Here is a 51222-nt window from a genome sequence, read left to right on the forward strand (position 1 = left end):
GCGTCGACAGCAGGAAGGCGGCACCGAGCGAGCAGGCAAAGCCGATCAGCGTGGCGCGGATGGTGGGAATGGCGTTGTCGATCAGCGCGTCGCGATTGAGCACCGCCTGCTCGAAGACGCGTGAGGGTGCTGGCAGAATTGTCGGCTTGATGCCGGAATAGGTGGCGTAGAGTTCCCACGCCACAAGGAGCAACCCGACCGAGATGACGGCGGGTATTGCCTTGGCAAGGGAACCCGCGAGCGGGCGCGACACGACTGATGATGGGACCACGGGCATAACCTTTGACGAGGTCGCGCGGAAGCGCGGCCGGCTTAGACAGCCGACGGGCTGTTGGCCGAAACCGTGACGTCGAGGGTTACATGGCCGGCACCCGGCCCGAAGCGGCAGAAGGCCTCGTTCAGCGCCGAAAAGATCGCGCCCGTATCGCCGCGCAGTTTGGTGCAGAAGTTCTTGGAGCGATCGTAGACGCCGGACTGTTTCAGGAAATCGATGCAGCCGTAGATCTCGTCCATGTGGTCACCGGTGCCCATCACGTAGAGCGAGAATTGCGCCGCCGCCGGCTGGCCGGTGGCAGCAGCGTTGCGCACGGCGGTGATGGCCGCTTCCTTGCGTGGGCCGAGCGGCCCGACCGGTCCGCCAAACGCGTCGGAGCGGCAGATCGGATCGTCCGGCTCGCCCGGGCAGCCGCGCGAAATGGCCGCCGACAGCACGCAATGCCTGCCGCTGCGCGCCGCCGCCACGAACAGGTCGCGCAAAGCAGGGAACAGCACCTCCGGCGGCCCGACCAGCAAGGTCGAGATGTCGTCGGTCTCGATCCTGAGCCTGTCCCGGTAGGGATCGAGCGCGCCGAGCGCGCCAAGGATGACGCCGACGAAATCGTCGGCCATGGGGTATAGGGAAATCTGTGCGCCTGAAAACATCGCCCGCCTCGCTCCGCTGGTATTACCCAGATCAGCTTCTAGGGTCTGTGGGCTTGCCGCCCCCGTCTCAGCCCCGACCGTACGGAGCACCCCTGTGGATGGGCGCGTTAAAGCACCATTCGAACGGAAGGGGAAGCCGTTTTTTCAGCGCACCGCGCCAAAAACGTTGCACCAGGTCCGGGCAGCGGCAGGTCGGTCACCGGAGACCCGAGCACGCGGCTTCGCCCAACACCGTCGATCCGGCAACAACCAGCAGCGCCACCTCCACGTTAGGCGACATGACTCCAACGCAAGCAAGTCATAAACAAAGAAGGCCGCCGGGCATCCGCCTGGCGGCCTTCTTTGTTTCGACATCGCTTCCCGGCGATGCTTTTCGCCAAACCGTCAGGACGCGGCCTTTTCTCGAACCGGCAGCTTCCAGCCCGGCCTGACGAAGTGGCAGGTGTAGCCGTTGGGATATTTCTCCAGATAGTCCTGGTGCTCGGGCTCGGCCTCCCAGAAGGCACCAACTGGCGCGACCTCGGTGACGACCTTGGCGGGCCACAGGCCGGAGGCATCGACATCGGCGATGGTGTCTTCAGCAACGTGCTTTTGCTCGTCGCTGGTATAGTAGATCGCCGAACGGTAGCTCATCCCGACGTCGTTGCCCTGGCGGTTGCGCGTCGTCGGATCGTGGATCTGGAAAAAGCGCTCCAGCAGCGTGCGATAGCTGATCACCGCCGGATCGAATTTGATCTCGATGGCTTCGGCATGGGTGCCGTGGTTGCGGTAGGTGGCGTTGGATACATCGCCACCGCTATAGCCGACACGGGTGGAGATGACGCCGGGATAGCGCCGTATCAGATCCTGCATGCCCCAGAAACAGCCACCGGCCAGCACTGCGCGTTCGATCGAAGTCGCCATGTCACGTCTCCTCAAAAGGCAATTCCAGCTGTGTAGCGGTTTCCCGTCCGGAATTGCGCAGACAAAATTGGATTTCCCAATAAATGGGCATTGTCGTCTGCTTCGTCCAGTCGCGTGGAACGAACGCGGCCGTGCGCGAACGATATCACGACCCGGTCAGGGGATCGAACCGCTTCAGCCGCGCGGATGCCGGGTACGGCTGTCGGCGTCGACCGGTAGATACCGCGTGCCGGGAGGAATGGCGGCAAAGCTGATGGGCACAGGCGGCGCCTTGCGCGACCAATTGAAAAGAACGGTCTTGACCGGGAGGTTGCCCAGCCACGCCCGCAGTTGCGGCGGCACGCCATGACCCGGCCAAACCATCAGCATGCCATGGTCGCGCAACCGCTGACTGGTGATCCAGGGCGCGAACCGCATATCGAGATCGGTGAAGATCGACGGCTTGTCATAGGCATTGAGGCCCGCCAGCATGGCCAACTGGGTGTTGCCGCCGACAATGTCGAGCCGGCCGGGCGCTGCTGCGTGCCAGACCGCCTCGGCCTCGTCAGAGATCGGCTGCGCCGGCCAGCAGACGGCGTCCATGCGCCCCCGCACATTGCAGTCCGTCCAGCGGATGGCCGCATAGGCGCCTGACATGGTTACGATGCATAGGAACGCGCAGATCGCCAGCCTTCGCATCTCGATGACGCCGAGCCGGTGGCCGAGGAAGGCGAGCACCGTGACGCCGACAAGATTGTACATCGGCGCGCCCCAGGCTTCGCCGGTTCCGGTGAACAGCGAGGCCACCATGATCAGCGCCGCCGGCCCGAGCCCCATCCACACGAGATAGACCAGAATGCCGCGCTCGACGGGCGCTTCCGAGGCGGGTGAGCGTCGCAACAGCCCTGATATCGCCAGCACCAGAAGAAAGCCGGAGAGCCCGGCCAGTTGGACACCGATGTAATAAAGGCGCGCCCGGTGTTCGGTCACCCATTCGTCGCGGCCGGCGAAATAGGTCAGCGGCAGGAAATCGATGCGGTAGAGCGCAATGGCCAGCGGCGTGGCAATGGCGAGAAAAACGGCAAGGCCGAGCCATGGCCAAGGCATGGCCAGCCGGCTGCGCGCGCGCGCATCGGACAACAGCCAGAGAGCGCCGAAGGCAAGCAGCAGGCCGGTGGAGAACTTGGCATAGAGCCCGACGCCCGACACCAGTCCGAGCGCCAGCCACCAGCCCGGCCCGCCACCGCGGCCGGCGCGCCAGAGCAGCCAGCAGATGGCTGCCCAGAACGGCATCTGCGCATAGTCATGATTGAATTGCGGGGTCGGCCAACCGAAGAAATAGACCGACGGCATCAAAAGTACGGCGGCCAGCGCGCGGCTTTGGCCGAGCATGTCGCGGGCCAGCAGATAGACCAGGACGAAGGTTCCCGAGATCGTCAGCTGGGCGAGAAGATATTGCGGCCAGCGGAACGATCCGGTCAGAAGATGGCTGGTTTCGAGCAGCCAACCCGGGAGCTGCGGGTGCTTGTAGGTCAACAGCACCCATTCGCGGCCCCACATGAAACCTTCCACGACATCGCCGGGCGGCGCGGGATCGATCAGTGCCGGCACCACCGTCCAGCACAGGATCTGCACCAGGCATAAAAGCGCCAGCAAATACCAGGGATGGCGAAGCAGACCGGGCCATATCGATGACGAGTCGAGGCCCGCGGCAGTCAGCCCCGCCTGCGCCCAACCATCCATGGAGTCATCGATTCCGACCATGCGGCGCTTAAACCACATCGTCCGGTTTGCCGAACAGCCCCAACCTCAAAGCTTACGAAAAAGTATACTTGCCGGCCATTGCAAGACCAAGATTGCGCGGGAATTTAGAAGCTCCGTTGCCCTCCCCCGGCAGAACAACCCGCACATCTGATCCTGTCTGAACATCCCGGATATTCGATGCGTCATCAGCATGCCGTCATCCACCACCGCGCGCTCGACTTCTGGCTGGCGCGTGCGGCTGTCCTCGTCATCATCTGTCTGCAGCTCCTGGTCATCAACGATCTTTCGTTTGGCCCGCGCTGGCTGGCGCCGGCGCTGGAGGCCACCTTGCTCGTGCCTCTGTCCATCGCCACCGCCTGGACACAGGCTGCCACCCAGAAGGCGATAGAGGACGAGCACTGGTATCTGATCGGCCGGTTTCGCATCATGATCCGCAGGACGGCGCTGGTGATGACCGGCGTCGTCAGCGTCATGAACTGCGGTTCGCTGGTGTTTCTGGTGCGCGCCTTGCTGGTGGGCCATGCCGGCTCCAGCGGCGAGACGCTGCTGATTGACGCGCTCAACATCTGGGTCACCAACGTCATCGTCTTTGCCTTGTGGTTCTGGAGCACCGACCGCGGCGGGCCGCCGACCTGCGGCCTCGTCAACCGCGCCCATTCCGATTTCCTGTTCCCGCAAATGACCTTGAACGACCGCGAGATCCGCGACTGGCTGCCGGGCTTTGTCGACTATTTCTTCCTCGCCTTCACCAATGCGACGGCGTTTTCGCCGACCGACACTCTGCCGCTGTCCCACCGCGCCAAGCTTTTGATGATGGCCGAGTCGATGATCTCGCTGCTGACGATCGCGCTGGTCGCGGCCCGCGCCGTCAACATCCTGGCCTAAGCAATTCCAGGAAAAGTGTGAAACGGTTTTCCCGGGAAAAGCGCGTAGCGCTTTCCCTTTGGAATTGCGCCAAAACAAAAAAGCTGGAGCAGTTCGCCGTTTCCGTGAAACGGCGAACTGCTCCAGGGTCTTGCCAAGCCAGGTCATTGACGCAAAGTTCGGTCCAGCCGGATGGCTGGGGCTTTTGGCGGGGGCAGGTGGAAACGGACGTCGTGATCGTCGGTGGTGGCATTGCCGGCCTGTACGCCGCCTGGCGGCTCGCCACGGTCGGCGGCAGGCGCATTCATCTGTTCGAAGCGTCCGGTCGGCCCGGAGGGCGTATCCACACGCTTCACCCCGCGCCGGGCCTGACGGTCGAACTCGGCGCGCAGTCAGTGCGCGACGACCATCATCTCCTCATCCGGCTGCTGCGGCAGCTGCACATCGACGCCGTTCCCGAGCAAGGTGACGATGCAGGGCTGGCGCATCTGCGTGGCCGGACCCGGTCGCTGGCCGAGGTCCGCAAGGCGCGCTGGCGTCGTCCCTTCGCCTATGATGTCGCGGTCCGCCTGCAGCGCGGCGGCGCCGGCAGGTTGCTGCGGATGGCGCGCAAGAAATCCGCTGATGTGGCAGGGCTTGCCGCGGACCTCGGGCCGCGGCTCTCGCAACTGCTTGATGCCGAGGAGATCGCCTATCTGTCGGACCGTTCGGGTTATGGTTTCTGGACCGCGCCGGCCGATGCAGAGGCTGTGCTCGACTGGGCCGAGAACAGCCTGTTCAAGGGCGCGCACCAGCTGTTCGACATCCCCTCCGGCATGTCCAGCCTGGTCGATGCGCTGGCGGCAACAGCGCGCGGCCTGGGAGTGGAAATCATCACCGGTTGCGCCCTCACCGGCCTGGCGTGCGACGCCGACGGTTCTGTCACACTGAGCTTTGAAGGAGGCCGGCACCAGGTTCGCGCGGCAAGCGTGATCCTGGCGCTTCCCAAGGCGGGCATCGGCGCGATCGATGGCTTCAACCGGCTGGGCACGGTCCGCGCATTGCTTGCCGCGGTCGACGCCTGGCCGGTGGTGACCTCCGCCATCCTCTATCGCGACTGCTGGTGGACACGGATTGGACTGCGCACGGCGGTCGCCGTGACCGATCTGCCGCTCGGCATGATCAGGCATTTTGGCGCCGAGGACTGGCGCGGTCCCAATGGCATGGGCGCGCTTGCCATGTTCGCCAATGGCGAACGCAGCGCCTTCTGGCGCGACATGTCTCTTCCTGACGGTGAATGGCTGGCACCGGATCATCCCGCCCTGACCGAAATCCACCGCATGGTCGAGGCGGTCTATGGGCCGAAACTGGGGCATGCGCCTCCGCTTCCCCTCAAGGCCATGATCCGCGACTGGACCGCCGATCCATTCGGCGGTGGCTTCCATCTCTGGGCGGCCGGCAGCAAGCCCGGCGAAGCCGGTGCACTGGCGCTGCGGCCGGTCGCCGATGCGCCGGTCCATATTTGCGGCGAGGCATGGTCGCCCCGGCAAGCATGGATCGAAGGCGCGCTGGAGACCACGGAAAGCATGCTGTGCCGTTATTTCCAGTTGCCGGGTTTTCTCGATTGGACCGCGCCCTGAGCAAGCCATAGGGACAAACGCAAAATAGCCCGCCCCGGCGAACCGGAGCGGGCTATTGATTTGTCTGCGGGCGCGTCAGTGGCGCTTGCTTTGCATCACTGCGGAAACGCGAATGGCGTGTACACACTCTCAATCCGCGCCGAGGTCGCGTTCGAAGACCACCTGGTCGCGCAGCGGAATGCCGTTCACAGCCAAGCCTTCGGGGTAACCGGTCGATGGTCCGAACGCATCCTGCACGATGCGATACATCCGAAAGCCCTGTCTTTGGTAAAATCGCAGATTGCCGATATCGGCCGTTGCGGTCGAAACGATCAGGCGCCGGCCGTTGCGCTCGCGGCAGCGGGTGATTGCCGCCGCGACAAGGGCACGCCCCAACCCCTCGCTCTGCCTCGCCGGACGAACCGCCAGGCTCTTGAGTTCGAAGACGCCGCCCTCGCCTGTCTCGATGACCTGCGCATGGCCGATGATCCTGTTGCCATCGCGCGCGACCAGCACCTCGCCCTCGTCGATATAGTTGGAGATCTGCGTCGGCGAATCGTCGGCAAGGGCAAACAGCGGCCGTAAAGCCTCGCGGTCCCCGTCATATCGTTCAATCTGCATCGAAAAGCCCGGGCTGGATCAACGCCGCCACGAGTGCGGCAGCCTGGCACCGGATATAGCAGTGGCCGATCAGGAGCCACAAACGCAAAAAGCCCGCCCCAGCGTGAGCCGAGGCGGGCTTTGGCTCGATCGAGCCGTCAGGTAAGGGTTCTCAACGCCGGCAAAGCCTGGCGCTACTCCTCAGGTGCTGGCCTGAACTTCCGCATGATCACCTCAAACAGAATATCCGAAATCCACATGGCGCAGACGCCGATGAGAAATGCCGCCGCCAGCGTTGTCGTGTCGTCATTGGCCAGCGGCAGGCCCGTGGCGCGGGAATATTGGACCACGGGCAGCGTCAGATAGGCGGCGGCGAGCGCGCCGCAGATCGGCGACGCCACCATTTCGCGCAGCTTGTAGCGGTGCCGCGACAGGGCGCGCAGGACACCGCCGGCCAGACCGGCGACGACGACCGGTCCCTTGATGCCGAGCAAGTCAAAAAAGTCGTGCATCATTTCATCGCCCTCGCGATGAGGAAACCGAAGACCGATCCGGCGCCGAAAATGACCAGCCCGCCGAGCAGCATGGCTGAGTCCGGGGCGACGACCGTCATGGCTTCCACCCGCACAGTTTTTCGCCTTTGCGGTTGTGCGCCAGCAGCGTCTTGACCTCGGCGTCCGACAGCGCATCGACAGCGGCCGCCGACAGGCGCAGCGGGTTGGACACAGAGCAGAATCCGCCTCTGACGGTCGTGCAGCCGGCCAGAGCGGCCAGGACGGACACAAGCATCAATCCCTTGCCCATGATTTGAGCTCCTTTCGCGCTGTGGCGGCCGGCAGCGCGCCGATATCGTTCTGGACCTGGTCGGCGATGTCGTGCGCCGCGGCCTCGGCTGCGGCCTGCCGGGCACGCTCGCTGCGTTCGCCGGCAAGCCGCTGGCGAACATCCCAGCCGAGCGCCGTGAGGATCGCCGCACCGACGCCGAGAAGGGTCGGATTGCCGAGCAGGAAGGACGGCAGCGCGCTCATTGGTTTGGCTCATCCTTGACCAGATAGCCGATGGCGAAGACGGCGATCGGCAGAAGCGTGGCCCATGTATCGGCGTCGTACCATGACGGCCAGATATTGCGCACGAAGACGCCGGAAACCGACACGGCCGCGGCGGCGATGGTCGCGGCCGTCAGCTTGTTGGTCGGGCGGATGGTCGGTTGGGTGATGGTGGCCATGATCAGAGGATCCCTTGCAAGGCGACGGCAATGTGGTGCCAGGCGGCATAGGCGAAGAGCAGGCAGGCGGCGATGATCCCGCCTGCCTTGGCCGCAACCGGAATCCCGGAACCGGTGGGTGCCGGCGACGCCGGCTCGGCCGCGGGCGCGTTGCCGGCGGGCGTTTCAACCTCGAGCGGTTGGGGGGCCGGTCCAGGCGCTGGTTTTGCAGGCTGCACGGGCGCGGGCGCCGGGCCCGACATCAGCAAGGCCTGGGCCCGCACCGATTTGACACGATCGGACCAGCCGCGCCCGAATGTTGCCCATGTCGGCAATCGCTTGAGAAACGCCAGCCGTGCATCGCAAAGCTGGTCGATGACGACGCCGGCCGGCTTGGCCTTGGCCGCCGCCAGTGTGGCCGGACCGATGCGGCCGTCCTGCGAGACGCCGACGGTGGCCTGCAGGTATTTGGCCGCCCTGCCCGGTCCGCTGTTCACCGCGAAATCGAACACGGCATAGTCGACGCCATCGGGCAGTTCGGCGCCGCCCACGGCGTCCCAATAGAAGCGCCGGTAGACGGTCGCGACCTGGTCATCCCCGATCGTCTTCAGATCGGCCTTGCTGGCATCGGCCTTCACATAGCGGCGAAAGTTCGCCAGCGTCACGCCCTTCATCGTGGCGCCGCCCGGATCGGCCGGATTGTCCGACCAGCCGCCCTCGGATTTCAAGACAAGCGCAAGCGCCCGCGCAAAGTTGCGGTCCATTAGATGCCTCTTTAGTTCTGGAGAAGAATTTGCGTTTTGCCGTTGGCGCGCCTAAAGCATCCAAGAAGCAACGGAGTGGTTCATGCTCAAGCAACTGGCCCTATCGATACCGCCAATCCGTCGACTGTGGAACGATCGCTTGGCCCTCATCGAAGAGCGCGACAACCTTGCAAGGGAGCGCACTTGGTTGACGGCGCAGCGGAACCGTTTAATCGGCCAGGTCAGCGAACTGACGAAGCCGGCACCGAAAAAAGAGCCCCCCGTGCCAGAGCCAAATGAGGACTCCCATACCAAGACAATTACTTTAGGTGGCAAGGAGGTCGTTATCTGCGGCAGTCCTAAAGACGCCTATTTCAAACAGCTGAATGGCAAAGCCTTCGACGGCTCTTTTTTGGGCCGTGTCGTGCGAGAAAGGCTCAGCACTGATGCCACCGTTTTCGATGTCGGAGCGAATATTGGTGTCACCACTGCCTTGTTTGCCCAACACGTCGGAAATGGACATGTCATCAGTTTCGAACCGTCGCCGGTCGCCTTCAAGTACCTAGAAGCCACGATCGGCGCCAACCATTTTATGAATGCCAAGCCCTTGAACGTGGCCCTTGGCGCTGCGCCCGGCAGGCTGCCTTTTTCCGACGATCCTCAGTCGGCTACGGCGAGCCATTTAAACTTCGAAGGCTCGCTGAGTGAGGCATCGCATACCGTCCTCGTTGAGCGCCTCGATGCCATCGCTTCTCAGTACGCGCCCAATAGACTCGATTTCATCAAGATCGACGTCGAAGGCTACGAAAAGGGCGTGGTCGAAGGCGGGATGGCGACCATCAAAGCCCGGCAGCCGTTAGTCCTACTTGAGTTCAACACCTTCACGCTGCTGGCCTACGGCAACGAAAACCCAAGAGCATTTCTCGAATATCTGCAGAGCATTTTCTCGGACATTCAATATCTGATCAACGGCGAGGTGAAGCACGCCAACACAAAGAACGAGACGCTTCATTTCATCCATGCAAATCTGATCAGCCATCACAGTGTATCCGATATACTTTGCATCCCTTAGTGCGCCACTTTTCTGGCGGCCGGCGCGCCACGTGACACCCATCTGCCTCACGTTCGTTGTACCGGTAGGGCCAATAGTAGAACGTATTGGTGCCAGTAGAAGCGTGACCGCGGTTTGTGCTTTACGACATCAGACGCTTCAGTTTCGACGCAGAGGATCGCAATAGCTGCATTGCCGAAGACGGTCGCCGCCAATTGGGTCCTACCGTCGCCGCTCCTGCCGCACCTATCCGCCACCGCTTTTCATCGGCATACGCCTCCAACTCCCTGAAAAAGTTGGCGTCATAGAAGCGGAAACTCTCAGGTTTGCGAAACGCCTTAACGCCGGCGTTGAGGCGCCATTCTACACCGTTTTGCTTGCTGACGGCCACATGGTGCTCGGTGTCAATGACATGATTTAGACGCTCTTCATTCAGCACCTCGCCTGGTGCAAAAAAGGGAATGGCCGAACGCAGGACGCCGTGAGCGTCTGAGACAAAATCCTCGTACCGCACAAGAAGGCGCTCGGTCGGGAACTGTGCGTCCACCCACTTCGCCATGAACGCTGCCCAGCCGTCAGCTTTGTAACGAGCAAAGGCCCGGAAACTTTCGACAGTGTCCTCGCCCACATCGCCGTCGTCTCTCAGATAGAGCTCGAAGTCAGAGATCGTAGCGGGCGTAAGCGCGCGGTATTGGACTAGATAAGGAACGCCCTCGACAATACGACCAGACAGTTCGAAATCGTGGTATTTTGTGAAATTGACACCAGCCTGAGTGCACGGGAAAGTGTGGCAGCAGGCTGGGTCGTCGCGGTAGAAGAAGCAATACCTGAAGCTCTCGCCGAAATAATTTTGGACAAGCCGCTCCATAAGATGATGGCCGCTGCGTGGCCAGCTTACGCCAGCGACATACCTCTTTCCCACCATGAGCCCTCGAACAATCGCCTTATAGATTCGGTCTAACCCGCGAGGTGGCAGGTGTCTACCGGCTATCCGAAGTGGTCCAAGCCTTTATCTGAATTGCGGCGTGGTGGCAGCCGTGCTTAACGTAGGCCATGATCTACGCCGACATCAGCGAATTTGTTTCAAACCCAATTGGAACCGGTATCCAGCGCACTATCCGCGCAATTTTCCGTCATTGGCCAGACGGCTTAACAGCATGCTATCTCGACAAAGCGATCGACAGTTTGCGGGTCTTGGCGCCTGATGCGTTGGCGGCAGTCCTTGACAATTCAAGTGCGACCACTGCTGAAAAGGCTCGGCGGGCAGCACAGGCTATTGCTGCCAGTCCTGGAGCACCAATCGGCGAAGAGGCCTATGTCCTGATTCCTGAACTGTTTTGGGACCATGCGCGCTGCGCATTCTATAGGCAGCGCATAGAGCGCCATCCGTCACGCTCGTTCGCTATCGTCTACGACCTTTTCCCATGGGTCTATCCGAGGGATTTCGGCATTGCTGACAAGTCGCCATTCGAGCCATATTTCAGCTTGATCTTCTCGATGGCCTACACTGCCCACATCAGTCAGGAGACCAAGCAAGCCTACGAGATCGCCGGCCAGCTAGGAAGGCCCTGGCCACTACCAATCCTTCATCTTGGTGCCGACGGGCTTGTCGTCGAAAAACAAACCTTCAGCCCGAGCCGGAAAACCTTCGTCTGCCTCGGATCGATCGAAGCGCGAAAGCGCCAAAGCGATGTCTTGATGGCCTTCGAAGCTTTGTGGGATGAAGGCGCCGATGTCGATCTCGTTTTTGTCGGCAAGTTGGTGGATCACGGGAACGCATCGCTTGGGCCAGCGATCGAGGCTGCTAAGACGAAATACCCCCGTTTTTCTCACTACCCGACCGCATCTGACGAGCAACTCGTGTCGATACTTTCAACCGCTCGTGCCACGATCATGGTCAGCACGCTTGAAGGTTACGGTGTTCCGCCAGTTGAAAGCCTCTACGCCGGCATCCCCGTGATCGTGAGCGACGTCATGCCAAGCACGAGACGGTTGCAACCCTTGGGTCAAATTCGCGTCGAGCCCAAACGTCCCGATCAGATCGTGGCGGCTGTCAGGAGATTGCTGGACGATGATCAAGCTCGGGCGCTCTGGACTGAAGCGAGGGTCGTTCCCCTGCCGTTGTGGCGCGACACAGCCCGACAGGTACGTGGGTGGGCCGAGCAGATCGAGAGGGTGCATTCCGCAGTTGATCGCGATCTCGCCCTCTGCGGTCCCCTCCCGAAGGGAATAAACCTAGGCGACATCAGGCCAATCGATCAGGCTAACGACCCCAAATTGCGGGCTGAAAGCATCCGTTGGATGCGCGAAGCGGCGACCTAGCCCCACTCTCCAATAGCGTTGGCGGCGTTTGCTCCAACGCCCCAGCACTCGAAGAAGCTGTCGATGTCCACCTCGCAGGTGCCGGACGGCCCAGCCGAGAAGGTGATTTGCGGGATGATGGTGCCGGCGGCGTTGATCTCCATCTCACCTTCGATCAGGATATCCTGCCTGACATCGGTCGTAGCGGGGATGATGATCGTCGCAGTTGCTGTCTTCGGGCTGATGATCTGCGGAGAAGTGATCGTTCCCGCTGACGCCCCGTGCGTTGTGATCGCGGTATAGGCGATCGACGTGAATGTGGCTGTGCCGCCGAGGCCGAAGACAGTTTGATGGCTAGTCGCGCCGGTGTTCAGACCGATCTTGGCACGGAAGCGATACGTTGTTCCGGCAAGCAGCGACAGGGCATCGTTGGCGGCAGGGAAAATCGCCTGCGCCGATGTCGAGCTGTTCGAAAGAGCGGTGGTCGAACCCTTCACCGAAGCAATATGCATGTCTGGAATGACACGCGACACGCCGAGGTTGGAATGCATGATCCTGGTCGGGCCTGGCGCCGGCGCGCCAGACATCGCGCTGCCAGTGTTGCCAGTCATATCGACGCCAACCACTGTAAAGTTATCGTTCGTACCGGCGAACGTCATACCATTGCCGCCGTTGCCACCGCTGAAGCCGCCACCGGTGCCGACCTTACCACCGATGACCTTGAATTTCTGGGCGCCGGTGTTGAACAGGAACCCGTCGCCGGTGTTCTTGGTGACATCCGGTTCGATGAAGGCGACGTTGATAGACCCGCTATCACGGATCGAAATCCCTGTGGCGTTGAGGAAAACATGCGGAACGATAAAGGTCATGCCGTCGATGACGCCACCGGTCGCGGTTTCAAGGCGGATGCCTTCGTTGGCGTGAGATGAGAACCAGCATTCATCGAAGATGCAGCGGCCGATGACTGCACCGGCGCCGACGGCCTGCGCATACAGGCCCCGCGACGCAGTGTCGAAGAGGCAGTTGCTGGCCCATAGGGATGTGATGTTTTGGCCGGCTCCAGGGTTGAGCATGAGATCCTGCCCCTGGTGGATTATCCTGACATTAGTGAGCCGAAGATCACCGCAGTTCGGCACGTAGATGCCGGCGAAGGGTTGAGCCCCGGCCGAGCCATCCATAACGACATCCTCGATGCCCAGGTCCAAGCCTCCCTCAACGCGGATGCCAACGCCCAAGGCGACCGTTCCGAATATCTTGCCGGATTGGATATCGACCGTCGACCCGCCCTGAATGCGGACGCCCTGGAAAGCCGATTCCATATGAAAGTCGCGCAACCGGAAGCGATTGGCCGTACTCTGGACGTTGACATAGTTGCCGGCGATGCGGGTGACGGACGATCCAAATTGAAGATCGCGGATCGTGACGAATTGCGCCGCCACGTCGAAGATGTTCGCTGTGGTTGACGTGGTGCGCAGCGTTGTCGCCTCACCCTGACCGGCAAACGTAACGTTGGCTGCCAAGGGAATGACGGTGCCATCCACATCGAACACGCCAGCCGGAAGTTCAACCAGTGCACCATTGGCGCCAGCTGCGTTCACGGCGTTGTTGATCGCAGCGCGATTGACAGCACCACTGGCTGCCGTACTGGCGCCAAAATGTGTTGGCCTGATCCGCTCCTTGAGCACGGCTGGGATGGCAAGGGCGACGGCACCTGTTTCCGAACGCTGGAAGAAGCTGCCGTTCTGAATCGCCTGCTTCGTCTGCAGCGGCGACATGATCTTGTTGGAAATGGCGCCAGCTTCCGCCTCGGCTTGGCTGGCGTATGTGATCGTACCCGCCGACGCGGCGGCCGCCGAAGCCGACCCAGCGGCAGCGGTCGCTGAATTTCCCGCATTGGTCGCCGAGATCGCCGCGCTCGATGCCGAGCCGGCCGCCGCCGTGGCCGAATTGCCGGCGTTGGTCGCGCTGGTGGCGGCCGCGGACGCCGAGCCCGACGCGGCAGTGGCCGAGCTGCCGGCATTCGTTGCGGAGGTCGCGGCATTGCTCGCGCTCGTCGATGCGGCGGTGGCCGATCCGGCCGCCGCGGAAGCACTGCCGGCCGCGGCCGTCGCGGCCGCTTGCGCATCGCCCAGCGTGTCGTCGGACAGATAGAGCGACAGCGTGATGTTGTCGGTGCCGATCACCGGCTCGTCGGTCTGGAATGAATGGCTGCCCTCACCCGGTCAAGGAAAAAATTCCTAGAACGTTAGAACCCTCGCTTAAGCGTTCTCCTCGATGGCGATCTGCGCGATCTGCGTGGCGCCGCCATTGATCCGGGCGGCGAGGATGTGGCCGAGCGCCACCGCCCCCACGCACAGCAGCACCGATAGGCCAATATTGAGCGCTGCCCGGCCCAGGCCGCCGTCGCGCAACAGGTCGAGCGTCTGCAGGCTGAACGAGGAGAAGGTGGTGTAGCCGCCGCAGAGTCCGATCATCACGAACAAGCGCAGGCTTTCGGAGACCGGATAGCGCCCGCCGGCCAGCGTCAGCGTGCCGAAGAAGCCGATCAGCAGCGAGCCGCTGATGTTGATGATGATCGTGCCCCACGGCAATTGGCTGCTTATCGGCAGCGCCCAGGTGGAGACGAGGTAGCGCGCCAGCGTGCCGAGCGCACCACCAACCATGATCAGAAGGCAATTCGAAAAAGACATGCTCGATCCTCTCTCTGAGGCGAGCACACGGCCCGCCATGCGGCGGGATCGACAGACTCCCACCGCGGTTTTCGCGGCAGGAGTCATCAGCCATCACTGGCGGTTTCGGGAGAACTCCATTCCCATCACTGGCAAGATGCCAGACATCGCCCAGCTCGACAAGGCGGCGACGGGACTCGGAGGCTGGAAAAACAAAACCCGCCTTGCGGCGGGTCGTCGGCGCAAATCAGCACCATGGACAAAATCATAGCACAACTGCCCCCACCGGACAACCGGATCGGCATCAGCCGGCCGCCTCCACCCCCGCATTGGCTAGCCGGCTTTTCATCAGCCGGCAGCTGTGGGACCATCAGCTGAAGCTCATGGAATGATTCGCGTCGCACCGCTTTGTCGGAGAGGACGATGGACAGACCAGCCATGGCATCCGTGTTCAGGATGCGGCATGCTCCAGCCTCGGTTTCCGGTGTGCGCAGCACCGGTCAGGGCCAGGCCGACCCTGTGGTCCGCGTGAACTCGCTGGGCGACGCGATCCGTTTCGTCGCCAGTGCCTTTCCCCACTACGACATCAGCGCCGTCGCCATCACCTGCGGCGATCCGTCGATCCCGCGCCTCGGCAGCCTGGACGTCAAGGCGCTGTGGCGCGAATATGGCGAGCGGCTAGTCCAGGAATAGGCTATTTCCCTTCAGCTCGCCTCCACCTTCCCGACATCCGGACAGAGGATGACCGTCCCCGGCGCCTTCACCATCATCACAATCATGCTGGTCCTGGTCGGCGTGCTGCCGATCTGGCCGTGGTCGCGCGGCTGGGCCTGGCGGCCGGCCATCATTGCGGCAGCGATCCTGCTGGTGCTGCTGGTCCTGCTGTTCGCCAACAGGATCTGAGCCGAGCCAATCCCGTCCCATCCCTCCATTGCGGATCGGAAACGCCGCTGGCGCGTTTCATCTTTGGTCAACTGAGGGAGCAATCGCCATGAACGTCGCCAATCTGCAACTCGAGGGCCTGCTGATGGCCGTCGCATCGATCAACCACGTCCTGGTTCGAAAAGGCATACTGACGGCGGAGGAGATCGACATCGCGCTGCGCAAGGCCGAGGCCAGCGAAACCGGCCAGGAGCGATCAGAAGGCATGTCGGCGTCGAGCCGCGATGCCATCAACTTTCCGATCCGGCTGCTCGAACTCGCCAATCAATGCCAGCCTGAGGCCGACATGCCCTCCTTTTCGAAGTTGGCCCGCATGGTCGGCAAGGTGAAGGAGTCCTACAACGACCAGCTGTAGGGCTCGAGCAGTTCACCGTTTCACGAAAACGGCGAACTCCTCTAACTTTTGGTCTGACGCAATTCCGGACGGAAAATCGTTTCACACTTTTCCTGGAATAGCTCGCCTCAAGCCCGGCCCGGCCACCCCAGGTTCAGCGCCAACACCCTGCCCGGCCCGTGCACCGCGGCGAACAGCAGTCCGGCCATGAAGGAAAAATGGTCGACGAAGAAGCCGAACTCGTTCTGGTTGGCGGCCCAGTGGCTGGGACCGTGGAAAGAGAAGCCGAGGAACAGCACATAGGCCGCGGCGACCAGGGCCGCCTGGGTGAAGAAGGCGCCGCTCAGGAAACACAGCACGAGCGCCACCTCCAGGATCGCCGCGCACCAGGCCAGGAACAGCGGGAAGGGAAAGCCGGCGGCGGCGATATAGCCCGCGGTGGCGCCCATACCCATGAACTTGAACGTCACCGCCATCAGGAAGACGGCGGCAAAGATCAGGCGGGCAATGAGAAGGGCCGCGGTCTGCCACGGCGATTGAGTGAGGTCCGGCATGCTATCTCTCCAGGGTTTGCAATGGCTTTCGACCCAAGGACGAGCGACGCCCTGCAGTTCCGACACCGGCCCCGAGATTTTTTGCCCGCAAGCGCTACCGCGCCGGATATCGACACCGGTCTGGCGCTCGCCGACAGGATGTTGTCGCCGGGGCTCGAGCCTTGCAGCGTCTGGCTCCGGAGGCTATTCCTCGCAAGGGGTGGTTGATCAGTTTGTGAGGAGAGCCAGCGGATGGCGACAGTCCGGTATCTCGTCAGCGATGTCGAGTTGGCGATAGCATTTTACACCAGCCATCTGGATTTCGTACTGCAGCAGCAGTTCGGTCCGGCGATGGCCATCCTGAAGCGCGACGACCTGACGTTCTGGCTTGCCGGCCCGATGGCGTCGGCGGCAAGGCCGATGCCGGATGGCCGCACGCCCGAGCCGGGCGGCTGGAACCGCATCGTGCTGCAGGTGCAGGACTTGCCGGCGCTCGCCGCCCGGATGCGCGAGGCCGGTGTGCCGTTCCGCAACGAGATTGTCGACGGCCCGGGCGGCCGCCAGATTCTCTGCGAAGACCCGTCCGGCAACGTCGTCGAGCTTTTTGAACCAAGAGCATGATCCCTCCCGAAGTCGGTTCGGGATCATGGTTTGGCTCTTCGCTGCCTTAGCGCGGGCTCAGTTCGCCACCGGCGCCGGCGTGCTGAGTTCGAGGAACGGCACTGTCGAGCCGGGGATCATCGACTTCGGCAACTGCCCGTCCCACTTCTCGGCCTTGGTCAGTTCGACCAGCAGCGGATTGTTGGCGAGCGCCGCGGCACGCGCCTTGATCGCTTCGGCCGTCGCCTCGCCTTCGATCTTGGTCTTGTAGGCGCTGGCCTCGGCTTCCGCCTTGACGCTGTCGGCGCGGCCCTTGGCCTGGGTGACCGCGATGTCGGCCTTGATCTTTTCCTGCTGCAGGTTCTGTTCCTGCTTCTGCACTTCCACCTGCGCCGTCATCCGCGCCTCGACCGCCTGTTCATAGGCGTCGGAAAAGTCGATGTTCTCGACCTGGACACTATCGACCATGACCGGACCATCGGTCACCGCCGAAATGGCGTCGGCGACATCCTTGTTGAATTTGGCACGGTTCTGGATCACCGACACCGCGTCATACTGGCCGAACACCGTCTTGATCTCCTGCGGCGCCTTGCGGGCGATGACGCGATCGGCCAGCGCCTCGATCGACCCGTAATTGGTATAGACGTTGGACACCTCCGCCGCCGGCACATGGAAATTGACGGTGACGCGCATGTCGGCCGGCTGCTGGTCGCGCGAATAGGCCTGCATGGCCGGCAAATTGCCGCAATCGCTCTGGTTCTCGCAGCCCCATTTCAGCACCTGCTGGCGCAGGCTGATCTTCTCGACCCGCTGCAGCCAGGGCAGTTTGAAATGCAAGCCGGGATCGACGACCGAACTCAAAGCGCCATTGGTCAACAGCACGCCACGGTCGCCCTGGTCGATCGTATACCAGGACCCCATGACGGCCCCGACCAGCGCCAGCACGATGGCCAGCGCGACGATGCCGGTGCCGATCGAGCGCGATCCGACGGCACCGTGCTGTAGGGCACGGTTCGAATTGCCTTGCGTGTCAGTCATTGCCAACCCCCGTTGTCATTGCCGATTCCAGGATTGCCCGGAATCATGGCGGCAAGATTGCCATGATGTGGAGTGCCCCGGCCCTCAGCGCCAGTGAAATCGGATTATTTCGGTTTGCCGGCTGATGGTATGATCGTCCTCGCCCAAGGGGAGGGAATCAAGCATGGCCAAGGCCTTGACCGTCGCCGCAGCATCCGGCACTGAGCGCTGCCTATGAACAGGAGTGCCGGGAGATGCTCGTACCCCATCTCGATGCGCTACTCGACAAGATCGAGGACGCCGGCTGGGATCGCGGCCAGGCCGCTTCGGCCCTCATGTACCTCGCCGCCAAACGGTTGAAACCCGCCTGAGGCAAGGAGCGGCCAGCACCTCGGACCTGCCGTCCGCCGGCATTCACGAACAATTAATGATCATGAAACTTGTTCGTAACCGGCAACGTGCTACTTTTAAGCCGGGGCTAATGCACTGGCATGTCCGGTGCAGCTATTTGGGTGGGTTGTGTTTTGGGCGCTAGCGTAAGGTTCGGGACGAAGTCCTATCTGGTTCAGTCATCGGTTCTGGAATGCAACGGCTGCGGCGGCACCGGGCAGGTTTTCCAATGCCCGCGTTGGACGAGCTCCAACGGCCTTTGCTGCCCCGCCGGCACGCATCATCGCGGCTGTCCTGGCGCCAGCGCGCCTTGCGCCGATTGCAGCGCCACCGACCAGCACGGCGCCGACCCGGCCCAGCCATCGGCCTGAATCCGGTGCCATCCACGCCTTGTCCGGCCCGTCCGGCGGCTGGCGTGGAACCGGCAGCACAAATCTCTGTTATGTCTGATCGCGGCATCCCATATACCGGTGTCCGCGCGACCCGTGCGGCTGACAGAAAGTGAGGCACGCCATGCCCGACGACAAATCGAAGACCAAACAGGACCGCAAGCTGGTTTCGAGCGAGGAGACCTATGAGGTCGCCGCCTTCGCGCGCAAATACGGCATCCCGCAGAGTGAAGCCCAGACCATCATCAAGCGCTACGGCCCTTCGCGCAAGAAGCTCGACAACCACATGGCCGCACGCGGCTAATGCATGTCGCCCAAAAGTGACCTCGGTTTTGAGGGACGACATGCATAAAAGCAAAGACCTAAAGCGCGTCGCATGAATCCGCCTCGACGCGACGCGCTTTAGAAGGTGGCGGCCGCGAGCCGCAACCATTTCGCCGGCATGGGCGTTGAAAGGGTCGACCGGGCTCGGGTGAACAGAATGTCGTTTTCCCGGTTTCTGGCCAACGAAACGGCCGACGATCCTCTGTTCCGCCAGGCCCGTAGCGTGCCAGACTGACGAAAGCCAGACTGAGGGAGGCTGCAACCATGTCCGACACCATACGCAGGACCGGCAGTTGCCTGTGCGGCGGCGTGCATTTCGTCGTCACCGGCCAGCCGACGCGGGTTGGTCTTTGCCATTGCAAGGACTGCCGCAAGGCGGGCGGCTCGGTCTATTCGGCCTTCGCCATCTGGCCACGCGACGTCTTCAAGACATCGGGCGAAGTCGCCAGCTACGGCACGCGCAGCTTCTGCCCGACCTGCGGCAGCCGCGTCGCCTGGGTCGGCGACACCGAGGTCGAGGTGATGCTGGGCAGCCTCGACGTCGCGCCGACCGACCTGGAGCCGCAATACGAATTGTGGATCACCCGCCGCGAGACCTGGCTGCATGCCTTGCCCGGCACCGAACAGTTCGAGCATGACCGGCCCATTGACCAGCAAACGCCGGAAGCTGCCGATCCGCCGGCGCCGAGACCTTTGTCGGACGCCGTCGCGGACGGACCTTTGTCGGACGCCGTCGCGCGCGACTGAAAATTGATCTTTCGGGCCTGGAACCCTCCCCTGCCGGCGGCGTTATCCGGCGCCCCTTGTGAATGCCGTTGTTTGAAAACGGCCGTTCGGGGGCGACATGCCACGGAGACTTCAGTTGAACGACAAGATGTTTCCCCGACCGATCCGCCTGAAATTTGCCTCCGAGCGCGAGCGCGTGGTGCGCAGCGCCTGGGAGGGCCTGGAATGCCTCGGCGATTGGCCCGCCGGCCAGGGCCGGCAATACCGGGCAGCATTGCGCAGTTGCCGCGACGCGCTCGACGGCTGGACGCCGCCGGAAAAGGCGATGCGGGCGATGATCGACGCCGCACGCGAAGCCCACATCCTCCAATAGCGGGAACAGTAATGACCGATGTCAGGCTGTCGTCACCAATTCGGGTCAAGCCGCATGGCGCGGACACGATCCGCGAGGTGGCGACGCTTCAGGACGCCAGTGAAATCCTGATCGACTGGCCGCATGCCAGTCGCGGTCCTTTCTACCAGGCGGCGCGCGAGAAGATCGAGGCGGCGCTGGAAAACAAGGACGCCGCGGCGCAGGCGCAGGAGGCCTTCACGGCCCTGTGCGACCACGCCGGCGTGCTGGTTCGCTGAAGCCCAAGAGACAGTCATCGTTTCCGGAAGTGATCGCGTTCTGGGTTCTCGCCCCAAAAAAAGCAGGCGAAATCCTCGCCTGCTTTTTTTGCCGAGCCGCTGCCTGCTATTTCGTAGGCAGATCGCCGCTCACGATCCTATGGGAAGTATCGAAGCCGAAACTCTTCGGCGCCATAAACATCAAGACGATGACGATGGCGATCGAGGCAAGAAACGTGGCGGTGCTGGCGATGTCTCTCACGGTCCCATCCTTTTACAAATTCAATTCGTAAAAGAAACGTTTCGCGTCATGCGAGGTTCCGTTGTCGGGCGATAATGCCGCGTAGGGTCCTTTACTGCTTCGGCGGCTGCGCCGGCACTTCACCCGGCTTGATCACCGGTGTGTTGCCTTCATCCGGCGCCGGCGCGGCCATGCCCTGATCACCGGTGGCCGGCGGCTTCAGCACGCCGCCGCAATCGTTGAGCTTTTCGGTCAGATTGCCGCCGCCGGACTGCTGCTTGCCTTGATCCGTCTCCACACCGCATTTGTCGGCCTGGTGCGCCGGGTTCTGCTGCGCCGGATTCTGCTGGGTTTGCGCCGCTGCCGGCGCGGCCAGGGCCAGCATCAGCGACGCGATGGCGAGAGGTTTCATCTCGGCCTCCTTTTGCTTGCACGGCCGCCCGGGGCGGCCTTGCCTTCGCAGGGACAACGCCCAACTGCGCAAAAGGTTGGCTGGATCTAGCCGATGTCCGAAGAGCTTGAGGTCATTGTATCCGAGGCGCAGCACAGCGCGCCTCAGCCGTGGAGACCGATCTCCCACGCGGCCATGTTCGACCTTGATATGGTGAAAATTTTCCTAACGGGCCGGCGGCCTGATCAGCGAGATTGTTCTGCGTCGTCCTCGAACGAGACATCTGGCGGATCGGTTCTTTGCGGGCAATCCTCGTAACGGTGGTCGCGGCTGCCGCAGAAGGAACAGCACATGGCTTCGCGGCCTTCGTTTCCCGGCCACCATTGCGGTGTTTCGTAAGGTTTCCTGCTGTCCATGCCCAGCAATGCGCGACGCGTGATTTGGTTGCGCGCCGGCCTCGCGCCACGTCTCGCCATGCCCCTGTCGTGGAACCGGCGGACAGCCAATGGGTTTTGTGGGACAATGCATGCTGCGTCAAACCAAAGAGAAACCGTCATGTCCGCTCGCCTTCTTATCCTGTCGACCCTCGGCACCGTGCTCGCGGCAACCGGGTTGGCCGAAGCCCGGCCCGACAGCCGCGGCATGAGCTGCGCCGAGATCCGAGCCATGATCCAGAGCCGTGCGCCGTGGTGCTGACCACCGGCCCGAACACCTATGACCGCTATGTCAGGCAGTTCGGCAATGAATGCGACTGGCCGGAAGTGCCGATGTCGGCCTATATCCCAGCGCGCGATGGGCACTGCCCGGTCTACCGCTGCGAAGAGCCGGTCAACAACTTCCCGAATTGAGGGGCCGCCGCACCGGCGCCCATTGGATTGAAAGCCCGCGCTCTCGGCCAGAGGTGCGCGGGCCGATCGGAGGCCCGATCTTCGGCAGGCGATGGAGGGCACCACCTGCCGCGAGGCACAAACTTTTAGAGACGACTAATGTTCCATCAAGCTGGTGGCCCAACACGACAACGCTGCGGTTACATTAGCTTTCGTGAATATTCTAATTGCCGGGGGGCTCTCCATTTCCCGGCATGGCCCGGCCGCTCTTTCCCCGAAGGAATGCGCAGCCGGGCCGCCTGGCGGCGAAAAGCCTTCCGCGTTCACACCATATCAGCCCAAATCCAGTCTGGTATTGATCCTCGACGCAGCGGCCCTATGTCGTGCCGATCAACTTCCGTTCTTAACTGGAGGACGGCAGGACTAAGGTCTTGTGCCTTGCTTTCTAAGGTCCGGCGTTACCGCTTTGGTTCCGGTAACATTCGTTGGACGTTCCGGTATTTTAGCCAATGCGCACATAGGGTTGTGGCTTACGTCACTTCCATATTAGAGCAAGAAACGCTGCGAAGAATCGCTCAAAAATTTCCCGAATTGACGGCACGCCGTGCCGGCTCCATAACCGTTCCACTTCTCCCGCTTCGTCTAATGGTAGGACAGCGCCCTTTGAAGGCGTGAATCGTGGTTCGAGCCCATGAGCGGGAACCAAATAAAGTCAGGTAGCGACCGACACTACCAAGGCAAAGATTGTAGCTGCCTACGCGGCGCACAATGTCGACATTACCAATGGCGAAGGTACCGGCGCGAGGCTGAGGAAGTCTCCTGCGCCAGATCACAAGCTGCCCGAAGGCGAAGCCGGCATCATCGACAACAACGACATGTAGGCTTCCGCGATCACACCATATGCAGGGATCGCCTTCGGTATATTAGCATCTGCTTGCGGCGGACCTGATGTCCGCTTGGCCGGCGTCATCCCAAGCCCACCCCAACTGGGCGCCGGCCATTTTCATTCACCCTCGGCGTGAACTCTTCGATCCGCGCCCTAACGCCGTCCTGGACCATCGCCTGTCAAGCGCCTCTGCTTCTGTCCTGTTTTTGGGAGAAGCGCGCAAGAATATATTAGCACAAGCGCATTTATACTGCGACAGGCGGCCCATCTAATTCAATAAGGCGGCTTCAAGGATTTCGTTCGGGGCGACGAACGAGCCGAGCGCCTCAGCCTCGGCCTTGTCCTTGGTCGTCAGGATGGTGCGCCAGTGCGGCTTGTCGAAGACGCTGACGATGTAGGTTGTGGCCGGCTTGTGCTCCACCTTTTGCTGCTTCCATCGTTCATATTGATAAGTCCCGATTATATTAGCAAAGGCATATACATTAGCTAGCCGGACGCGCGCCCGTCCTCAAGGCCACTGCCCGGCGAGGCCCAGCGGCTTTCCGCTGCCAGTCCCTCTTGCAACCAAGCCGCTGGGCCGCCGTCCTAAGTCCCCCGTTTGGTGTTTCGACGATCGGCTTCCTGTCGCGATCTCGCTTCCGATCAGCTTCAAGTTGCATGCCGAACTTACCGTTTGTTGAGCAGATTAGCGCACCATCATAAGCGGACATGGAATGTAGCTCGTACATGTGACTAAAGGCCCCGGCGCCTCACCCAGCGCCGGGGCTTTTCGCATCTAGGAAGCATGTGGATGGCAAGCTCGCCGGACGAAGACCCCAACAACCTCGAGCCCGGCGAGCCTACAACCTGATCAGAGTACGCGATCAGGGCCGGGGTCAACCGGCACGCTGTCAGACGCAAAAGCAGTGCCAATACCGCCGTCCCGAAATGGGACAAGCCGGGGGAAAACGGCCGCTCCGGGTTTTGTTGCGGATTTGCTAATGTTACGGTCACGCCAGCCGGCTTGCCCTAGCCGGTTAGGCCCGACGGTCAGACCAAACCCACCCCAACGGGGACTGTCGGGCCGCAGGAAGCCTCGAGGCGCGCGTGTTCGCTGGCCCTTCGCGTCGGTAGCAGCCTGGCTTTCGGCTTCTATTTGTCAGCGGTGAAAAAGACAGCGTGCCCGCGTGATCGATGGGCCGGAACGAATCGGCCTGCGAGGTGTTAACAACCCATGGACACCATGGAAAACGCCAACGAGCGCTTAAAACGAACCGAGCTCGCGATAGAACAGTCGGAAGAAATGGTAGCCGAGAATGTCGCGCGGCGCGCCAGGCTGAGCACGCAGCGATGTCTCGTCGAGGCCACGCACAGCTTGGTGGAGATCAATCCCGCCATCCGCAATGAAAGACTTCGGACTGGTTGAACCCGGTCGGCGATCATCTATCGAACGGATCGTGTCGATGATGATGGAGCTTCAAGAATGGATCTGGTAACTTCCGCGGTGATGGTTCTGCTCTCTTGCAACGCTGGAGCCCCATCCGTCTGCAAGCCGATTGATATGGCTCCCACCATTTTTTCATCGCTTGACGAATGCCATCTGGCATTGGCTGACAGGCTCGCGGGCGCCCCTGACGGGGAAATGGTCGGGCGGTGCCGTTCGGTCGACCCGTCCGCAACAGGTTCACTGCCTGCCGGCTACAGGACGGTTGTCGTCACAAGGGGCAAAGGGGCGGATGCCGTGAGCAGCCAGTATATCGTCCTGCACAAGGACTGAAACCCGCCGCAGGCTCGCCGAGAAAACCCCAACGCAATCTCAGCGAGCCAGCCGCCCAGGTACAAGGAACAATAGGGCGACCAACTGATCTACGAGTGCGTCATCGACAAAGTTGCAGGAAATCGTCAAGCCGCCCTCCGATCTCTAAGCCCGGCTTCCGCGATCACACCATAGGCTAAGGCGGTCATGTGGTTCACAGTACAACCACAAGCGGTCGATTCCTCAGGGATGTAGCCACTTAGAAAGCCCGCTGCAGGTCGCTCCTGTGGCGGGCTTTTCCTATTGGGACCAAGGTCTTGGCGCCCTCCCACAAAGGTCTGACGTAACCGCTTTGGTTCCGGTATCGTCCATTGGACGTTCCGTTATTTTATCCAATTGCAATATAGGGTGATCAGGCTTTGCGGCAGAGACCCGCCGCCCCATTCACGGCGGCGGCGGGCGCCCCTAGGGATCGCGGGACTTGCCGGAGCGTTGGAACCCCTGCCGCAAAAGCAACTCTCGGCGCCGCCTGAAGTTCCAGCGCCCGTCCCTGGCGGGCGCCTTCAACGCTTCTTTGGCTTCGGCGGGATCTCGTCGACCCGCACCTTGTCGCCGATCTCTTTCGCCAGCGCCAAGGCCTTGGTCTTGTCCTTCGTGGTCAAGACCGTACGCCATGTGGGCTTTTCAAAGACGCTCACGACGTAGGTTGTGGCCGGTTTGTCAATCATCGACGGCCCCCACCCTCCTTCGTCTGCATACTTCATATATATTAGCGCAAACGAATATAATTGTCAGCCATCAGCCGCCTCAGGCCGGCTAGGCCCGTGCACTGCTTGCCCAACCAGCTTCGTGCCGGCCGCCGTTTCTTGCGCGCTTTGAAAGCGCTGAGCGTGGTCGAGCCTATGAGCAAGAAGCAGCCCTCCCGCGGGCTTCCCAGGGGCTTTGAACCGGTCCTCCTGAAACCATTTCATCGACCCTGCGTTGACCACCGGGCGTAGCCAGACACAGGAGACATTCCATGACCGTCAATTGCCGCATATCCATCGACAACCGGCCGGACGCCACCGACGCCATTTTCCAGGCGGTGCCGCGGATTGGAGAAAGCGTTTCGCTGTCGGTCGACGGAAGTCCCCAGGACCTGCGGGTCTCGCGCGTCGTGCATGTCCCCGACGGCACATTGGACGGTGCCGCGATCATTGTCGAGGTAACGACCAACATCCTCTGAAGCAGGCGGCCTCACGCAACAATGACTGGCTGGGATGAAACCTAGCGCCGCCACAGGCGTTTAGTGGCAGCAACCTTGTTGAGGTTCCAATGCAAACTGCGTGGTTCTCCAAGCCCGTGGTGGTTTCGGTGGGTGTGGCCGGCGCCACCCGCAATCTGTCCAATACGCAGCAGGCCATAGAATTGCTGACGACACACTGGCGCGATGCCGGCAGCCTCAAACATCAGTCCGCGTTGCGCGCCTGCCGCCGGGCGACAAGCGGCGATGTGCCTCCCGATATCGCCAGGGAGGCTTTCATCGAGGCCGCGCGCGAGGCGCACATACTGGTCGAGTAGGCCGAGCCGCATTCACGGACCGCAACCATCGTTCACAATCTCGTGATCGATGGAACCGTCTGAAACGGCAAGCGTTTTTTTGCAGGCGTCTTTTTGTCAGGCAACATCAGGAGGCGTTTATGCGCATCATGAACCTCGTCACGCTCGCCCTCATCATCCTTGGCGGTCTCAACTGGCTGTCCATGGGTGTGACCGGCTATGACGTAATCGGCACAGCCCTTGGGGGCGCCATGCTGGCCCGCCTGGCCTATCTGATCATAGGCCTTGCAGCCATATGGCAGCTCATGCCGGGCTTCCAGAGCTTCACCCTTGGAGAAGTCGATGCCGAAAGGCATCTCCCGCATCATCGGTGACTGGTAAGCCGGGGGCGGCGGGAAACCCGCCGCCCCACGGGGCATTCAGATGCCGAAGCCCAGCGCGGTGCCGTCCTCGGCCTCGACGCCGGCTTGCGGCACGATGATCGATGCCAGCGGCGCGCTGAGGCGCCAGCTGAGATGGCCGGGCGAGCGCTCGAGTTCGGCCGAGCCGCCCAGCGACTGCGGCGCCACACGCTGCAGGACGACGGTGCCGAACCCCTTGCGCGCGCTCTCGTCGCCGCTGCCGGGACGGGGCGTGGATGTCTCGGTCCAGAGCAGCTGGAATTCACGCCCGCCCGAAGCACCGGAGCCCTTGTCGCCGGCACCCTGAGCGCCGGACTCGATTGTCCAAGTGATCTCGACCCTGCCGTCTTCGCTGCCCAGCGCGCCATATTTGGACGAGTTCGTACCAAGCTCATGGAAAGCCATGCCGAGATTCTGCACCGCATTCGACTGCAGCGTCAGAACCGGGCCGGCGAGCAGGATCTGCTCCTCGCGGCCGAAAGGCTTCAAATGCTCCTGGATCAGGTCGAACAGGCTGGCGCCGGCCCACTCCGAGGTGACGAGCAGATCGTGCGAACGCGACAGCGCCATGATGCGGGCACGGATCAGTTCCTCGAATTCGCGTGGATCGCTCGAGCGTTTGCTCGTCTCCCTGACCATCGACAGGATGACCGCGAACTGGTTCTTGACGCGATGGTTGACCTCCCGCATCAAGAGCCTGATGCGGCGCTCGCTCTCCTTGGCGGCGGAAATATCGCGGGCGATTTTCGAAGCGCCGACAATCTCGCCATGGGCGTTCTTGATCGGCGAAACCGTCAGCGAAACGGAAATAAGCGTTCCGTCCTTGCGCTTTCGTGTCGTCTCATAACTCGCCACGCGGTCGCCTGCGCGGACCCTGCTGATGATCTCGGTCTCCTCGCTCTTGAGGTGATCGGGGATGAGCATGAGGATCGACTGGCCGACCGCTTCCTCGGCGCTGTAGCCGAACATGCGTTCGGCCGCCAGGTTCCAGCTGGTGATGATGCTGGTCAAATCCTTGCTGATGATGGCATCGAACGAGGAATCGACGATGGCCGCGAGACGCGCATCGGCGGTCGCCGTCTGTTGCGGGTTGCTTGTTGCGATGTCAGCTGCCGCCGCCACGATGTCGCTCATTTGCATGAGGTAGCGCGCAAGCGGATCAAGGCAATCTCCCCCCGCGCAATTCGCACAGGCGGCGCGTCACAACCGACGCTGGATTCACTCCGAAGGCCGATCGTTGGTCTTGCCTTCACCGTCAGGCAGCACACCGAACTCCTGCGATTTGACACCTTGCTCGGCCATCAGGAACCCGTCCGAGGACAGGCCGCGCCGCAGCAGCTCCCTGACCGCAGCCGAGCGGCTTGGCATGCGCTTTTCGAAGCGCCAGTTTTCCAGCGCCGCCAATTCGTCGGTGGTGAGCATGATCTGCAGTCGTTCCGGGCGTTCCAGTTCAGCCATGTGCGCGCTCCTCGCTCAGGACCAAAAATACTGTGAGTTAGTATCTAACTCATTCGGCTTATAATTAGGATAGCTCTCACTACGCGTCAAGACCGGCCAGTGAGCGTTCCACACATCAAACTCATGATGCGCATCAAACGCCTGATGCACATTCCTGTAACTATCCTAACTAATTGATTTTATTCCGATATTTAGAAAATCTAACTTGCCAGATCGATGCCTGGGGCGCATCCTCCAACCTGAACAGAAAACCGTTCCCTTTGGGAGGTTTCAATGCGGTACGATTACTCCACGCGCCTGCGCGACGACGTCCATTCAGCGGTCGAAATGGCATTCAAGACGGCAGGCATCGTCAACATTTCGGCGACGGCCGAACAGGTCAGGGTCAGGAATCTGGCCGAGAACGTCGCCCTTGAGGACATTGAATATCTGGTTCTCCAGGCGGCCCAACTGCTTGGCGCGGCAATCGAATTCGACGCCCTGGGCAATGGCCTGGCACTGTCTGGAAACGAAATTGTCGATGGTGAAGAGCCAGCGATCAGCCCCCTCGTCTTTTCGCAGCCGGCCTCGATCCAGTAATGTCGACCTGACGGGTCCCCCAGCGCCACGCCGCCTCCAACGCGTGAATTAACGCCGGATCGCTTTCCGGCCTGGACCGCCCGGTGCCTCGCGCCCTCGATCACAGTCGGTTGAGACCGCGCCGAACAGCTTTGGGAATTGAGCGCGCGCTCTATATGGTGCTGCAGAATCCCAACCGGAGAACCGCGGCCATGACGCTCGTCACACGCAAACTCGGCAGCCAGGGACTGCAGGTCTCGGCCATCGGCCTCGGCTGCATGGGTATGAGCCAGTCCTACGGCCCGGCCGACGAGGCCGAATCCATCGCCACGCTGCACCGCGCCATCGAACTTGGTTGCACCTTCCTCGACACCGCCGAGGTGTATGGTCCTTACACCAACGAGGCCCTGCTCGGCCGGGCGCTGAAGGGCAAGCGCGACCAGGTGACGATCGCCACCAAATTCGGCTTCCGCATCGAAAACGACAAGCAGGTCGGGGTCGACAGCCGGCCGCAACACATCCGCGAGGTTGTGGAAGCCTCGCTCAGCCGGCTCGCCACCGACCATATCGACCTGCTCTACCAGCATCGCGTCGACCCTGATGTGCCAATGGAGGATGTCGCGGGCGCGGTCGGCAGGCTTGTCGCCGAGGGCACGGTGCGCTTCTTCGGCCTGTCGGAGGCAGGTGCCGCCAACATAAGCCGGGCGCATGCCGTCTTTCCCGTCTCAGCGGTACAGAGCGAATATTCGCTGTGGGAGCGCAATCTGGAGCCCGAGATCATCCCGCTGCTCCAAAAACTCGGCATCGGCCTGGTGCCGTTCTCGCCGCTCGGCCGTGGCTTTCTCACCGGCGACGTCAAGCGTGCCGAGGACTATCCCGAGAGCGACTACCGCCGCAACGACCCGCGCTACCAGGGCGAAAACTACGACGCCAATGTCGAGGCGGCCGCCAAGGTGCGCGACATCGCGGCGGCCAAGGGCGTCAAGCCAGGCCAGATCGCGCTGGCCTGGCTGCTCGGCAAAGGCAGCGATTTCGGTGTCGACATCGTGCCGATCCCCGGCACCAAGCGGCGAAAATATCTGGAGGAGAATGTCGCCGCCGCCGCGCTGAACCTCGACGCCGCAGAGATGGCCGCGCTGGATGAGGCGCTAGCGCCGGGAAAAATCGCCGGCCCACGCTATGGCGAGCGCGGCATGGCGATGGTCGATCGGTAGGGTTTTCGTATGTTCCGGCATCCGGCCCGCCGGCGAGCCACGGGATCAAGCAGGAACGTAAGATAACCTGAGCACGTCCCCGCCCATCCGATCGTGAGCAGTAAGACGGAGCGGCGGCCGGGGTCCGGCGAAATATGGCTTGCCGCCACCAAGCACGACGGGATGCAGATAGATCCGATACTCGTCGATCAGGCCAAGTTCGGTAAGGCTTTGCGCCAGGCCCGGACCTGCAACTTCGATCTCCCCGTCGCGCTCGGCCTTGAGCGCGCGGATCGCGCTCTCCAGATCACCCTCGACAAGCCGGGCGTTAGGGCCGACCGATTTCAACGTGCGCGAGACGACCCATTTCGGCTGCTTGCGCCACGCCGCCGCGAAGGCGTGTTCATCCGCATTCCATTCGGGACGATCATCGTCCCAGTAACGCATGATCTCATACATTTGGCGACCGTACACACTGCCCGCCTGCCGCTCCGCCTCCTCGACGAAGTGGCGAAACAGCGCAGGGCCTGGCGCGAATCCCGTATGGTCGACATAACCGTCCAGCGACTGGTTCATTCCGAACACAAGCATGGCCATGCTCACGCCCTTTCCTCGCGCGCCGTATTCGAGCGAAATCTGATTGCATTGTGCAATCAGTTGTAAGCTATTTCGCCTGAGCTTCGCAATTGGTTTTTGGCGCCCATGAACACCTTACGAGCCTGGTCGGCGGCTGCCGTGTCCTGAGATCGACCGCTCCCGGTGCACGCCGTCGCAACCGCCCTGGGCGACAAGCCAGGCCAGATTGATCTGACCTGGTTGCTCGGCAAGAGCAGCAACTTTGACATCGTGCCGAACCTCGGCACCAAGCGGAGACATGCGAAGTCCGGTATTTCGCAAGTAAACTCGGTCTGTTCACGCGTCAAAGCCGAGAGCTGATTGCACAGCATTGCCATGAAACAAATTGTCATGAACAATTCGTCTGCCATCATTTTTGGCAACTGAGGCTAAAATAGCACAGCAAAGTATCGCGCTTTGACATACTGTTCCGATTGAGGGTTTTAGGGAACGGGAGAAGTCAGTGTACAAATTTCTTGCAATTCTTGCGGTTGCCGGGCTTGGCGCGAGCGGCGCCTCGGCAGCCGATATGGCGAGCCCCATCGTCGGCTCGGCTTACGACTGGAGCGGCTTCTATGCAGGCGGACATCTTGGCGTAGCAAACGGCGACATTACCGCAACCGACGAAACGCAACCTAACGGTGGCTTTTTCACAGATCTGGTTCCTGCCGGCACTGAGGGCTTCGACTTCAACAAAGCAGGCGTTGCTGGTGGTGCTCACATTGGCGCGCAGTATCAGTGGAACCAGTTCGTCCTGGGTGGCGAAGTGACCTGGACCGCCACCGGCATAAAGAAGACCATCGTCAGCCCCTACTTCCCGGACAGCGACACGGAAACCGGCAAGATCTCCAACTATGTCACCGCCGTGGGGCGCATCGGCTATGCTTTCGACCGGGTGCTGATCTATGCCAAGGCCGGCTATGCCGGCGGCAAGGTAAAATTCACAGCGCGCGACAACGATGCCTTGGTCACATACGAGAAGAACGATTGGCAAAGCGGCTACGCGCTCGGCGCCGGGCTCGATTATGCCGTTACCGACAACATATCACTGGGTGTGGATTACACCCATATCGATCTCGGCTCCAAGACCAGCACCGGCAACAACGTGTTTGATGATGGTACTCTTGGAGCAAATCAGGAGACCTATCGGACAGATGCCAAGATTGACGCGGTGATGGCGCGCGTCACATACAAATTCGGGATGGGGCAGTAGTCTTTCGAACTGACCTTAAGTGCGTGTCGGCCCGAGGCATGGATTCCTCTGCCTTGGGTCTGATGGACGAAGCGGGGTGCTCGCCGCCGCAATCATTGATTAAGCGGTGATGAAGCCCCCGCCGACGAGCTGCGATTTCGTTAGTCGCCGGCAATCTCGACGCAGCCGAGATGACAGCGCTGGATGAGGCGCTGGCGTCAGGGAAGATCGCCGGCCCACGCTATGGTGAGCGATGGCGATGGTGGATCGGTAAGGTTCACCGGCTCGTTACATTCATCACAAGGGGCAATGGGGCTGGAAGCGGGCGCTTTGCCGCAGAGTTCTCAACGTCTCGATCTGGGCAGGTAGCGGACGGGCGGAGCTCACATAGCAAGGAGCAGCCATCCCCGACGCCCTTGGTCATCGTATCGACCAGCGCCGACCACCAGCGGCAGCGCAGCCGCCCCTTGGTTCACCGTTATTGCAGGAAAGGCGCCATCCGCGCCGTTCCCGAGATACATGCAATACGTGCGTTGAAGGACAGTCCTCTTCCCCAACGCTGACGGCCGGCAGAACCGGTTCTTGTTCAGGGTGGAGGAACGAAAACTTTGCTAGGAAACGCCCGCTCCATCACCTCCAGGAAAGCGCGAACCTTCGCACCGACGAGACGTCGCGAGCTTTGGAGCGCCCAGATTTCCACAGGCGGACCGGCATGAGTTCCCCAGCAAACGAGCCGGCCCGCCTCGATATCGGCTGCGACAAGAAGCTTCGGAAGCAACGCCGCGCCCGCACCTGCCAGGACGGCATCGCGCACCATCAGCAGAGAAGAGAAGCGCAGGATCGGCTCGGGCTTGAAAAGGACTTCGTCCTCAAGATCGGATTTCATGCGCCAAACAACAGTCGGCGGAGTAGCACTCAGCAAGACTGCCTTTACGGTGCTCGCTCCACCGCCCGGCGCCGGCTGAGGGCGCGGCATGTCAGGTGAAGCTACGATCAAGCGCTCGTCATCGAGAAAACGGCGGCCGATGAGACGCTCATCCGGTGAAGGATCGATCCGGATAACAAGGTCATAGCCATCCTCGACCGGATCGACCTTGCGATCCTCGGCAACAATCTCAAGCTTGACCTCCGGATAGGCGAGAGCAAAACGGGTGGCGATCATGGGAAGCGCCACATGTGCGAAAACCATGGGAGCGCTCACCCGCAGCCTGCCTCTCGGGGTCGACGCACCCAAGACAATCGCCTCTCCCGCCTCCGCGATTTCCGACAGCAATCCATCGGTGCGCTCGTGAAGCGCTCGACCTTCGTCCGTCAGTCGCAGACTTTGGGGTCCACGCTCGATCAGCCTCACACCAAGGCTATGTTCGAGTTCGCTCACATGGCGAGACAATGTCGCCTTGGATCGCCCAGAAACGCGACCGGCACGGCCGAAACCGCCATGGGCGGCAACGAGGTTGAAGTCTGCCAGGGCCTCTAAATTCATCATGATGTTCCAATATTGAGACAACCTATCTCGATTATGCCATCTCCCACTCACAGTTGGAACGTCTATCTTCCTCAGGGACAGAACAGAAATCACAAGGAGTTTTCACAATGGCTATTTTGGTAACTGGCAGCACCGGGACGATCGGCTCCCAGGTCCTTTCCCACCTGCAGGGGCGGAATGTAGAGGTTCGCGCCCTGACGCGTTCCCCTGACACGGCGCAACTACCCTCAGGCGTGACGGCGGTCCGCGGTGACCTCGCTGATCCGGATTCGGTCCGCGCGGCACTGCAAGGCGTCAGCACATTGTTCCTGCTCGCGCCGAACGTCGCCGATGAATTGACCCAGGCCATGCAGACCCTGACAGTCGCCCGCGAGGCCGGCATCAAGGGCATCGTCTATCTCTCGGTATTCGGCGGCGATGCCTATGCCGACGTGCCGCATTTTGCGGGCAAGTACACGGTCGAGCGCATGATCGAGGCGCTCGACCTGCCTGCGACGATCCTGCGGCCCGCTTACTTTATCCAGAACGATCTTCGTCAAAAGGACGTGCTTCTGAACGTCGGCGTCTATGGCGCGCCGATCGGCTCGAAGGGTATTTCAATGGTCGATATCAGAGACATCGGCGAGGCCGCCGCGATCGAACTCGTTCGCCGTGAACAGGCAGCAACGCCACTCGGCCGCGAGACCTACGCCCTGGTTGGTCCAGACAGCCTGACCGGCGAAGGCATCGCCGCCATCTGGAGCGAGGCCCTCGGTCGCGTGATCCGCCATGGCGGCGACGATCTCGTCGCCATGGAGCAGCGCACGAAGACCATGCTGCCCGCCTGGCATGCGCTCGACCTGCGCCTGATGTTCAACCGGTATCAGACGGAAGGCGCGGTGGCGACCACTGACGACATCGAGCGCTTGACCAAATTGCTCGGCCACGCGCCCCGCTCCTATGCCGCTTTTGCCAGGGATGCCGCGATCCAGTGGGCGAATGGCTGAGCCCGCACCTTACCCCCCAACCAAGGAGACCTGCCATGATGACGATCCAATCCCTCTCGCCTGAAGACGCTCCAGCGGTGGCCGCGATGCGACAGGCCGCCTCGGCCCACAAGGGTGAAAAGCTCGGGCCCGAGGCACGGCCGATGTTCGACGCCATGTTTGCCGCCACGCCCGCCGCCGCGGATGTGCGGATTGAACCAGCGACGGTCGGCGGCATTGCCGGCTTCTGGCTTCGGCTGCCGAACGCACGACCGGGCGCACGCGTGCTCTATCTTCATGGTGGTGGCTATGTGCTGGGCTCAGCCAAGGCGCTCACCAGTTTCGCGGGTCAGATCGCCGCGCGTGTTGGCGCCGATACGTTTGTCCCGGAATACCGGCTTGCGCCCGAGCATCCGTTCCCCGCTGCGATCGACGATGCGGTCGCCGCCTATCGCGGTCTCGTCGCGGAGGGTGCCGAACGGATCGTGGTTGTCGGTGACTCTGCCGGCGGCGGTTTGACGCTGGCACTGCTGTCGATTCTCGCCGCTGACAAGACACAGAGAGCGGTACGACCGGCAGGGGCGGCGGTGATGTCGCCCTGGACCGACGTTGCACTCACCGGCGACAGCTTCGAGACCAGGGCAGAGGCGGACCCGATCTTCACACGCGGCGTACTCCAGGCCTTCGCGGATATGTATCTTCAAGGCCAGGATGCCACGAACCCCAAGGCCTCGCCGCTCTACGCGGAACTCAACAGCCTGCCACCGATCCGCATCGATGTCGGAGACGACGAATTGCTGCTGACGGACTCCATCCGCTACGCCGACCGGGCGCGAGCGGCAGGCGTGGAGGTCACGCTGTCGATCTGGGAAGGCATGCCACATGTCTTCCAGTCTTCCCTCGGCCACTTCCTCGCGGCCGAGCAGTCGGTGGACGCCATCGGTGCCTTCCTCCGGCAGCGGCTAACCGATGTTTCCCCGTCCAACAACACACCTTCGGAGGCTTGAAATGAAAATTCTGGTATTGGGCGCCACAGGCGCAACCGGCCGGCTGATTGTCAGCAAGGCCATCGCAGAGGGACACGACGTGGTAGCCCTCGTCCGCTCCAAGGCAAAGGCCGAGGACCTCACCGGCGCCGAGCTCGTCGAAGGCGACGCCCGCGATGCTGCCGCGCTAACCAGCGCCATCGCGGGTTGTGATGCCGTCGTCAGTTCATTGGGCACCGCCATGAGCCCGTTCCGGGAGGTGACCCTGCTCTCGACAGCGACGCGCGCGCTGGTCGATGTCATGGCGAAGCAGAATATTCACCGTTTGATCTGCATCACTGGCCTCGGTGCCGGCGACAGCCGCGGCCATGGCGGTTTTTTCTTTGACAGGCTCCTCCTGCCCCTCATGCTGCGGAAGGTTTACGAAGACAAGGATCGCCAGGAAGATGCCATCCGGGGCAGCACGCTCGACTGGACCATCGTTCGGCCGACGGTGCTCAACGACAAGCCGGGGCGTGGCGGCATCCAGGCGTTGACCGACCTGTCAGGCGTCCATGGCGGGACGATCGCCCGAGCCGATGTCGCGGATTTCGTCGTTCAGCAACTCACCGCGGATACGTGGCTGCGCAAATCGCCCCTGATCACTTGGTGAAACCATCAGGAGGTCGGGACACATTGATCCTGGCTCGGCCTCAACGCATGGATCTGGATTGCGGCCTTCAGATACCTGATTTTGGGGGCCGCAAATTGGTCACTACGCCCAAGTTGCGGCGCAAAGCGGTAGTGTCAGCTCCGCCCAGGCGTGACGGAGCCCAACCGAGGGGCTCAGGCTCTAACCAGGGTCGCTTGCGCTGATCGAGCTATGCCCCTAACCCGCCGCCGCGGCCGCCACCTTCCTCGGCGCTGCCCGCTGCCGTCTTGCGCGCCGTTTGGCGACCAGCTTCAACGCCACCGCCGGCTCGCTCGACAGCGCGCCTGTCACCGCGTCCACCATGCCATGCGCGACGAAATCCGCGTTGATGTCATGGGCGAGCTTGGCGGCCGCTTCCTTGTCGTCGTTGCCGGTTTCCGACCAGAACACGATGCCCACCCGCAGTGCGGCCTTCGCCCGCTTCAGCCGGCGCACCAGGAAGCGGGCGTGCTTGACGGAATCGCGGTTGAGGAAGCCGACCACCACGGTGTCGATGGTTTCGAGATCGAGGCCGCGGATGCTTGACGGCTCCATGTCGGCAAAGCCTGCCTTCGACGCGGTCGCGCCCTGGACTTCCAGCACCTGCGCCAGCATCGCGGCGGCGGCATCGTCGAGTTCGCCTCGCCCGCCGGCGCAAAGTACCGACAGGCCGGTGCCGTCGGGCAGCTCGGCCATGGCCTCGCCGGCGCCATCGCCGGCCTCGCCCGCCTCCCCGGCCTCTCCTGCGACGTGCGGGGCATCCTCCTCACTGGCTTCCTCTTTCGCATCGTCGTCGAGATTGGCCACCAGCGTCAGCGCGCTCGCCGCCACTTGCCGTCTTTGCAGGTCGCCCATGACGCCGCGCACGCGGTCGCGCTCGCCCAGCAGAAGCGCCGGAATGGCGACCTTGTCGTAGAAGTCGACCAGATATTTCTCCTCGAGCATCTCCTCGGCATGGTCGGTCGCTTCTTCCGGATCGCCAGCCAACAGCCGCTGGTAGAGCCGCGCATGCGGTTCCAGCACCGGCTCGTTGCCGAACAGCACGTCGAGGAACTCGAACTGCGGCACGTGCCTGCCCAGCACCACCAGGCAGACGGTGAGCGGCGTCGACAGCACCAGGCCGAGCGGCCCCCACAGCCACGTCCAGAAGATCGCGGCGACGATGATCGCCAGCGGCGACAGCCCGGTTCGCGATCCGTAGAGCCAGGGTTCGACGACATTGCCGGTGACCAGTTCCATCACCACGAACAAAGCGGCCGTCCACGCGACGAGCTCCCAGCCGGGGGCCACCGCCAGCGCCAGGAACAATGGCAGCAGCGCGCCGATGACCGGGCCGATATAGGGAACGAAACGCAGCGCCAGAGCCAGCAGCCCCCACAGCAGGGCATTGGGAATGCCGAGGATCCAAAGCCCGATCGCGATCGGTATGGCGTAGAGAATGTTGACGACCAACTGCATGAGCAGATAGCGGCCGACCCTTTTGCCCGCATCGCGAAGCGCCTCGGTGGTGCGGTGCAGGTCGCCATAGCCGACAAGCCGGATGAAGCGGTCGCGCAGATCCTCGCGCTCGAGCAGCATGAAGATGACGACGACGATGATCAGCCCCGCCGACCCGAGCGGGCTGAGCAGCGGGCCGACGATGTTCTGCAGGACTTCGAGCGGCCTTTCGCGCGCAACGATCTCGACCGGCACCGGCTCGCGCGGCGGCTTGTCCGGCGTGGCCGCCGGCAGCGTGGCGTCTTGCTTGTCGATCTCCTGGCCGACGCGCTCGACCACCTTGCTCAATCTGGCGATGATCCCGCCGCCGACGCCGGTTTCCTTGAGCGAGCGGATCTTGGCCAGGATGTTGGTCTGGTAGACCGGGATGTTCTGCGCCAGTTCGCTGACCTGCGTGGCGACGATGAAGCTGAACAGGGCAAGGGCCGCGAAGGCGCCGAGCACACTGGCGATGACGGCGGCGATCCGGGGAATGCCGACCCGTTTGAGCGCCGAAACGAGCGGCGCCAGCGCGAAGGTCAAAAGCAGCGCGATGGCGATCGGCAGGAACACCTCGCGCCCGAAATAGAGCGCCGCCACCGTCGTGACGGTGGTCGCCACATTGGGCAACACGGTTCGTGGGTGGGGTGCTGCCGCCGCAAGAATCGCATCCAGCCCATGCGCTGGAGACGCCGTCCCGTTTCTACGATTGGCCACTCTTTGATGTCTCCCCCTGCCGCCGGCCATGGTCTGATATATTGAGCCGGCGTGCAACCTTCGCCAAAAGCAAGGCGCCGATACCCCAACGTGCAACAATCCGAATGGCTCCTCCTGCCCTTGACAAAATCAAAGCGTCGCCATAAATGAGTGATCACTCACTCAAACCGGTTCCAACATGGCCCGTCCCCTCAGCGAAGAAAAGCGCGACGCAATCCTGGCATCGGCCACCGCTTTGGTGGCGACGCAAGGGACCGGCGCGGCCACGGCAAAGATCGCCAGGGATGCCGGCCTCTCCGAAGGCACGCTCTTCAATTATTTCACCAGCAAGGATGAGTTGCTCAACCAGCTCTATCTCGAGATCAAGGCCGATCTCGGCAGGGCCCTGCTGACGTCGTATCCGTCGCAAGCCAGCATTCGCGAGCGCAACCGTCACGTCTGGGACAATTTCATCGACTGGGGCGCGAAGTTTCCGATGAAGCGCAAGGCCATGCGCCAGCTCACCGTCTCCGAGCGGATCACCGAACAAAGCAAGCAGCAGGGCAACGCTGCGTTTGCCGACATCAGTGGGATGATCGAGGAAAGCCTCGCCGAAGGTGCGCTGAAAGGCTGTTCGATGACCTTTGCCGGCGGCATTTTCGAAGCGCTGGCGGAGACGACGCTTGAATTCATCGCCCGCGATCCGGGGCGACGCGAACATTACAAGCAGTCCGGCTTCGCCTTCTTCTGGAACGGCATCTCGAAGTAGCGATCCAAGGCAGAAACGGCACCGAAGCAGACCAGCGAAAGACAGCATCAATTCAACCGAAAAAATGAGTGCCTACTCACTCTTTTATATGACAACTCCCTGAAAGGATAAGACAATGTCGAAAGTCTGGCTGATTACCGGCAGCGCCCGCGGACTCGGGCGCGATATTACCGAGGCGGCGGTTCACCTGATCCTCGGCAGCGACGCCTTGCATGTGGGGGCGCAATCATGAGCACGTGGACGACGCAGGACATCCCGCCCCAGCAGGGACGCAAGGTGGTCATCACTGGCGCCACGGGCGGTCTCGGCTACGAGACCGCGCTGGCGCTGGCAAAGGCCGGCGCGGACGTGCTGATGACTGGACGCAACCAAGCTAAGGGCAAGGATGCGCTGGCCCGCGTCAAGGCCACTGTCCCGGGTGCCAAAGTGCGCTACGCCCATCTCGACCTCGCCGACCTTGCCTCGGTCGAAGCCTTCGCCGGCCAGCTCGCCGGCGAATGGGAGGCGATCGACCTGCTGGTCAACAATGCCGGCGTGATGACCCCGCCGACCCGCCACGAAACCGCCGACGGCTTCGAATTGCAGTTCGGCACCAACTATCTCGGCCATTTCGCCCTGACCGGACGCCTGTTGCCGCTGCTGCGCCAGGGGCAGAAGACGCGCGTCGTCAATCCCAGCAGCGGCGCCCATCGCATCCAGGCGGCGATCCATTTCGACGACCTGCAATGGCGCAAGCGCTACCGGCCCTGGGCCGCCTATGCGCAGTCCAAGCTGGCCATGATCCTGTTCGCTTTCGAACTGCAGCGCCGCAGCGATGCCAAGGACTGGGGCTTGCTTAGCAACGCCGCACATCCCGGCTACGCCCTCACCGATCTGCAGACCAGCGGCCCGCGCATGGGCCAGAACGGCCGGTCGTCACCGTTCGACTGGCTTGGCGTGCTGCTGGCGCCGGTTCTGTCCCAGTCGGCCGCCGAGGGCGCGCTGCCGACGCTGTTTGCGGCGACCGCGCCCGATGCGAAACCGGCCGGCTACTATGGCCCGCAAGGCCTGTTCGAAATGAAAGGCGCGGTCGGCGAGGCAAGGATCGGCAAGCACGCACGAGACAGAGCTGTCGCCGCAAGGCTGTGGGATGTGTCGCGGGAGTTGACGGGTGTGAGGTGGCCGGATGCGACGGCCTAATGCAGGCTTTGGCTCAGCGCGCCCCATATCTCGCCAGCGCGTGCTCGATCAGCACGTCGATGACCTCGCCATAACCAATGCCGATCGCCGCCAGCGCCTTGGCGTACATGGAAATGTCGGTGAAGCCGGGCAGCGTGTTGACCTCGTTGACCAGCAGCGAGCCGTCGGCGCGCAGGAAGAAGTCGACGCGCGCCATGGCTTCGCAGCCGAGCGCCCGGAAAGCCTGCGTGGCCATCTCGTTTGTCCTGGCTACGACTTCAGCCGGGACATCGGCGGGCACCTTGATCACCGCGCCGTCGGCGTCGAAATACTTCGCTTCGTAGGTGTAGAAGCCATGCTTGTCGGCCGGGATGATTTCGCCGGGCGGCGACACGGTGAGCGAGCCATCGGCCCGCTCCAGCACCGAGCACTCGATCTCGCGGCCGGCGACGAATTCCTCCACCAACAGCTTGCTGTCGTGCCGGAACGCCGCCGCGACCGCCGCGGTGAAGCCGGCACTGTCGGCCGCCTTGCTCACGCCGAAGGACGAGCCCTGGCGCGCCGGCTTGACGAAGACCGGCAGGCCTAGACGCGCCGCGATATCCTCGAAGGCCACGGGCTCGCCACGCCGCATGGTGACGGAGCGGGCAACGGCAAGCCCGGCCTCGCGCAGCAACCGCTTGGCGGCATCCTTGTCCATGGCGGCGGCGGAAGCCAGGATGCCGCAACCGACATAGGCGACGTCGGCAACCTCGGCATAACCCTGCACCGAACCATCCTCGCCGAACGGTCCATGCAGCACGGGAAAGACGACATCGACCGGGTCAAGCTGTTCGCCACTCTTGTTGACAGCCACCAGCCGGCCCTTGCCGCCGGGCAGCAGCGCAACCTCCACGCCATCCTCCGACACCGGTGCCCCTGCCCCGTCGCCGGCAGTCCCGGACGACGGTTGCAGCAGCCATCTGCCGTCCCTGGAAATGGCGATCGGCACCACCGCGTAGCGCGTCCGGTCGATCGCCTTCAGCACATTCGCCGCCGACAGCCGCGACACGTCATGCTCTGCCGAGCGCCCGCCATAGAGGATGGCAACCCTGATCTTGTCCTTCATCGAAAATCCCTCGAAATCAAATGCTGACGGCAATGCCGCGATTGGCAAAGAAGCGGTCGAAATCAGATGGCGCCAACACTGCGTTTTCTTGTGTGGCACTGGTATGGCCGGACGGGTTGTGAAAGCGAAACCCGTCATCCGACGCCGTCGTCACCAGCACCAGGTGGCCGCCCTTCGACGGCGGCTCGCGTTCGGGCCAGCGGATCGCGCTGCTGACCGAAGCGATGAAGAACCGCGATCGGCCGAGAATCGCCGGAATGTCCGCTGTCGCGACATTGGTCATCACCTGCGCCTGCAGGCCGAACTCCGCCTGCACGAAGGTGACGAAGGGCGCGTAGATCAGCCCCTTGATCGAGCCCTCACTGACGACATAGCCGCCATATCCAGTGCAGCGCCTTGCCAGCTCGATCGTCGGCACGATCTCGCCCCGCGTCGCCAGGATCATTTTCAGGCACGCCATGCCACAGATATTGGCGGCCCAGACCGCGTATTCGTCGAGCGTTTCTGCACCCGATCCCCGCCACAACGGATCGCGCCTGAGTGCTGCCTCGGCGCCATCGGCCAGCACGGCCAGCGTCATATCGGGCGTTTCCCACTGGCTGAAGAACGGCACGGTTTCAGGCAACGGGTTCATGAATTTCTCGGGCTGCTCGCATCAATCTCGTATACGAGAATACGAGATTGATGAAAAGCTGGTTAGGCCTGTTTTCAAAATTCGCGTCCAGCATACCTCCGCGATGAGCGGAGGCATCCACCATTTCGTCATCCACGGGCGGAGCAAGGAGCGCAGCGACGCAGCGCAGACCCGAGGATCCATGCCGGGACTCCGGAGCGTTGCCGCGGTCCAGAATTCTGCTCCGTTGCACCCGTCAGCAAGGTCGCGGCATGGATCCTCGGGTCTCCGCGACGCCGCTACGCGGCTGCTCCGCCCGTGGATGACGACCTTGGCAGGCTTCGGCCAAACCCGAACGATGCTCCACGAGGCGAGCCGCGAAACAGGCCGCCAACCAATCCAATCCCCAGTGCAACGCCAGGCCCCGCTTACTCAGCCTTCGTCCAGCCGAAAACCAGCCAGGCATATTTCGATTTTTCGTCGAGTTCGGCCGTGTAGGTCATCTGGATATCGCCGTCCTTGGCATAGATATCGAGCCTGGGCGCCGTATCCAGCTTGAGCCACAGCGAACTCTTGCTGAAGGACCAGGTCCCGCACCAGACGCAAGGCCCCGATGTCGGGTCGCCCGGCTGATGGAAATTGTAGCGGCCGTCCGCGGTGATCTCGAGATAGTCGAACGCACCGTAGAAGGCGGTCACCGTCTGCTGGAACTCGGCGGCCGCCGCCTCCTGTTCCGGCGTCGGCGCATCCGTCATGTCGCGCGGCGGCCGGATGGCTCCGCCGCTGAGTTTCCATTTGCCGACAAAGTCCTTCTCGGTCGGAAGATATTCCTCCTGAGCCCGCGCAGACGAAATATAAGCAATAGATGATGTGCTTGGCAGACCGGTGGCCCCAGCCGCAAGTAGAAGCGCGGCGGCACAGATCGCCCTGGTTGGGTTTTGCATAAAAAATAGTCCTCGACGGTAAGCTAATGGATGTCAGTTCAGGCGTTCTATTGAGCAATTTTTGGCGCGCGTTGCCTCGTTGCCGATTTCCGCCGCCATTTGCACGGTTAGCATCGGCGCCACCGATCTGGCAACGCAAAGCACCATCCACCGCAAGCCGCCGGGGTCTCACCTTGCAAACGAAAACCCGCCGGGAGGGGGGGTCCGGCGGGCTTTTGGAAAGCTGATATTCAGCTTTCAGTGTCTGACGGGGGATCAGACGTGGTGACAACTTTTATTGACCGCAGAGGTTCCACCCGAAACAAAAGAATGCCGGCGGCTCGTTCAAATCCACGGAATTCAAACGGCAACAGCGATTTCTTTTCGCGGGACCACGTTCCACTGGAACCTTCCACTCCCGGCCGAGTTTTCTGGCGCGGTTGGGAGGACTTGAATTGGACAGCTTTCAGAGGCTCGAAGCGCTGCTCGATAGCGCCGGCGGCGATGGCATCGACGAAGCGAACGCCTTGCTGCGCCGGTTCAAGGGCAGATCGCAGGAGGTTGCCGCAGCAATCGACGAGTTCATGCTCGACTTCAAGACTTTGGTCTTCGTTGTCGAGACCGGCGAGGAGGAGTTCGAGAAACCGGTCCGCCAGTTGGCGCGCACCAGGCTTTCCAGGCTCCGGCAGCTGGTGAACGTGCCAGCATAGGAAACCTTCAGCAGCGGCTCCATCACCCTGACCGATACGCCCAGCGTGAAGGACAGTCGCGGCGTGCTGAGCCCGGCACAGCAGGGGTTGACCCTGGCCATGAACTCCCCCTTTCGGTGATCTTACCGAATTGTATGGACCGCCCAATTGTCAAACCGTCGGATCGGGACGATGCTCGGCTGAGCCTGTCAGCAGCGCGGTACGCTGCCATGAAGGATCGACAGATGCGCATCGAGGTCAGGAGCAAGCGCTTGCGCATGGACCGCCGGCAAGTCCTGCTCGGCATCGCTGGCACCCTGCTGGCCAGACCCGCCATGGCCAATGTGCCGACCGCCTATGATCCCAACGCCATGCCGGTGATGGACAGCCGCGCCGGCTTCATCGACTGGATGAAGAAGAACCGGGGCGAGGATGTCGGCTTCCTCGGCCAGCGCTGGGATCGCTTCCAGGCCCTGCTCGCCCACAAGGATGTCTGGGACCAGCGCGACAAGCGCGCCTACCTGATGACGCCGCGCGAGGCGTTCGTCACCAAGGCCAATCTCGGCCGTGCCTATGAATGGCATTATCTCGATATCGGCTATGGCGTGACGATCACCGGTCCGCACAGCGTCGCGCGCATGACCAATTCGCTGGAGATAAAGCCCGGTGACAAGGTGCTCGAGATCGGCACAGGCTCGGGCTACCAGTCGGCCTATCTGTCGAACCTCACCGACAAGGTTTTCTCGATCGAGATCATCAAGCCGCTGGCGGCAAGGACACGCGCGCTCTACGACGCGCTGATCGCCGAGGGCTATTCCGAGTACAAGGCGATCACCACCCGCAACGCCGACGGCTACTATGGCTGGCAGGAAGAAGCGCCGTTCGACAAGATCATCGTCACCTGCGGCATCGACCACATCCCGCCGCCGCTGCTGCAGCAGCTGAAACCGAACGGCATGATGGTCATCCCGGTTGGCCCGCCTGGCGCCCAGCATGTGCTGAAAGTCACCAAGCATCAGGAAGCGGACGGGATGTTCCAGGTCACGCGCGCCGACATCTACAATGGCGGCACGCTGTCCTTCGTGCCCTTCACCAAGCTCGAAGGCGACGCCATCAAGGGCACGCATAGCGGCCCCTGACACGGCGGCGCGGAACTTATCCCTTCAACAGCGCGGCCAGCCGTGGAATGCCCTCGCTCACCGCGCGGCGGTCGGCCAGCGTGAAGGACAGCCGCAGCGTGTTGCGCCCGGTGCCGTCGGCGTAAAAAGCGTTGCCGGGCACGAAGGCAACGCGCGCCTCCTTCACCGAGCGTGCCAAAAGCGCGGTGGCATCAACCCCTTCCGGCAGCGTCGCCCAGACGAACATGCCGCCTTCCGGTCGGCTCCAGCTCACGCCTTCCGGCATGTTGGCTTCCAGCGCGCCAAGCAGGCCATCGCGGCGTTCGCGATAAGCCCCGATCAGCTTGTCGACCTGGCCGTCGAACACGGCTTCGGCGACGCGGTGCATGACCATCTGGTTGATCGACGGGCTGTGCAGGTCGGACGCCTGCTTCATCAGCACGAGTTTTTCCACCACATGGCGCGGTGCGCACACCCAGCCGACGCGCATGCCGGGCGACAGGATCTTCGAGAACGAGCCGCAATAGAGCGTGCGCGCCTTGTCGATGCCGCCGGAGCGCGCGCAGTCGAGCGCCAGGATCGGCGGCACGCCCTCGCCGTCATAGCGCAGCGCACGATAGGCGGCGTCCTCGATGACGGCGATGTCGAGCTCGCCGGCAAGGTCGAGCACCGCTTCGCGCTGTTTTTTGTCCAGCGTGTTGCCGGTCGGGTTGGCGAAGTCCGGCACCAGATAGGCGAATTTGACCTTGCCGCCATTTGCGGCTGCCGCCGCGCGATAGGCATCGGGCGTCATGTTGCCGCCTTCCGGCCGCAGCCGGTCATAGCGCGGCTCATAGGCGTTGAACGCCTGCAGCGCGCCGAGATAGGTCGGCCATGTCACCAGCGCGGTGTCGTTGGGCGACAGGAACAGTTTTCCCAGATAATCCAGCGCCTGCTGCGAGCCGGAGGTGATGAAGATGTTGGCCTCGTCGCAGGCAACGCCGAGCTTGCCCATCTGGCCGGCGATCCAGCGCCGCAGCGGCAGATAGCCTTCGGACACCTGGTATTGCAGCGCAGCCCCTGCCTCCGCGCCACCCAGCACCTCGGCATAGGCATCGCGGATCGCATCGGCCGGAAACAGCGCCGGATCGGGGATGCCGCCGGCAAACGAGATGATGTCCGGCTGGTCGAGCAGCTTCAAGAGCTCGCGGATTTCGGAGGCTTTCATGCGCGACGAGCGCGAAGCCAAGAGGTTCATAAGGGTCAAGTCACGCCTCCCCAGACGATTTTCATATAGGTCAACCTAGCTGACCTATATCCGCTTTGTCAGGCAATTTGAATAGTGCCTGAAAGCCTAGCGCTATACGCCAGTCGCTGCAGGGGCGGAACGCTACAGTGCTTTCTTGTAACCAATATGGCTGCCGGTGAAGCCGAGGCTGTCATAGAAGCGGTGCGCATCCGCCCGCCCCTTGTCGGTGGTGAGCTGGACAAGGCTGCAGCCCCGCGCCCGGCACTCTCCGATCGCCCATTCGAACATCCGCCGGCCGATGCCGCCCGAGCGCCGATGGCCGGCAATACGAACCGCCTCGATCTGCCCGCGCCAGGCGCCCTTGCGCGAAAGGCCAGCTAGGAAGGTGATCTGCAACGTGCCGATCACCTCGCCGCCATCCACGGCGACCGCCAGCAACTGGTTGGGATCGGCGTCGATGGCGTCGAAGGCATCGACATAGCCCTGCGCCAGCGGCAACGAGGCATCTTCACGGGCGGCACCGAGCGGATCGTCGGCCAGCATGGCGACGATGGCAGGAAGGTCGGCGGCTCGCGCCTTGCGGAAGGTGATCATGGTGCCGAGATAGCGCGAGGCGCCAGCCGGGGCAACGTGCCGCTTGAGCCGGACGCGATCGGCTGCGATCATGCCCGTCCCACCATCTCACAAGAGGGCCGCCATGCATGCCAAGGAACCGCTCTATCGCAAAGTGAACACCCGAACTCGCCTGGTTCTTCATGACCGTGGCGGCGAGTACAGATGGTCGCGAAACGCAGGCCGGGAAGACCGGACCAACCGGGGTTCGATGCATGGTGGACACCACCGTGGTCTGGATTACACGCCGTTGTTCAAATTCCTGCTGTCGCATCTCGGCGACGACTGGGCCGCGGTTCACAGCGAGGCGGTGGCACGCCTGGACCGCGCCGACCCGATCTTCTGGATGGTGGCGCGCAGCGAGGCTGAAAGGCAGCCATTCATCAGGGTCGGCGAAAGTTCCTACTATAGCGGCCTCTATGTCGACGGCGACAACCGCCTTGCGCGCGTCGATCCCGACTTGCGGGTCGAGGATATGGAACCATCCTGTTCCTGCTGTACCCACACATTCAACGGCTTGCCATTCACCAGAGCCTTCCGGCCCTTCGCTTCGCACGCGACATAGCGCGGTCAGGAGTACATGCAGCCAACTACCCCTCGCCCTCATACACCCTTTGCGCCTGCGTCAGCGCCCGGTCCAGCCTCTCGCCCTCGGCATATCCAGCTAGGTTCCCCGGCCGCTCGATACCAGGCAGCAGCCTCGGGCACGGTTCGGCCGCGCCGATCACCATGCGCACCGGGATGACGCCGGCCCAGACAGGGTGGCCGTAATCCTCCTCGTCGTCGGCGACACCCTTGGCGCGCACCTTGGCCGACGCCTCCTCGATGCGCATGCCGATCACCATCGTCGCCTTGGTCTCCTGCGCCGAGATCGGCCGCAAGGTCTCGCTGCGGCCGGGGTAGAAGCGGTCGACGACACCGGCCAGCGCCTTCATCTTCTCTTCCGGCTCGTCGACGATCCGCGCCGTGCCAAAGCACATTGCCGAGCGGTAATTGGCGGAATGGTTGAAGCCCGAGCGCGCCAGCACCAGCCCGTCGAGATGCGACACCGTCAGACAGGCCGGCGTGCCGCCGCGCAGCTGGCGCAGCATGCGGCTGGCGGAAGAGCCGTGCCAGTAGAGCATGTCGCCCTCGCGCCAATGGATGGTCGGCGTGCAATAGGGCTGGCCGTCGAACGTGTAGGCGACGTGGCACAGCAGCCCGGCATCGAGCACCGCGAAGACGGCCTCGTGGTCATAGCTGCCGCGCTCATGCAGGCGCTTGACCCGGTTGCGGCTGGTGGTCGGAAAGCTGGCGGCGACGTCGTTCACGGCTTGCATCCTTGTCTCTGGTCTGCAAACCATGCGCCGTGATATTGGTCGATAAAAGGACCAATGCAATGGATAAAAATCAGACCAATATGCCGGATTGGTCGGCGCTGATCCCGGTACTGCCGGGCGACGGCCCGCGCAGCCGCGAGCTTTATGCGGCGCTCCGCCGGCTGATCGAGACCGGCGTGCTGGCCGCCGGCGCCAAGCTGCCGACCACCCGCGATTTGGCCCGGCGTTTCGGCCTGTCGCGCTCGGCGGCGGTCGCCTGTTTCGAAATGCTGATCTCGGAAGGCTTTGCAACAGCCAAGGTCGGCGCCGGCACCTTCGTCGCCCCCGATGTGCCGCATTTGCCCGTGACGCTGATCAAGCCGCGTCCGCCGGAGATCGATGCCGCCACGTCGCTACCTTGGGGCCTTGGCGTGGCGGTGTCCGACCCGCGCACGCTTGATTTGTTCCGCATCCTTCTGTCGCGCCACCTCGCCCGCCCCGGGCCGGAGCATTTCCGCTATGGCGATCCGCGCGGCGGCCTGCCGCTGCGCACCGCGATTGCCACCTATTTGCGAACCGCGCGCGGCGTGCGCTGCGATGCCGGCCAGATCGTGCTGACCTCGGGGACACAGCAAGGGCTCGACCTCCTGGTGCGAACGGCTCTTCGCCCCGGTGATGCTGTCTGGATCGAAAACCCCTGCTATCCCATGGCGCATGCAGCGCTGGCCGGCAGTGGCGCCAAGGTGGTTGGCGTACCTGTCGACGCCGAAGGGCTCGATCCCGAGATCGGCGAAAGCCTTTGCCCGAACGCCCGCGCGGCTTACGTGACACCCTCGCATCAATATCCGCTCGGCGTGACGATGACGATGCGCCGCCGCCTGGCCCTGCTCGACTGGGCGCGGCGCAACGATGCCTGGATCATCGAGGACGATTACGACAGCGAGTTCCGCTATGCCGGTCCGCCGCTGACCTCGCTGCAAGGCATGGATGGCACGAACCGTGTCGCCTATCTCGGCACCTTCTCAAAGGTGCTCTTCCCCGGCCTGCGCATCGGCTATGTCGTGGTGCCGGAGCCGCTGCTCGATGCCGTCATGGCGGTCCGGGCGCGCTCCGACCGCTACCCCTCGACACTGGCCGAAGGCGCGCTGACCGACCTGCTCAACGAAGGCCATTTCGCCGCGCATCTGAGACGCGTCCGCCGCCGCGTGCAAGCCGCGCGCGACGTGCTGGTGGCGGGGCTCGAGGCGCATTGCGGCGACAGGCTCGACGTGGCGGTCCCCGAGCAGGGGTTGCATCTGATGGCGATGCTGAAAGGTGCGGGACCGGACACGGCAATCGTCGAGGCGGCAAAGGCTGTGGGCGTCGGCGCGCGCGCCCTGTCCGCGATGTTCGTCGATGGGATGCCGAAGCACGGGCTGGTGCTGGGTTTTTCGGGGTTTTCGGATGAGGAGTTGAGGGCGGCTACGGTGCGGTTGGGTGGGGTGATGGAGCGGCATCCCCTCCCTTCGTCAGCCTAGGGCGAAGCAGGAGCGCAGCTCCGTCGCGGAGACCCTAGGATGACGAAGCACTCAATCCGCATCCCCCGCCGGCTTCGCCTTGCCGCACTGCGCCAGCACCTTGCCGATGGCCCCGCTCGAGCCCTTCAGCGGAAAACTGATCGCGCCAAATTTGGCAGCGCTGACCGTCACATCGCCCTTCGAGCGCAACAGGTCCAAAAGCGGATCAGCCTTGGCCAGATTGACCACGAAATAATTGTACATTTCCTCGAGCTGCAGCGTCTTGGTCACCGTCTTGCCGTCGGCCTTGAAGTCGAACGCGCCGCTGATTCCGGGCTCCGTCTGCTGGCCGCTGGCGCCCAGATCGTAGCTCAGCACCGGCGTGTCGAAACAGGTCAGCATCAGTTGCGCATCGCCCTTCGGCCCGCCGCAGACCGAGGCGGTCAGCACCTTGCCGCCTTCGTCTTCCTCCATCTTCGCGCTCCAGCCGCTGCACGACGCGGCAAAAGCCGGTTGCACCGCCTGCAATGCGGCCAAGGCACCGAGAACGACGAAATATCTCCTCATGACTTCCCCCCAATTGACTGCCTGCAAGACATTTGCAGCACCGGCCGGCAGCATATAGGAAAAGCCTTCCGCTGGCATTGCCTGTTCGGTCCCGGTCTGGAGAGAGTGGTGTTGAGAGTTCGTCTGTGTCTTCTGCTGGCCTCCCTGATAGCCTTGCCGCTCACCGCCCATGCGCAGTGGAAGCCGGTGGAGAAAGTCGAGACCTACGCCATTTCAGGTCAGTCCGGACCGGAGCTCTATCGCTCGATCGGCGAAAACGGGCCGAATGTCGGCGTTGGCCGCGCCATCGCCCACACCAATTTCAAGCTGACCTGGACCAGGGACTATCAGGCTCGCGCCGGGGCCTGCGTGCTGGTTTCGGCCAGGCCCAAGCTGATCATCACCTACACCTTGCCCAGCCCCTCCTCGCCTTTGCCGACCGCGGTCGAGAAGAACTGGGAGGTTTTCCTCGCCGGCGTCAGCGCCCACGAAAGGGTGCATGGCGCCACCATCGTCGACATGGTGCGCAAGATCGAAGCGGCGACCGTCGGCCTGATGGTTGCCGACGACCCGAAATGCAGCAAGATCCGGACCGAGATGACCAAACGCCTGTCCGCGCTCTCGCAGGCGCAGCGCCAGGCAAGCCGCGATTTCGACCGCGTCGAACTCGGCCAGGGCGGCAATCTGCAAAAACTCATCCTTGCCCTGGTCAATGGCGGCTGAGCGCCATCACGCCTCGGACACCAGCCCCGCGAGCAGCGCAAAACCTTCCGGCCAATCGCCAAGGCCGCTGTCGGCATTGATATGGCCGAACGGGCCGATCACGACCAAACGGCTGCCCCATTGCCTCGCCCGCGCCCGCGCATAGTCCTGCGAGCCATAGGGGTCGTCGGTGCTGGTCACCACCAGCGAGGGGAAGCGCAACTTGCCCTGCGGAATTCTGGCGAAAGCCATGCCATATCCAGGAAAGACCGTTGACGCCGGATCGGGCACGCCGACCAGCAAGGCCGCCTTTACAGGCCTCTGCGAAATCTTCTGCCAGTGCGCGATCAGCAAACAGGACAGGCTGTGCGCGATCAGCACCGGCGGCGCCGGCGCCGCGATCACCGCGCCCTCCAGCGCCGCCAGCCAGTCGGTGAAATCGGGCAGGTCCCAGCTTGACGGCTGGAAGCGCCGCATCGCCGGATGGGCGCGTTCCCAGCGCGATTGCCAATGGCCCGGACCCGAACCGCCGCTTCCCGGCAGGATGATGAAATGCGTCATGTCGCCTTGCTCCTATCGATTGAGGGCGCATGGTGACGTCTTGCGCTGGCATCGAGAATGGGAAACCATCGGAAAAATCACTTCGTTGCCGATGGATTCAAGGTGCCCATGAAGACCAGCGATGAGCGTGCGCCACCCGACCCGACTGACATCGCCATTGTCGAGGCCATGCAGGAGAACGGCCGCATCGGCATGTCGGAGCTTGGCCGGCGGGTCGGCCTGTCGCAGCCGGCAACCTCTGAGCGGGTCAAGCGGCTGGAGGAGCGCGGCGTGATCGCCGGCTACGCCGCGGTGATCGATCCGGCCGCTCTCGGCCTCGGCATGATGGCCATCATCCGCGTGCGAACCACGCATGAGCACATCCGCCCCTGCCTGAAGCAGTTCGCCGAAATGCCTGAGATCACCGAGGTGCACCGGCTGACCGGCGAGGACTGCTTCATCCTGAAGGTTGTTGTGCCCTCGCCCGCCCACCTTGAAACCATCGTCGACGCCGTGGCGCGCCATGGTGCCGTCACCACGGCGCTGGTGCTGCGCAGCGAGACGCCAAAGCCGATCGGCCGCGCGCTGATCCGGCGATCAGGCGGTTAACCGCCCAAGCCTAGAGCAGTTCACCGTTTCACGGAAA

The 51222-nt window shown here is 62.7% G+C and carries 66 protein-coding genes, 1 tRNA gene and 2 riboswitches (1 of these 69 cut by a window edge); of the genes, 34 read left to right on the top strand and 33 right to left on the bottom strand.

The features are described 5' to 3' along the window. From AC1D05_RS20605 to AC1D05_RS20620, 4 genes are all read right to left on the bottom strand, one after another. A protein-coding gene (locus tag AC1D05_RS20605) for an ABC transporter permease (protein WP_477443463.1) crosses the window boundary here: on the bottom strand, window positions 1-277 show its start. The gene continues 545 nt to the left of window position 1, outside the view; 277 of the gene's 822 nt are visible here — the first part of the coding sequence; it begins with the start codon at window positions 275-277; the stop codon falls past the left edge of the window. Between the two features lie 35 nt (window positions 278-312). After that, window positions 313-921: a YkoF family thiamine/hydroxymethylpyrimidine-binding protein gene (locus AC1D05_RS20610; protein ID WP_477443465.1), complete on the bottom strand. Its 609-nt coding sequence runs from the start codon at window positions 919-921 to the stop codon at window positions 313-315. Beyond that, window positions 912-1025, bottom strand: a riboswitch (TPP riboswitch). It overlaps the preceding gene by 10 nt. A gap of 280 nt (window positions 1026-1305) precedes the next feature. Further along, window positions 1306-1824 (bottom strand): peptide-methionine (S)-S-oxide reductase MsrA, encoded by a 519-nt coding sequence (gene msrA / locus AC1D05_RS20615; protein WP_477443467.1) that lies wholly within the window; start codon window positions 1822-1824, stop codon window positions 1306-1308. A gap of 174 nt (window positions 1825-1998) precedes the next feature. Then, window positions 1999-3546: a glycosyltransferase family 39 protein gene (locus tag AC1D05_RS20620; protein WP_477443469.1), complete on the bottom strand. Its 1548-nt coding sequence runs from the start codon at window positions 3544-3546 to the stop codon at window positions 1999-2001. Window positions 3547-3744: 198 nt separating this feature from the next. Here AC1D05_RS20620 and AC1D05_RS20625 point away from each other — a divergent pair, with 198 nt between their 5' ends. Further along, window positions 3745-4452, top strand: coding sequence for a hypothetical protein (locus tag AC1D05_RS20625; RefSeq protein WP_477443471.1), 708 nt, complete (start codon window positions 3745-3747; stop codon window positions 4450-4452). A 197-nt stretch (window positions 4453-4649) separates the two neighbouring features. Next, window positions 4650-6050 carry a flavin monoamine oxidase family protein gene (locus AC1D05_RS20630; RefSeq protein WP_477443473.1) on the top strand — a complete coding sequence of 467 codons (1401 nt, stop codon included), beginning with the start codon at window positions 4650-4652 and terminating at the stop codon, window positions 6048-6050. Window positions 6051-6179: 129 nt separating this feature from the next. Here the strand turns inward: AC1D05_RS20630 and AC1D05_RS20635 are convergent, their stop codons facing one another. The 6 genes from AC1D05_RS20635 to AC1D05_RS20660 all read right to left on the bottom strand — a co-directional run bounded on the left by AC1D05_RS20635 (window position 6180) and on the right by AC1D05_RS20660 (window position 8597). Continuing rightward, the gene (locus AC1D05_RS20635) at window positions 6180-6650 is read right to left on the bottom strand and encodes a GNAT family N-acetyltransferase (RefSeq protein WP_477443475.1); all 471 of its coding nucleotides are present in this window, start codon (window positions 6648-6650) and stop codon (window positions 6180-6182) included. A gap of 173 nt (window positions 6651-6823) precedes the next feature. Next, window positions 6824-7141, bottom strand: coding sequence for a hypothetical protein (locus AC1D05_RS20640; protein ID WP_477443789.1), 318 nt, complete (start codon window positions 7139-7141; stop codon window positions 6824-6826). A gap of 97 nt (window positions 7142-7238) precedes the next feature. Then, a complete protein-coding gene (locus AC1D05_RS20645; RefSeq protein ID WP_477443477.1) occupies window positions 7239-7433 on the bottom strand; it encodes a hypothetical protein in 195 nt (64 codons plus the stop codon). After that, window positions 7418-7657 carry an ABC transporter permease gene (locus AC1D05_RS20650; RefSeq protein WP_477443479.1) on the bottom strand — a complete coding sequence of 80 codons (240 nt, stop codon included), beginning with the start codon at window positions 7655-7657 and terminating at the stop codon, window positions 7418-7420. Before AC1D05_RS20650 ends, AC1D05_RS20645 begins: the two co-directional genes overlap by 16 nt. Continuing rightward, window positions 7654-7854, bottom strand: a complete 201-nt coding sequence (locus AC1D05_RS20655; RefSeq protein ID WP_477443480.1) for a hypothetical protein — start codon at window positions 7852-7854, stop codon at window positions 7654-7656. Before AC1D05_RS20655 ends, AC1D05_RS20650 begins: the two co-directional genes overlap by 4 nt. A gap of 2 nt (window positions 7855-7856) precedes the next feature. Beyond that, window positions 7857-8597, bottom strand: a complete 741-nt coding sequence (locus AC1D05_RS20660; protein WP_477443482.1) for a glycoside hydrolase family 108 protein — start codon at window positions 8595-8597, stop codon at window positions 7857-7859. 82 nt (window positions 8598-8679) lie between these two features. Here AC1D05_RS20660 and AC1D05_RS20665 point away from each other — a divergent pair, with 82 nt between their 5' ends. Beyond that, entirely contained in the window at window positions 8680-9648 is a 969-nt protein-coding gene (locus AC1D05_RS20665; protein ID WP_477443484.1) for an FkbM family methyltransferase, read from the top strand. 121 nt (window positions 9649-9769) lie between these two features. Here the strand turns inward: AC1D05_RS20665 and AC1D05_RS20670 are convergent, their stop codons facing one another. Beyond that, window positions 9770-10552 carry a hypothetical protein gene (locus AC1D05_RS20670; RefSeq protein WP_477443485.1) on the bottom strand — a complete coding sequence of 261 codons (783 nt, stop codon included), beginning with the start codon at window positions 10550-10552 and terminating at the stop codon, window positions 9770-9772. A 128-nt stretch (window positions 10553-10680) separates the two neighbouring features. On the opposite strand from AC1D05_RS20670, the gene AC1D05_RS20675 reads away from it, so the two are divergent. After that, entirely contained in the window at window positions 10681-11949 is a 1269-nt protein-coding gene (locus AC1D05_RS20675) for a glycosyltransferase (protein ID WP_477443487.1), read from the top strand. Here AC1D05_RS20675 and AC1D05_RS20680 read toward each other — a convergent pair. Beyond that, entirely contained in the window at window positions 11946-13703 is a 1758-nt protein-coding gene (locus tag AC1D05_RS20680; protein ID WP_477443489.1) for a hypothetical protein, read from the bottom strand. The genes AC1D05_RS20675 and AC1D05_RS20680 overlap by 4 nt on opposite strands. Between AC1D05_RS20680 and AC1D05_RS20685 the strand changes: the two genes are divergently transcribed. Further along, entirely contained in the window at window positions 13702-14079 is a 378-nt protein-coding gene (locus AC1D05_RS20685; RefSeq protein WP_477443491.1) for a hypothetical protein, read from the top strand. The two genes, AC1D05_RS20680 and AC1D05_RS20685, sit on opposite strands and share 2 nt — an antisense overlap. 107 nt (window positions 14080-14186) lie before the next feature. Here the strand turns inward: AC1D05_RS20685 and crcB are convergent, their stop codons facing one another. Further along, the gene (gene crcB, locus AC1D05_RS20690) at window positions 14187-14618 is read right to left on the bottom strand and encodes a fluoride efflux transporter CrcB (RefSeq protein ID WP_477443493.1); all 432 of its coding nucleotides are present in this window, start codon (window positions 14616-14618) and stop codon (window positions 14187-14189) included. Between the two features lie 70 nt (window positions 14619-14688). Continuing rightward, window positions 14689-14751, bottom strand: a riboswitch (Fluoride riboswitch). Between the two features lie 269 nt (window positions 14752-15020). On the opposite strand from crcB, the gene AC1D05_RS20695 reads away from it, so the two are divergent. The 3 genes from AC1D05_RS20695 to AC1D05_RS20705 all read left to right on the top strand — a co-directional run bounded on the left by AC1D05_RS20695 (window position 15021) and on the right by AC1D05_RS20705 (window position 15894). Beyond that, window positions 15021-15290, top strand: a complete 270-nt coding sequence (locus AC1D05_RS20695) for a hypothetical protein (RefSeq protein ID WP_477443495.1) — start codon at window positions 15021-15023, stop codon at window positions 15288-15290. Window positions 15291-15338: 48 nt separating this feature from the next. Continuing rightward, on the top strand, window positions 15339-15500 hold the full coding sequence (locus AC1D05_RS20700; protein WP_477443496.1) for a DUF3309 family protein: 162 nt from the start codon (window positions 15339-15341) through the stop codon (window positions 15498-15500). An 88-nt stretch (window positions 15501-15588) separates the two neighbouring features. Continuing rightward, complete coding sequence (locus tag AC1D05_RS20705) at window positions 15589-15894, top strand: hypothetical protein (protein ID WP_477443498.1); 306 nt, start codon at window positions 15589-15591, stop codon at window positions 15892-15894. Window positions 15895-16001: 107 nt separating this feature from the next. Here AC1D05_RS20705 and AC1D05_RS20710 read toward each other — a convergent pair whose 3' ends face one another. Continuing rightward, the gene (locus tag AC1D05_RS20710) at window positions 16002-16427 is read right to left on the bottom strand and encodes a DoxX family protein (RefSeq protein ID WP_477443500.1); all 426 of its coding nucleotides are present in this window, start codon (window positions 16425-16427) and stop codon (window positions 16002-16004) included. Window positions 16428-16658: 231 nt separating this feature from the next. Between AC1D05_RS20710 and AC1D05_RS20715 the strand changes: the two genes are divergently transcribed. Then, entirely contained in the window at window positions 16659-17027 is a 369-nt protein-coding gene (locus AC1D05_RS20715) for a VOC family protein (RefSeq protein ID WP_477443502.1), read from the top strand. A 57-nt stretch (window positions 17028-17084) separates the two neighbouring features. Here the strand turns inward: AC1D05_RS20715 and AC1D05_RS20720 are convergent, their stop codons facing one another. Continuing rightward, entirely contained in the window at window positions 17085-18044 is a 960-nt protein-coding gene (locus tag AC1D05_RS20720; protein ID WP_477443504.1) for a prohibitin family protein, read from the bottom strand. 882 nt (window positions 18045-18926) lie between these two features. Between AC1D05_RS20720 and AC1D05_RS20725 the strand changes: the two genes are divergently transcribed. The 4 genes from AC1D05_RS20725 to AC1D05_RS20740 all read left to right on the top strand — a co-directional run bounded on the left by AC1D05_RS20725 (window position 18927) and on the right by AC1D05_RS20740 (window position 20482). Beyond that, window positions 18927-19106: a DUF3606 domain-containing protein gene (locus AC1D05_RS20725; protein ID WP_015317039.1), complete on the top strand. Its 180-nt coding sequence runs from the start codon at window positions 18927-18929 to the stop codon at window positions 19104-19106. A gap of 284 nt (window positions 19107-19390) precedes the next feature. Then, window positions 19391-19873 carry a GFA family protein gene (locus tag AC1D05_RS20730; RefSeq protein ID WP_477443506.1) on the top strand — a complete coding sequence of 161 codons (483 nt, stop codon included), beginning with the start codon at window positions 19391-19393 and terminating at the stop codon, window positions 19871-19873. Window positions 19874-19988: 115 nt separating this feature from the next. Further along, complete coding sequence (locus tag AC1D05_RS20735) at window positions 19989-20225, top strand: DUF982 domain-containing protein (protein ID WP_172227022.1); 237 nt, start codon at window positions 19989-19991, stop codon at window positions 20223-20225. 11 nt (window positions 20226-20236) lie between these two features. Beyond that, the gene (locus AC1D05_RS20740; RefSeq protein WP_477443508.1) at window positions 20237-20482 is read left to right on the top strand and encodes a DUF982 domain-containing protein; all 246 of its coding nucleotides are present in this window, start codon (window positions 20237-20239) and stop codon (window positions 20480-20482) included. A gap of 106 nt (window positions 20483-20588) precedes the next feature. On the opposite strand, the gene AC1D05_RS20745 is transcribed toward AC1D05_RS20740, so the two are convergent. The 3 genes from AC1D05_RS20745 to AC1D05_RS20755 form a co-directional block, all read right to left on the bottom strand. Then, window positions 20589-20723, bottom strand: a complete 135-nt coding sequence (locus AC1D05_RS20745; RefSeq protein ID WP_477443510.1) for a hypothetical protein — start codon at window positions 20721-20723, stop codon at window positions 20589-20591. A gap of 91 nt (window positions 20724-20814) precedes the next feature. Continuing rightward, a complete protein-coding gene (locus AC1D05_RS20750; RefSeq protein ID WP_477443512.1) occupies window positions 20815-21114 on the bottom strand; it encodes a hypothetical protein in 300 nt (99 codons plus the stop codon). Window positions 21115-21338: 224 nt separating this feature from the next. Then, window positions 21339-21650, bottom strand: a complete 312-nt coding sequence (locus AC1D05_RS20755; protein WP_477443514.1) for a hypothetical protein — start codon at window positions 21648-21650, stop codon at window positions 21339-21341. On the opposite strand from AC1D05_RS20755, the gene AC1D05_RS20760 reads away from it, so the two are divergent. The 3 genes from AC1D05_RS20760 (at window position 21649) to AC1D05_RS20770 (ending at window position 22625) form a co-directional block, all read left to right on the top strand. Further along, on the top strand, window positions 21649-21789 hold the full coding sequence (locus AC1D05_RS20760) for a hypothetical protein (RefSeq protein WP_477443516.1): 141 nt from the start codon (window positions 21649-21651) through the stop codon (window positions 21787-21789). The two genes, AC1D05_RS20755 and AC1D05_RS20760, sit on opposite strands and share 2 nt — an antisense overlap. Next, the gene (locus AC1D05_RS20765; protein ID WP_477443518.1) at window positions 21780-21941 is read left to right on the top strand and encodes a hypothetical protein; all 162 of its coding nucleotides are present in this window, start codon (window positions 21780-21782) and stop codon (window positions 21939-21941) included. Before AC1D05_RS20760 ends, AC1D05_RS20765 begins: the two co-directional genes overlap by 10 nt. A gap of 610 nt (window positions 21942-22551) precedes the next feature. Beyond that, window positions 22552-22625 (top strand) — tRNA-Gln (locus tag AC1D05_RS20770). A gap of 449 nt (window positions 22626-23074) precedes the next feature. Here the strand turns inward: AC1D05_RS20770 and AC1D05_RS20775 are convergent. Next, complete coding sequence (locus AC1D05_RS20775) at window positions 23075-23227, bottom strand: hypothetical protein (RefSeq protein ID WP_477443520.1); 153 nt, start codon at window positions 23225-23227, stop codon at window positions 23075-23077. A gap of 792 nt (window positions 23228-24019) precedes the next feature. Between AC1D05_RS20775 and AC1D05_RS20780 the strand changes: the two genes are divergently transcribed. Next, window positions 24020-24211 (top strand): hypothetical protein, encoded by a 192-nt coding sequence (locus AC1D05_RS20780; protein WP_477443522.1) that lies wholly within the window; start codon window positions 24020-24022, stop codon window positions 24209-24211. 893 nt (window positions 24212-25104) lie between these two features. Here the strand turns inward: AC1D05_RS20780 and AC1D05_RS20785 are convergent. After that, entirely contained in the window at window positions 25105-25269 is a 165-nt protein-coding gene (locus tag AC1D05_RS20785; protein WP_477443524.1) for a hypothetical protein, read from the bottom strand. 290 nt (window positions 25270-25559) lie between these two features. Between AC1D05_RS20785 and AC1D05_RS20790 the strand changes: the two genes are divergently transcribed. The 3 genes from AC1D05_RS20790 (at window position 25560) to AC1D05_RS20800 (ending at window position 26454) form a co-directional block, all read left to right on the top strand. After that, a complete protein-coding gene (locus tag AC1D05_RS20790; protein ID WP_056571572.1) occupies window positions 25560-25766 on the top strand; it encodes a hypothetical protein in 207 nt (68 codons plus the stop codon). Window positions 25767-25855: 89 nt separating this feature from the next. After that, window positions 25856-26101, top strand: coding sequence for a DUF982 domain-containing protein (locus tag AC1D05_RS20795; protein WP_477443526.1), 246 nt, complete (start codon window positions 25856-25858; stop codon window positions 26099-26101). Window positions 26102-26220: 119 nt separating this feature from the next. Beyond that, window positions 26221-26454 (top strand): DUF378 domain-containing protein, encoded by a 234-nt coding sequence (locus AC1D05_RS20800; RefSeq protein WP_096447848.1) that lies wholly within the window; start codon window positions 26221-26223, stop codon window positions 26452-26454. 45 nt (window positions 26455-26499) lie between these two features. Here AC1D05_RS20800 and AC1D05_RS20805 read toward each other — a convergent pair whose 3' ends face one another. Beyond that, the gene (locus AC1D05_RS20805) at window positions 26500-27621 is read right to left on the bottom strand and encodes a sensor histidine kinase (protein WP_477443529.1); all 1122 of its coding nucleotides are present in this window, start codon (window positions 27619-27621) and stop codon (window positions 26500-26502) included. A 78-nt stretch (window positions 27622-27699) separates the two neighbouring features. Then, the gene (locus AC1D05_RS20810; RefSeq protein ID WP_477443531.1) at window positions 27700-27939 is read right to left on the bottom strand and encodes a hypothetical protein; all 240 of its coding nucleotides are present in this window, start codon (window positions 27937-27939) and stop codon (window positions 27700-27702) included. A gap of 273 nt (window positions 27940-28212) precedes the next feature. On the opposite strand from AC1D05_RS20810, the gene AC1D05_RS20815 reads away from it, so the two are divergent. Beyond that, window positions 28213-28518: a hypothetical protein gene (locus tag AC1D05_RS20815; protein WP_477443533.1), complete on the top strand. Its 306-nt coding sequence runs from the start codon at window positions 28213-28215 to the stop codon at window positions 28516-28518. Window positions 28519-28709: 191 nt separating this feature from the next. Then, entirely contained in the window at window positions 28710-29711 is a 1002-nt protein-coding gene (locus tag AC1D05_RS20820; protein WP_477443535.1) for an aldo/keto reductase, read from the top strand. Window positions 29712-29756: 45 nt separating this feature from the next. Here the strand turns inward: AC1D05_RS20820 and AC1D05_RS20825 are convergent, their stop codons facing one another. Further along, a complete protein-coding gene (locus AC1D05_RS20825; protein ID WP_477443537.1) occupies window positions 29757-30287 on the bottom strand; it encodes a dihydrofolate reductase family protein in 531 nt (176 codons plus the stop codon). 481 nt (window positions 30288-30768) lie between these two features. Between AC1D05_RS20825 and AC1D05_RS20830 the strand changes: the two genes are divergently transcribed. Then, a complete protein-coding gene (locus AC1D05_RS20830) occupies window positions 30769-31518 on the top strand; it encodes an outer membrane protein (protein WP_477443539.1) in 750 nt (249 codons plus the stop codon). Between the two features lie 565 nt (window positions 31519-32083). On the opposite strand, the gene AC1D05_RS20835 is transcribed toward AC1D05_RS20830, so the two are convergent. Then, on the bottom strand, window positions 32084-32980 hold the full coding sequence (locus AC1D05_RS20835) for a LysR family transcriptional regulator (RefSeq protein WP_477443790.1): 897 nt from the start codon (window positions 32978-32980) through the stop codon (window positions 32084-32086). Window positions 32981-33090: 110 nt separating this feature from the next. Between AC1D05_RS20835 and AC1D05_RS20840 the strand changes: the two genes are divergently transcribed. Genes AC1D05_RS20840 through AC1D05_RS20850 form a run of 3 tightly spaced genes read left to right on the top strand, consistent with a single transcriptional unit; the run spans window position 33091 to window position 35586 of the window. After that, complete coding sequence (locus AC1D05_RS20840; protein WP_477443541.1) at window positions 33091-33969, top strand: NmrA/HSCARG family protein; 879 nt, start codon at window positions 33091-33093, stop codon at window positions 33967-33969. Between the two features lie 35 nt (window positions 33970-34004). Continuing rightward, on the top strand, window positions 34005-34955 hold the full coding sequence (locus AC1D05_RS20845) for an alpha/beta hydrolase (protein WP_477443543.1): 951 nt from the start codon (window positions 34005-34007) through the stop codon (window positions 34953-34955). Between the two features lies 1 nt (window position 34956). Beyond that, complete coding sequence (locus AC1D05_RS20850; protein WP_477443545.1) at window positions 34957-35586, top strand: SDR family oxidoreductase; 630 nt, start codon at window positions 34957-34959, stop codon at window positions 35584-35586. A 216-nt stretch (window positions 35587-35802) separates the two neighbouring features. On the opposite strand, the gene AC1D05_RS20855 is transcribed toward AC1D05_RS20850, so the two are convergent. Next, complete coding sequence (locus AC1D05_RS20855; protein ID WP_477443548.1) at window positions 35803-37797, bottom strand: AI-2E family transporter; 1995 nt, start codon at window positions 37795-37797, stop codon at window positions 35803-35805. Between the two features lie 178 nt (window positions 37798-37975). Here AC1D05_RS20855 and AC1D05_RS20860 point away from each other — a divergent pair, with 178 nt between their 5' ends. Together AC1D05_RS20860 and AC1D05_RS20865 are read left to right on the top strand one after the other, a co-directional pair. Continuing rightward, entirely contained in the window at window positions 37976-38545 is a 570-nt protein-coding gene (locus AC1D05_RS20860; RefSeq protein WP_477443551.1) for a TetR/AcrR family transcriptional regulator, read from the top strand. A 228-nt stretch (window positions 38546-38773) separates the two neighbouring features. Further along, complete coding sequence (locus AC1D05_RS20865; protein ID WP_477443553.1) at window positions 38774-39724, top strand: oxidoreductase; 951 nt, start codon at window positions 38774-38776, stop codon at window positions 39722-39724. A 13-nt stretch (window positions 39725-39737) separates the two neighbouring features. On the opposite strand, the gene AC1D05_RS20870 is transcribed toward AC1D05_RS20865, so the two are convergent. From AC1D05_RS20870 to AC1D05_RS20880, 3 genes are all read right to left on the bottom strand, one after another. After that, window positions 39738-40811 carry a D-alanine--D-alanine ligase family protein gene (locus AC1D05_RS20870; protein WP_477443556.1) on the bottom strand — a complete coding sequence of 358 codons (1074 nt, stop codon included), beginning with the start codon at window positions 40809-40811 and terminating at the stop codon, window positions 39738-39740. Window positions 40812-40827: 16 nt separating this feature from the next. Further along, on the bottom strand, window positions 40828-41445 hold the full coding sequence (locus tag AC1D05_RS20875; RefSeq protein WP_477443559.1) for a C39 family peptidase: 618 nt from the start codon (window positions 41443-41445) through the stop codon (window positions 40828-40830). Window positions 41446-41852: 407 nt separating this feature from the next. Then, the gene (locus AC1D05_RS20880; protein WP_477443561.1) at window positions 41853-42368 is read right to left on the bottom strand and encodes a hypothetical protein; all 516 of its coding nucleotides are present in this window, start codon (window positions 42366-42368) and stop codon (window positions 41853-41855) included. 434 nt (window positions 42369-42802) lie between these two features. Between AC1D05_RS20880 and AC1D05_RS20885 the strand changes: the two genes are divergently transcribed. Continuing rightward, on the top strand, window positions 42803-43057 hold the full coding sequence (locus AC1D05_RS20885) for a hypothetical protein (protein WP_477443564.1): 255 nt from the start codon (window positions 42803-42805) through the stop codon (window positions 43055-43057). Window positions 43058-43266: 209 nt separating this feature from the next. Beyond that, on the top strand, window positions 43267-44175 hold the full coding sequence (locus tag AC1D05_RS20890) for a protein-L-isoaspartate O-methyltransferase family protein (protein WP_477443566.1): 909 nt from the start codon (window positions 43267-43269) through the stop codon (window positions 44173-44175). A gap of 16 nt (window positions 44176-44191) precedes the next feature. On the opposite strand, the gene AC1D05_RS20895 is transcribed toward AC1D05_RS20890, so the two are convergent. Both AC1D05_RS20895 and AC1D05_RS20900 read right to left on the bottom strand, forming a co-directional pair. Further along, entirely contained in the window at window positions 44192-45391 is a 1200-nt protein-coding gene (locus AC1D05_RS20895) for an aminotransferase-like domain-containing protein (RefSeq protein ID WP_477443791.1), read from the bottom strand. Window positions 45392-45523: 132 nt separating this feature from the next. Beyond that, window positions 45524-45976 carry an N-acetyltransferase family protein gene (locus AC1D05_RS20900; RefSeq protein ID WP_477443792.1) on the bottom strand — a complete coding sequence of 151 codons (453 nt, stop codon included), beginning with the start codon at window positions 45974-45976 and terminating at the stop codon, window positions 45524-45526. A gap of 103 nt (window positions 45977-46079) precedes the next feature. Here AC1D05_RS20900 and AC1D05_RS20905 point away from each other — a divergent pair, with 103 nt between their 5' ends. After that, window positions 46080-46559, top strand: a complete 480-nt coding sequence (locus AC1D05_RS20905) for a hypothetical protein (RefSeq protein ID WP_477443568.1) — start codon at window positions 46080-46082, stop codon at window positions 46557-46559. Between the two features lie 25 nt (window positions 46560-46584). Here AC1D05_RS20905 and AC1D05_RS20910 read toward each other — a convergent pair whose 3' ends face one another. Then, on the bottom strand, window positions 46585-47313 hold the full coding sequence (locus tag AC1D05_RS20910) for a pyridoxamine 5'-phosphate oxidase family protein (RefSeq protein WP_477443569.1): 729 nt from the start codon (window positions 47311-47313) through the stop codon (window positions 46585-46587). Window positions 47314-47372: 59 nt separating this feature from the next. On the opposite strand from AC1D05_RS20910, the gene pdxR reads away from it, so the two are divergent. Beyond that, window positions 47373-48809, top strand: coding sequence for a MocR-like pyridoxine biosynthesis transcription factor PdxR (gene pdxR / locus AC1D05_RS20915; protein WP_477443571.1), 1437 nt, complete (start codon window positions 47373-47375; stop codon window positions 48807-48809). A gap of 51 nt (window positions 48810-48860) precedes the next feature. On the opposite strand, the gene AC1D05_RS20920 is transcribed toward pdxR, so the two are convergent. Further along, entirely contained in the window at window positions 48861-49355 is a 495-nt protein-coding gene (locus AC1D05_RS20920) for a hypothetical protein (RefSeq protein WP_477443573.1), read from the bottom strand. A gap of 108 nt (window positions 49356-49463) precedes the next feature. On the opposite strand from AC1D05_RS20920, the gene AC1D05_RS20925 reads away from it, so the two are divergent. Further along, a complete protein-coding gene (locus AC1D05_RS20925) occupies window positions 49464-50057 on the top strand; it encodes a DUF922 domain-containing Zn-dependent protease (RefSeq protein WP_477443575.1) in 594 nt (197 codons plus the stop codon). A gap of 6 nt (window positions 50058-50063) precedes the next feature. Here the strand turns inward: AC1D05_RS20925 and AC1D05_RS20930 are convergent, their stop codons facing one another. Next, window positions 50064-50597, bottom strand: a complete 534-nt coding sequence (locus AC1D05_RS20930; protein ID WP_477443576.1) for an RBBP9/YdeN family alpha/beta hydrolase — start codon at window positions 50595-50597, stop codon at window positions 50064-50066. Between the two features lie 108 nt (window positions 50598-50705). Here AC1D05_RS20930 and AC1D05_RS20935 point away from each other — a divergent pair, with 108 nt between their 5' ends. After that, complete coding sequence (locus AC1D05_RS20935) at window positions 50706-51185, top strand: Lrp/AsnC family transcriptional regulator (RefSeq protein WP_477443578.1); 480 nt, start codon at window positions 50706-50708, stop codon at window positions 51183-51185. Window positions 51186-51222: the final 37 nt, after the last annotated feature.

The organism is Mesorhizobium sp. P2_E9 (genome assembly GCF_056403815.1).

What these genes read in the sequence shown, in the direction of transcription:
- AC1D05_RS20860 (WP_477443551.1), top strand. Translation starts at nt 37,976, where the DNA reads ATGGCCCGTCCCCTCAGCGAAGAAAAGCGCGACGCAATCCTGGCATCG.
- AC1D05_RS20675 (WP_477443487.1), top strand. Translation starts at nt 10,681, where the DNA reads ATGATCTACGCCGACATCAGCGAATTTGTTTCAAACCCAATTGGAACC.
- AC1D05_RS20695 (WP_477443495.1), top strand. Translation starts at nt 15,021, where the DNA reads ATGGACAGACCAGCCATGGCATCCGTGTTCAGGATGCGGCATGCTCCA.
- AC1D05_RS20610 (WP_477443465.1), bottom strand. Translation starts at nt 921, where the DNA reads ATGTTTTCAGGCGCACAGATTTCCCTATACCCCATGGCCGACGATTTC.
- AC1D05_RS20920 (WP_477443573.1), bottom strand. Translation starts at nt 49,355, where the DNA reads ATGAGGAGATATTTCGTCGTTCTCGGTGCCTTGGCCGCATTGCAGGCG.
- AC1D05_RS20670 (WP_477443485.1), bottom strand. Translation starts at nt 10,552, where the DNA reads ATGGTGGGAAAGAGGTATGTCGCTGGCGTAAGCTGGCCACGCAGCGGC.
- AC1D05_RS20825 (WP_477443537.1), bottom strand. Translation starts at nt 30,287, where the DNA reads ATGGCCATGCTTGTGTTCGGAATGAACCAGTCGCTGGACGGTTATGTC.
- msrA (WP_477443467.1), bottom strand. Translation starts at nt 1,824, where the DNA reads ATGGCGACTTCGATCGAACGCGCAGTGCTGGCCGGTGGCTGTTTCTGG.
- AC1D05_RS20820 (WP_477443535.1), top strand. Translation starts at nt 28,710, where the DNA reads ATGACGCTCGTCACACGCAAACTCGGCAGCCAGGGACTGCAGGTCTCG.
- AC1D05_RS20810 (WP_477443531.1), bottom strand. Translation starts at nt 27,939, where the DNA reads ATGGCTGAACTGGAACGCCCGGAACGACTGCAGATCATGCTCACCACC.
- AC1D05_RS20900 (WP_477443792.1), bottom strand. Translation starts at nt 45,976, where the DNA reads ATGATCACCTTCCGCAAGGCGCGAGCCGCCGACCTTCCTGCCATCGTC.
- AC1D05_RS20850 (WP_477443545.1), top strand. Translation starts at nt 34,957, where the DNA reads ATGAAAATTCTGGTATTGGGCGCCACAGGCGCAACCGGCCGGCTGATT.
- AC1D05_RS20715 (WP_477443502.1), top strand. Translation starts at nt 16,659, where the DNA reads ATGGCGACAGTCCGGTATCTCGTCAGCGATGTCGAGTTGGCGATAGCA.
- AC1D05_RS20620 (WP_477443469.1), bottom strand. Translation starts at nt 3,546, where the DNA reads ATGGATGGTTGGGCGCAGGCGGGGCTGACTGCCGCGGGCCTCGACTCG.
- AC1D05_RS20845 (WP_477443543.1), top strand. Translation starts at nt 34,005, where the DNA reads ATGATGACGATCCAATCCCTCTCGCCTGAAGACGCTCCAGCGGTGGCC.
- AC1D05_RS20880 (WP_477443561.1), bottom strand. Translation starts at nt 42,368, where the DNA reads ATGCAAAACCCAACCAGGGCGATCTGTGCCGCCGCGCTTCTACTTGCG.
- AC1D05_RS20800 (WP_096447848.1), top strand. Translation starts at nt 26,221, where the DNA reads ATGCGCATCATGAACCTCGTCACGCTCGCCCTCATCATCCTTGGCGGT.
- AC1D05_RS20625 (WP_477443471.1), top strand. Translation starts at nt 3,745, where the DNA reads ATGCGTCATCAGCATGCCGTCATCCACCACCGCGCGCTCGACTTCTGG.
- AC1D05_RS20730 (WP_477443506.1), top strand. Translation starts at nt 19,391, where the DNA reads ATGTCCGACACCATACGCAGGACCGGCAGTTGCCTGTGCGGCGGCGTG.
- AC1D05_RS20840 (WP_477443541.1), top strand. Translation starts at nt 33,091, where the DNA reads ATGGCTATTTTGGTAACTGGCAGCACCGGGACGATCGGCTCCCAGGTC.
- AC1D05_RS20650 (WP_477443479.1), bottom strand. Translation starts at nt 7,657, where the DNA reads ATGAGCGCGCTGCCGTCCTTCCTGCTCGGCAATCCGACCCTTCTCGGC.
- AC1D05_RS20935 (WP_477443578.1), top strand. Translation starts at nt 50,706, where the DNA reads ATGAAGACCAGCGATGAGCGTGCGCCACCCGACCCGACTGACATCGCC.
- AC1D05_RS20725 (WP_015317039.1), top strand. Translation starts at nt 18,927, where the DNA reads ATGCCCGACGACAAATCGAAGACCAAACAGGACCGCAAGCTGGTTTCG.
- AC1D05_RS20755 (WP_477443514.1), bottom strand. Translation starts at nt 21,650, where the DNA reads ATGACGGTTTCTCTTTGGTTTGACGCAGCATGCATTGTCCCACAAAAC.
- AC1D05_RS20760 (WP_477443516.1), top strand. Translation starts at nt 21,649, where the DNA reads ATGTCCGCTCGCCTTCTTATCCTGTCGACCCTCGGCACCGTGCTCGCG.
- AC1D05_RS20635 (WP_477443475.1), bottom strand. Translation starts at nt 6,650, where the DNA reads ATGCAGATTGAACGATATGACGGGGACCGCGAGGCTTTACGGCCGCTG.
- AC1D05_RS20875 (WP_477443559.1), bottom strand. Translation starts at nt 41,445, where the DNA reads ATGAACCCGTTGCCTGAAACCGTGCCGTTCTTCAGCCAGTGGGAAACG.
- AC1D05_RS20680 (WP_477443489.1), bottom strand. Translation starts at nt 13,703, where the DNA reads ATGTCGCCGCTGCAGACGAAGCAGGCGATTCAGAACGGCAGCTTCTTC.
- AC1D05_RS20780 (WP_477443522.1), top strand. Translation starts at nt 24,020, where the DNA reads ATGGACACCATGGAAAACGCCAACGAGCGCTTAAAACGAACCGAGCTC.
- AC1D05_RS20720 (WP_477443504.1), bottom strand. Translation starts at nt 18,044, where the DNA reads ATGACTGACACGCAAGGCAATTCGAACCGTGCCCTACAGCACGGTGCC.
- AC1D05_RS20790 (WP_056571572.1), top strand. Translation starts at nt 25,560, where the DNA reads ATGACCGTCAATTGCCGCATATCCATCGACAACCGGCCGGACGCCACC.
- AC1D05_RS20895 (WP_477443791.1), bottom strand. Translation starts at nt 45,391, where the DNA reads ATGAACCTCTTGGCTTCGCGCTCGTCGCGCATGAAAGCCTCCGAAATC.
- AC1D05_RS20785 (WP_477443524.1), bottom strand. Translation starts at nt 25,269, where the DNA reads ATGATTGACAAACCGGCCACAACCTACGTCGTGAGCGTCTTTGAAAAG.
- AC1D05_RS20660 (WP_477443482.1), bottom strand. Translation starts at nt 8,597, where the DNA reads ATGGACCGCAACTTTGCGCGGGCGCTTGCGCTTGTCTTGAAATCCGAG.
- AC1D05_RS20700 (WP_477443496.1), top strand. Translation starts at nt 15,339, where the DNA reads ATGACCGTCCCCGGCGCCTTCACCATCATCACAATCATGCTGGTCCTG.
- AC1D05_RS20910 (WP_477443569.1), bottom strand. Translation starts at nt 47,313, where the DNA reads ATGCAAGCCGTGAACGACGTCGCCGCCAGCTTTCCGACCACCAGCCGC.
- AC1D05_RS20930 (WP_477443576.1), bottom strand. Translation starts at nt 50,597, where the DNA reads ATGACGCATTTCATCATCCTGCCGGGAAGCGGCGGTTCGGGTCCGGGC.
- AC1D05_RS20890 (WP_477443566.1), top strand. Translation starts at nt 43,267, where the DNA reads ATGAAGGATCGACAGATGCGCATCGAGGTCAGGAGCAAGCGCTTGCGC.
- AC1D05_RS20865 (WP_477443553.1), top strand. Translation starts at nt 38,774, where the DNA reads ATGAGCACGTGGACGACGCAGGACATCCCGCCCCAGCAGGGACGCAAG.
- pdxR (WP_477443571.1), top strand. Translation starts at nt 47,373, where the DNA reads ATGGATAAAAATCAGACCAATATGCCGGATTGGTCGGCGCTGATCCCG.
- AC1D05_RS20835 (WP_477443790.1), bottom strand. Translation starts at nt 32,980, where the DNA reads ATGAATTTAGAGGCCCTGGCAGACTTCAACCTCGTTGCCGCCCATGGC.
- AC1D05_RS20870 (WP_477443556.1), bottom strand. Translation starts at nt 40,811, where the DNA reads ATGAAGGACAAGATCAGGGTTGCCATCCTCTATGGCGGGCGCTCGGCA.
- AC1D05_RS20750 (WP_477443512.1), bottom strand. Translation starts at nt 21,114, where the DNA reads ATGAAACCTCTCGCCATCGCGTCGCTGATGCTGGCCCTGGCCGCGCCG.
- AC1D05_RS20665 (WP_477443484.1), top strand. Translation starts at nt 8,680, where the DNA reads ATGCTCAAGCAACTGGCCCTATCGATACCGCCAATCCGTCGACTGTGG.
- AC1D05_RS20805 (WP_477443529.1), bottom strand. Translation starts at nt 27,621, where the DNA reads ATGCAAATGAGCGACATCGTGGCGGCGGCAGCTGACATCGCAACAAGC.
- AC1D05_RS20795 (WP_477443526.1), top strand. Translation starts at nt 25,856, where the DNA reads ATGCAAACTGCGTGGTTCTCCAAGCCCGTGGTGGTTTCGGTGGGTGTG.
- AC1D05_RS20685 (WP_477443491.1), top strand. Translation starts at nt 13,702, where the DNA reads ATGATCTTGTTGGAAATGGCGCCAGCTTCCGCCTCGGCTTGGCTGGCG.
- AC1D05_RS20655 (WP_477443480.1), bottom strand. Translation starts at nt 7,854, where the DNA reads ATGGCCACCATCACCCAACCGACCATCCGCCCGACCAACAAGCTGACG.
- crcB (WP_477443493.1), bottom strand. Translation starts at nt 14,618, where the DNA reads ATGTCTTTTTCGAATTGCCTTCTGATCATGGTTGGTGGTGCGCTCGGC.
- AC1D05_RS20705 (WP_477443498.1), top strand. Translation starts at nt 15,589, where the DNA reads ATGAACGTCGCCAATCTGCAACTCGAGGGCCTGCTGATGGCCGTCGCA.
- AC1D05_RS20640 (WP_477443789.1), bottom strand. Translation starts at nt 7,141, where the DNA reads ATGCACGACTTTTTTGACTTGCTCGGCATCAAGGGACCGGTCGTCGTC.
- AC1D05_RS20710 (WP_477443500.1), bottom strand. Translation starts at nt 16,427, where the DNA reads ATGCCGGACCTCACTCAATCGCCGTGGCAGACCGCGGCCCTTCTCATT.
- AC1D05_RS20645 (WP_477443477.1), bottom strand. Translation starts at nt 7,433, where the DNA reads ATGGGCAAGGGATTGATGCTTGTGTCCGTCCTGGCCGCTCTGGCCGGC.
- AC1D05_RS20740 (WP_477443508.1), top strand. Translation starts at nt 20,237, where the DNA reads ATGACCGATGTCAGGCTGTCGTCACCAATTCGGGTCAAGCCGCATGGC.
- AC1D05_RS20905 (WP_477443568.1), top strand. Translation starts at nt 46,080, where the DNA reads ATGCATGCCAAGGAACCGCTCTATCGCAAAGTGAACACCCGAACTCGC.
- AC1D05_RS20815 (WP_477443533.1), top strand. Translation starts at nt 28,213, where the DNA reads ATGCGGTACGATTACTCCACGCGCCTGCGCGACGACGTCCATTCAGCG.